The 57,119-nt window shown below is 64.5% G+C and carries 50 protein-coding genes and 2 pseudogenes (2 of these 52 cut by a window edge); 28 read left to right on the top strand and 24 right to left on the bottom strand.

Features of this window, described 5'->3' with window-relative positions:
* Window positions 1-711: the 3' portion of a LysR substrate-binding domain-containing protein gene (locus tag PSO31014_RS03690; RefSeq protein ID WP_150550330.1), read on the top strand. 207 nt of this gene lie to the left of the window's left edge; the window shows 711 of its 918 coding nt (coding positions 208-918); its start codon lies beyond the left edge, outside the window; the stop codon is at window positions 709-711.
* A 34-nt stretch (window positions 712-745) separates the two neighbouring features.
* Here the strand turns inward: PSO31014_RS03690 and PSO31014_RS03685 are convergent, their stop codons facing one another.
* On the bottom strand, window positions 746-1,159 hold the full coding sequence (locus tag PSO31014_RS03685) for a hypothetical protein (RefSeq protein WP_150550329.1): 414 nt from the start codon (window positions 1,157-1,159) through the stop codon (window positions 746-748).
* Between the two features lie 437 nt (window positions 1,160-1,596).
* Between PSO31014_RS03685 and PSO31014_RS03680 the strand changes: the two genes are divergently transcribed.
* The 3 genes from PSO31014_RS03680 to PSO31014_RS03670 all read left to right on the top strand — a co-directional run bounded on the left by PSO31014_RS03680 (window position 1,597) and on the right by PSO31014_RS03670 (window position 5,194).
* Entirely contained in the window at window positions 1,597-1,860 is a 264-nt protein-coding gene (locus tag PSO31014_RS03680; protein ID WP_150550328.1) for a hypothetical protein, read from the top strand.
* A 587-nt stretch (window positions 1,861-2,447) separates the two neighbouring features.
* Window positions 2,448-3,803, top strand: a complete 1,356-nt coding sequence (locus PSO31014_RS03675) for an MFS transporter (RefSeq protein ID WP_150550327.1) — start codon at window positions 2,448-2,450, stop codon at window positions 3,801-3,803.
* Between the two features lie 176 nt (window positions 3,804-3,979).
* Window positions 3,980-5,194: a multidrug effflux MFS transporter gene (locus PSO31014_RS03670; RefSeq protein WP_174976358.1), complete on the top strand. Its 1,215-nt coding sequence runs from the start codon at window positions 3,980-3,982 to the stop codon at window positions 5,192-5,194.
* 34 nt (window positions 5,195-5,228) lie between these two features.
* On the opposite strand, the gene PSO31014_RS03665 is transcribed toward PSO31014_RS03670, so the two are convergent.
* Window positions 5,229-7,583: a cytochrome P450/oxidoreductase gene (locus PSO31014_RS03665; protein ID WP_246176208.1), complete on the bottom strand. Its 2,355-nt coding sequence runs from the start codon at window positions 7,581-7,583 to the stop codon at window positions 5,229-5,231.
* 230 nt (window positions 7,584-7,813) lie between these two features.
* Between PSO31014_RS03665 and PSO31014_RS03660 the strand changes: the two genes are divergently transcribed.
* From PSO31014_RS03660 to PSO31014_RS22310, 6 genes are all read left to right on the top strand, one after another.
* Window positions 7,814-8,710 carry an IclR family transcriptional regulator gene (locus PSO31014_RS03660; protein WP_246176207.1) on the top strand — a complete coding sequence of 299 codons (897 nt, stop codon included), beginning with the start codon at window positions 7,814-7,816 and terminating at the stop codon, window positions 8,708-8,710.
* 150 nt (window positions 8,711-8,860) lie between these two features.
* Window positions 8,861-10,465, top strand: coding sequence for an ABC transporter substrate-binding protein (locus PSO31014_RS03655; RefSeq protein ID WP_150550438.1), 1,605 nt, complete (start codon window positions 8,861-8,863; stop codon window positions 10,463-10,465).
* 354 nt (window positions 10,466-10,819) lie between these two features.
* A complete protein-coding gene (locus PSO31014_RS22320) occupies window positions 10,820-10,978 on the top strand; it encodes a hypothetical protein (protein WP_174976357.1) in 159 nt (52 codons plus the stop codon).
* Between the two features lie 60 nt (window positions 10,979-11,038).
* Entirely contained in the window at window positions 11,039-11,527 is a 489-nt protein-coding gene (locus tag PSO31014_RS22315; protein ID WP_174976316.1) for a hypothetical protein, read from the top strand.
* A 380-nt stretch (window positions 11,528-11,907) separates the two neighbouring features.
* On the top strand, window positions 11,908-12,717 hold the full coding sequence (locus PSO31014_RS03645) for a MetQ/NlpA family ABC transporter substrate-binding protein (RefSeq protein WP_150550324.1): 810 nt from the start codon (window positions 11,908-11,910) through the stop codon (window positions 12,715-12,717).
* Window positions 12,718-12,884: 167 nt separating this feature from the next.
* Complete coding sequence (locus PSO31014_RS22310) at window positions 12,885-13,046, top strand: hypothetical protein (protein ID WP_165385323.1); 162 nt, start codon at window positions 12,885-12,887, stop codon at window positions 13,044-13,046.
* Between the two features lie 28 nt (window positions 13,047-13,074).
* Here the strand turns inward: PSO31014_RS22310 and prpR are convergent, their stop codons facing one another.
* Window positions 13,075-15,204 (bottom strand): propionate catabolism operon regulatory protein PrpR, encoded by a 2,130-nt coding sequence (gene prpR / locus PSO31014_RS03640; protein ID WP_246176206.1) that lies wholly within the window; start codon window positions 15,202-15,204, stop codon window positions 13,075-13,077.
* A gap of 353 nt (window positions 15,205-15,557) precedes the next feature.
* On the opposite strand from prpR, the gene prpB reads away from it, so the two are divergent.
* The 5 genes from prpB (at window position 15,558) to PSO31014_RS03615 (ending at window position 23,190) form a co-directional block, all read left to right on the top strand.
* Window positions 15,558-16,448 (top strand): methylisocitrate lyase, encoded by an 891-nt coding sequence (gene prpB / locus PSO31014_RS03635; RefSeq protein WP_017233380.1) that lies wholly within the window; start codon window positions 15,558-15,560, stop codon window positions 16,446-16,448.
* A 28-nt stretch (window positions 16,449-16,476) separates the two neighbouring features.
* Window positions 16,477-17,628 carry a bifunctional 2-methylcitrate synthase/citrate synthase gene (prpC, locus tag PSO31014_RS03630; RefSeq protein WP_017233381.1) on the top strand — a complete coding sequence of 384 codons (1,152 nt, stop codon included), beginning with the start codon at window positions 16,477-16,479 and terminating at the stop codon, window positions 17,626-17,628.
* Window positions 17,629-17,776: 148 nt separating this feature from the next.
* Window positions 17,777-20,374 carry a Fe/S-dependent 2-methylisocitrate dehydratase AcnD gene (gene acnD, locus PSO31014_RS03625; RefSeq protein WP_217424906.1) on the top strand — a complete coding sequence of 866 codons (2,598 nt, stop codon included), beginning with the start codon at window positions 17,777-17,779 and terminating at the stop codon, window positions 20,372-20,374.
* Window positions 20,375-20,394: 20 nt separating this feature from the next.
* Window positions 20,395-21,585 (top strand): 2-methylaconitate cis-trans isomerase PrpF, encoded by a 1,191-nt coding sequence (gene prpF, locus PSO31014_RS03620; protein ID WP_150550322.1) that lies wholly within the window; start codon window positions 20,395-20,397, stop codon window positions 21,583-21,585.
* Between the two features lie 156 nt (window positions 21,586-21,741).
* Window positions 21,742-23,190, top strand: a complete 1,449-nt coding sequence (locus PSO31014_RS03615; protein ID WP_150550321.1) for a bifunctional 2-methylcitrate dehydratase/aconitate hydratase — start codon at window positions 21,742-21,744, stop codon at window positions 23,188-23,190.
* Between the two features lie 124 nt (window positions 23,191-23,314).
* Here the strand turns inward: PSO31014_RS03615 and PSO31014_RS03610 are convergent, their stop codons facing one another.
* Window positions 23,315-24,466 (bottom strand): glycerate kinase, encoded by a 1,152-nt coding sequence (locus PSO31014_RS03610; protein ID WP_150550320.1) that lies wholly within the window; start codon window positions 24,464-24,466, stop codon window positions 23,315-23,317.
* A 384-nt stretch (window positions 24,467-24,850) separates the two neighbouring features.
* Here PSO31014_RS03610 and PSO31014_RS03605 point away from each other — a divergent pair, with 384 nt between their 5' ends.
* From PSO31014_RS03605 to glpK, 4 genes are all read left to right on the top strand, one after another.
* On the top strand, window positions 24,851-25,363 hold the full coding sequence (locus PSO31014_RS03605; protein WP_150550319.1) for a hypothetical protein: 513 nt from the start codon (window positions 24,851-24,853) through the stop codon (window positions 25,361-25,363).
* Window positions 25,364-25,493: 130 nt separating this feature from the next.
* Window positions 25,494-26,318, top strand: coding sequence for a DeoR/GlpR family DNA-binding transcription regulator (locus PSO31014_RS03600; protein ID WP_150550318.1), 825 nt, complete (start codon window positions 25,494-25,496; stop codon window positions 26,316-26,318).
* Between the two features lie 175 nt (window positions 26,319-26,493).
* A complete protein-coding gene (glpD, locus tag PSO31014_RS03595) occupies window positions 26,494-28,032 on the top strand; it encodes a glycerol-3-phosphate dehydrogenase (protein ID WP_150550317.1) in 1,539 nt (512 codons plus the stop codon).
* Window positions 28,033-28,062: 30 nt separating this feature from the next.
* Complete coding sequence (gene glpK / locus PSO31014_RS03590; RefSeq protein ID WP_150550316.1) at window positions 28,063-29,574, top strand: glycerol kinase GlpK; 1,512 nt, start codon at window positions 28,063-28,065, stop codon at window positions 29,572-29,574.
* 693 nt (window positions 29,575-30,267) lie between these two features.
* Here glpK and PSO31014_RS03585 read toward each other — a convergent pair.
* The gene (locus PSO31014_RS03585; RefSeq protein ID WP_150550315.1) at window positions 30,268-30,972 is read right to left on the bottom strand and encodes a fumarylacetoacetate hydrolase family protein; all 705 of its coding nucleotides are present in this window, start codon (window positions 30,970-30,972) and stop codon (window positions 30,268-30,270) included.
* 110 nt (window positions 30,973-31,082) lie between these two features.
* Window positions 31,083-31,538, bottom strand: a complete 456-nt coding sequence (locus tag PSO31014_RS03580; protein ID WP_425494836.1) for a VOC family protein — start codon at window positions 31,536-31,538, stop codon at window positions 31,083-31,085.
* 143 nt (window positions 31,539-31,681) lie between these two features.
* Between PSO31014_RS03580 and PSO31014_RS03575 the strand changes: the two genes are divergently transcribed.
* On the top strand, window positions 31,682-32,599 hold the full coding sequence (locus tag PSO31014_RS03575) for a LysR family transcriptional regulator (RefSeq protein WP_150550313.1): 918 nt from the start codon (window positions 31,682-31,684) through the stop codon (window positions 32,597-32,599).
* On the opposite strand, the gene PSO31014_RS03570 is transcribed toward PSO31014_RS03575, so the two are convergent.
* From PSO31014_RS03570 to PSO31014_RS03555, 4 genes are read right to left on the bottom strand one after another with little or no spacing between them, the layout of a single operon-like run.
* Window positions 32,596-34,107 (bottom strand): efflux transporter outer membrane subunit, encoded by a 1,512-nt coding sequence (locus PSO31014_RS03570; RefSeq protein WP_150550312.1) that lies wholly within the window; start codon window positions 34,105-34,107, stop codon window positions 32,596-32,598. The two genes, PSO31014_RS03575 and PSO31014_RS03570, sit on opposite strands and share 4 nt — an antisense overlap.
* 7 nt (window positions 34,108-34,114) lie before the next feature.
* Window positions 34,115-35,257 carry an ABC transporter permease gene (locus tag PSO31014_RS03565; RefSeq protein WP_150550311.1) on the bottom strand — a complete coding sequence of 381 codons (1,143 nt, stop codon included), beginning with the start codon at window positions 35,255-35,257 and terminating at the stop codon, window positions 34,115-34,117.
* Window positions 35,254-36,237 carry an ABC transporter ATP-binding protein gene (locus tag PSO31014_RS03560; RefSeq protein ID WP_246176205.1) on the bottom strand — a complete coding sequence of 328 codons (984 nt, stop codon included), beginning with the start codon at window positions 36,235-36,237 and terminating at the stop codon, window positions 35,254-35,256. Before PSO31014_RS03560 ends, PSO31014_RS03565 begins: the two co-directional genes overlap by 4 nt.
* The gene (locus PSO31014_RS03555) at window positions 36,234-37,199 is read right to left on the bottom strand and encodes an HlyD family secretion protein (protein ID WP_246176204.1); all 966 of its coding nucleotides are present in this window, start codon (window positions 37,197-37,199) and stop codon (window positions 36,234-36,236) included. Before PSO31014_RS03555 ends, PSO31014_RS03560 begins: the two co-directional genes overlap by 4 nt.
* Before the next feature lie 182 nt (window positions 37,200-37,381).
* On the opposite strand from PSO31014_RS03555, the gene folE reads away from it, so the two are divergent.
* A complete protein-coding gene (gene folE / locus PSO31014_RS03550; protein ID WP_130026399.1) occupies window positions 37,382-37,948 on the top strand; it encodes a GTP cyclohydrolase I FolE in 567 nt (188 codons plus the stop codon).
* Between the two features lie 75 nt (window positions 37,949-38,023).
* Here the strand turns inward: folE and PSO31014_RS03545 are convergent, their stop codons facing one another.
* From PSO31014_RS03545 to PSO31014_RS03520, 6 genes are all read right to left on the bottom strand, one after another.
* Window positions 38,024-38,602, bottom strand: coding sequence for a YbhB/YbcL family Raf kinase inhibitor-like protein (locus PSO31014_RS03545; protein WP_246176203.1), 579 nt, complete (start codon window positions 38,600-38,602; stop codon window positions 38,024-38,026).
* Between the two features lie 11 nt (window positions 38,603-38,613).
* Window positions 38,614-38,799, bottom strand: a complete 186-nt coding sequence (locus PSO31014_RS03540) for a hypothetical protein (protein ID WP_150550310.1) — start codon at window positions 38,797-38,799, stop codon at window positions 38,614-38,616.
* On the bottom strand, window positions 38,783-39,781 hold the full coding sequence (cydB, locus tag PSO31014_RS03535) for a cytochrome d ubiquinol oxidase subunit II (protein ID WP_150550309.1): 999 nt from the start codon (window positions 39,779-39,781) through the stop codon (window positions 38,783-38,785). Before cydB ends, PSO31014_RS03540 begins: the two co-directional genes overlap by 17 nt.
* A 40-nt stretch (window positions 39,782-39,821) precedes the next feature.
* On the bottom strand, window positions 39,822-41,267 hold the full coding sequence (locus PSO31014_RS03530; protein WP_017233400.1) for a cytochrome ubiquinol oxidase subunit I: 1,446 nt from the start codon (window positions 41,265-41,267) through the stop codon (window positions 39,822-39,824).
* 230 nt (window positions 41,268-41,497) lie between these two features.
* Window positions 41,498-42,169 carry a DUF1345 domain-containing protein gene (locus tag PSO31014_RS03525; protein ID WP_150550308.1) on the bottom strand — a complete coding sequence of 224 codons (672 nt, stop codon included), beginning with the start codon at window positions 42,167-42,169 and terminating at the stop codon, window positions 41,498-41,500.
* Window positions 42,170-42,204: 35 nt separating this feature from the next.
* Complete coding sequence (locus tag PSO31014_RS03520; protein ID WP_150550307.1) at window positions 42,205-42,642, bottom strand: hypothetical protein; 438 nt, start codon at window positions 42,640-42,642, stop codon at window positions 42,205-42,207.
* Here PSO31014_RS03520 and PSO31014_RS03515 point away from each other — a divergent pair.
* Complete coding sequence (locus tag PSO31014_RS03515; RefSeq protein ID WP_150550306.1) at window positions 42,641-44,029, top strand: MFS transporter; 1,389 nt, start codon at window positions 42,641-42,643, stop codon at window positions 44,027-44,029. The genes PSO31014_RS03520 and PSO31014_RS03515 overlap by 2 nt on opposite strands.
* A 166-nt stretch (window positions 44,030-44,195) precedes the next feature.
* Here PSO31014_RS03515 and PSO31014_RS03510 read toward each other — a convergent pair whose 3' ends face one another.
* Window positions 44,196-45,020: an isocitrate lyase/PEP mutase family protein gene (locus PSO31014_RS03510; RefSeq protein WP_150550305.1), complete on the bottom strand. Its 825-nt coding sequence runs from the start codon at window positions 45,018-45,020 to the stop codon at window positions 44,196-44,198.
* Between the two features lie 346 nt (window positions 45,021-45,366).
* On the opposite strand from PSO31014_RS03510, the gene PSO31014_RS03505 reads away from it, so the two are divergent.
* The 4 genes from PSO31014_RS03505 to mnmH are packed head-to-tail and all read left to right on the top strand — an operon-like array spanning window position 45,367 to window position 49,131.
* Window positions 45,367-45,909 (top strand): cytochrome b, encoded by a 543-nt coding sequence (locus PSO31014_RS03505; protein ID WP_246176222.1) that lies wholly within the window; start codon window positions 45,367-45,369, stop codon window positions 45,907-45,909.
* Complete coding sequence (locus PSO31014_RS03500) at window positions 45,906-47,411, top strand: glycosyltransferase family 2 protein (protein WP_174976356.1); 1,506 nt, start codon at window positions 45,906-45,908, stop codon at window positions 47,409-47,411. Before PSO31014_RS03505 ends, PSO31014_RS03500 begins: the two co-directional genes overlap by 4 nt.
* Before the next feature lie 23 nt (window positions 47,412-47,434).
* The gene (locus PSO31014_RS03495) at window positions 47,435-48,079 is read left to right on the top strand and encodes a tetratricopeptide repeat protein (RefSeq protein WP_150550304.1); all 645 of its coding nucleotides are present in this window, start codon (window positions 47,435-47,437) and stop codon (window positions 48,077-48,079) included.
* Window positions 48,076-49,131, top strand: coding sequence for a tRNA 2-selenouridine(34) synthase MnmH (gene mnmH, locus PSO31014_RS03490; RefSeq protein ID WP_150550303.1), 1,056 nt, complete (start codon window positions 48,076-48,078; stop codon window positions 49,129-49,131). Before PSO31014_RS03495 ends, mnmH begins: the two co-directional genes overlap by 4 nt.
* A gap of 30 nt (window positions 49,132-49,161) precedes the next feature.
* Here mnmH and PSO31014_RS22305 read toward each other — a convergent pair.
* The 7 genes and pseudogenes from PSO31014_RS22305 to PSO31014_RS03460 form a co-directional block, all read right to left on the bottom strand.
* Window positions 49,162-49,601 (bottom strand): annotated as a pseudogene (locus tag PSO31014_RS22305) (NAD(P)H-dependent oxidoreductase); the annotation flags it as partial.
* Window positions 49,593-49,961, bottom strand: a pseudogene (locus PSO31014_RS22300) (arsenic resistance protein); the annotation flags it as partial. The pseudogenes PSO31014_RS22300 and PSO31014_RS22305, both read right to left, overlap by 9 nt.
* Window positions 49,958-50,293 (bottom strand): ArsR/SmtB family transcription factor, encoded by a 336-nt coding sequence (locus PSO31014_RS03480; RefSeq protein WP_150550302.1) that lies wholly within the window; start codon window positions 50,291-50,293, stop codon window positions 49,958-49,960. The gene PSO31014_RS03480 and the pseudogene PSO31014_RS22300, both read right to left, overlap by 4 nt.
* A gap of 157 nt (window positions 50,294-50,450) precedes the next feature.
* On the bottom strand, window positions 50,451-51,284 hold the full coding sequence (locus PSO31014_RS03475) for a hypothetical protein (RefSeq protein WP_425494844.1): 834 nt from the start codon (window positions 51,282-51,284) through the stop codon (window positions 50,451-50,453).
* 43 nt (window positions 51,285-51,327) lie between these two features.
* Complete coding sequence (locus PSO31014_RS03470) at window positions 51,328-52,926, bottom strand: hypothetical protein (RefSeq protein ID WP_246176202.1); 1,599 nt, start codon at window positions 52,924-52,926, stop codon at window positions 51,328-51,330.
* Window positions 52,865-54,475, bottom strand: coding sequence for an OmpA family protein (locus PSO31014_RS03465; RefSeq protein WP_174976355.1), 1,611 nt, complete (start codon window positions 54,473-54,475; stop codon window positions 52,865-52,867). The genes PSO31014_RS03470 and PSO31014_RS03465 overlap by 62 nt, the downstream gene beginning before the upstream one ends.
* Before the next feature lie 318 nt (window positions 54,476-54,793).
* A complete protein-coding gene (locus PSO31014_RS03460; protein WP_150550299.1) occupies window positions 54,794-55,684 on the bottom strand; it encodes a LysR substrate-binding domain-containing protein in 891 nt (296 codons plus the stop codon).
* 174 nt (window positions 55,685-55,858) lie between these two features.
* On the opposite strand from PSO31014_RS03460, the gene PSO31014_RS03455 reads away from it, so the two are divergent.
* Both PSO31014_RS03455 and PSO31014_RS03450 read left to right on the top strand, forming a co-directional pair.
* Entirely contained in the window at window positions 55,859-56,926 is a 1,068-nt protein-coding gene (locus tag PSO31014_RS03455; protein WP_150550298.1) for an ABC transporter substrate-binding protein, read from the top strand.
* Window positions 56,927-56,949: 23 nt separating this feature from the next.
* On the top strand, window positions 56,950-57,119 hold the beginning of the coding sequence (locus PSO31014_RS03450) for an ABC transporter ATP-binding protein (protein WP_150550297.1). It continues 910 nt past the right edge of the window; the window shows 170 of its 1,080 coding nt (coding positions 1-170); its start codon is at window positions 56,950-56,952; its stop codon lies off the right edge, out of view.

Here is a 57,119-nt window from a genome sequence, read left to right as displayed (position 1 = left end):
CAGGTGCTGGAGCGAGTGGAGCGCGTCAAGCGCCGAATGCAGCAGATCTCGCGCGGCGAGGCGGGGCAGATCCGTATCGGGTTTGCGGGCGCGACGTACTTCGAGCCCCGCATTCCTGCGTGGATCCGTGACTTCCGCGCTCGCTATCCCGACGTGCAACTGCATCCGCAACAGAGCAACACCGCCAGCTTGTTGACGGCGCTGGTCGACGAAGCGGTCGACGTGGCATTTGTTCGCACGCCGTTCGAGCTGCCGCCGGGGATCGTCACGGTGCCGGTCGCCGACGAGCCGATGGTGTTGGTGTTGCCGCTGGGACACCCGATGTGCGCGCGGGAGCGCGTGCCGCTCGCCGCGCTCGCCCGGGACGAATTCATCTTGCTGCCGCGCGAGATCAGTCCAGCGTTGTACGACCGGACGATTGCGGCCTGCGAATCTGCCGGATTTCACCCGAAGCTCGGGCAGGAAGCGCCGCAGATCACGTCGATCGTGCCGATGGTGGCGGCGGGGTTCGGGGTGTCGCTCGTGCCCGCGTCGGTGAGTCAGATTCGTACACCCGGCATGGGATTCTGGCCCATCGAGGGCGACGTGCCGCTCGCGCCGATCAGCCTCGCTTATCGCGCCGAACACGCCTCGGCGGCGATCGATCGATTCATTGCGATGTCGCCGCAGGCCTCGCCTGACAGTGACGACAACGTAACGCCGCCCGTCTGATCGCCTCGGTGCCGTCCGGGCACGGCTTGTCGCGTTACGCCGACGACTCGCCATCGCTGGCGGCAGGGCGGGACGTCGCGGCGAGCGGGTGACCGGCATCAGCGCGCCGGAAGGCCGGCGCATCGCCGTACACGTCGTAGCCGCGCTGGCGAGGGCTGGGCACGGCATCGTCGCGCGTGGGCGGCCAGCCATTGGCGCGCAGCTTGCCGATGAGCAGCGGGTGAATCATCAGCGAGTAGAACAGGCAGGTGGCGGGCAGCGAAAACGCCAATGCCGATTCCTTCCAGATCAACGCGGGCCCGATGGCGAGGAGGGTCCAGGCGAGCGCATGCCACGTGAATCCGTAGGCCATGAGGTAAAGCGGACCGAGGAAGAAGGCCGCGACACACGACAGACGCGTGATCTCGACGACATCTCCGTTCGCCGGATTGCGAAATTTGAGCGTCATGGCGAGGTCGTGGGAAGGAGGGCGGGGAGCCAAACGTTACCGTAGCGCCGACCCCATTTCGTCCCCCCTGTTGTGCGGTCGCCGCTTGCCGGATTGCCGAGCATCGGCGGGCGAGGTTGGCCGATGAGTTTTCTTGCGAAGGCACGACGAGCGAGCGTGACAGTCTCGCTTCCGTAACGGCATGGGGGGGCGGCGTCAGACAAACCATTTACGCCGGATCAGGAAAATTACCGAGAATAGCGACAGTGATTCGGGGCTAGAGTGGAGTTGCCGTGGCTCAGATGTGCCCCCGACCTCCACGGACTATCCGGCTCGCCGATCAGGCGGGCCGCTTTTTTTTCGACCGTTTGTCGAGATTCCTTAACATGCTAGGATTTCCTGAAAAACAGCATCGGTCGGCAGCGTGATCGCTGCCGCTGGATTGAAGGGGACATGTGATGCAATCTTTTCGGTTTTCCTGGCACTACGTCAGCCACACGCCGCCGGGGCGCCCGTTCGACTTGGAGGGGGCGGTCACACCGCGTACCGACGAACGTTTCGATGGTGCCGTCGATGCCTATTGTGAGGGGCACTACATCGGACGTTGCGAATTTTCGAGCATCGATGCCCATGATGCGTCCGAGGCTGCGGCAATGGTCCGAAAACGGATCGAGCGCCGCATCGAAGATCGCGTCGCGAACGAGAGTCAGACATCCCACTGAATGCCCTGTAAGGGCAGGATCGGCGAGCAAAAAAAACGGCCAGCAAGTTGCTGGCCGTGAAATCCACCAGGAGGAGGTGGAGGAGACAGGTGTAACTATATCAGGGAAATCCCTAGACGGGTTAACCTTCGCAAGAAAATTTGTAGAAAAACGCCAACTGCGACAATTCGTCGCTTTTCATCGCATCCTTGGCCCAATTCCCCCGCCTGTATAGCCTGCTGGCATTTTGCCAGGGGGCTCCCATCGTTCAGATGGAGAAAAACCACAAAGCTGAGCGCCATGTCCGTGAGCCGAGGTTCCACCGATCTCGCTCGGATTCCTGCCCCCATCGCGTTTGCATGTCCTGAAAATCTCAGTGTTAACACTAGGCATTGATTTACGTTTGGCGATATAAACTTCCGCAAAGCGTAATTTCATGCGCGACGGAATTGGGTGGATTCGCCGTCCGATCCGGCGCATGACATGCCTTGTTTGCTGGATTCGGGCAACGAGGCGCCTGGGACGAGGCCGCGATGGGAATAGGCCGTCGCCAGCCCCTCGACCGGGAACGCAATGCCACGAAGTTGCGAAAAACGTTGGGAGACAAAATGAAAGCAGCAGAAGTGAATGTGGGCGCACTGATCGACGAGAGCCGTCTGGGCGCGTATCAGTGGTGGGTGATCGCATTGTGCGCGATGTGTCTGGTGGTAGATGGCTTCGATGTTCAGGCGATGGGGTATGTCGCGCCGGTGGTGATTCGGGAATGGGGCATTGCCAAGGAAACACTCGCGCCGGTATTCGGCGCGGGGCTGTTCGGCATGCTGGTCGGCTCGCTTACCTTTTCGGCACTGGCCGACAAGCTGGGCCGTCGCCCGGTGCTCATTGGCGCGACCTTGTGCTTTTCGGCGTGCATGATCGTCACCGGTTTCGCCAACACGATTACGGAACTGGTCGTCTGGCGCTTTGCGGCCGGGCTGGGCCTGGGGTGCATCATGCCGAACGCGATGGCGCTTGCCGGCGAGTACAGCCCGCGCCGCATCCGCGTGTCGCTCATGATGATTGTGTCGTGCGGTTTCACGCTGGGCGGTGTGCTCGGCGGCCTCATCACGGCGGCGATCATTCCGAGCCTGGGCTGGCGCGCGGTGTTCTACATCGGCGGCGCCATTCCGTTGGTGCTCGGTGTGCTGATGTGGATCTCGCTGCCCGAGTCGATCCAGTTCCTCATGTTCGGCAAACGCGACAACGCACACATTCGCAAGCAACTGCTACGCGTGGCACCCGGCGCCAACGTGCCGGTCGACGCCCGCTTCGTGCTCGATGAGCAAAAGGCGAAAGGCGTGCCGTTCGTCGAGCTGTTCAAGGACGGCCGCGCACGGGTGACGCTGCTGCTCTGGGTCGTGAACTTCGCAAACTTGCTCGACATGTACTTCCTGTCGAACTGGTTGCCGACGGTAATTCGCGATGCGGGCTATTCGACACAGGTCGCCGTGATGGCGGGCACCGCGCTGTGGGCGGGCGGTGTGATCGGCACGCTACTGCTCGGCCGCGTGATCGATCGCGTCGGCTTCACGAGCGTGCTGGCCGTGACGTTCCTCATCGCGATGGCGGCGACGGCGGCGATCGGCAATCCGATGGTCATGGTGTCGATGGTCGCGGTGTTCATCGCCATCTTCTTCGCGGGCTTCTCGATCATCGGCGGGCAACCGGCGCTCAACGCACTCGCCGCGACGTATTACCCCACCTCGTTGCGTTCCACCGGCATTGGCTGGAGCCTCGGTATCGGCCGCATCGGTTCGGTGCTCGGTCCGGTGCTGGGCGGCGCGCTGATGCATTTGCAATGGTCGTCGTCGTCGCTGTTCCTGGCGGCGGCGGTGCCTGCGTGCGTTTCGTTGATCGGCGTGCTGGCGATTGCCCGCACGCAGCGCAGCGACGGCGGCAACCTGCAGGCGGCAACGGCCGGATGAGATGGCGAGGTCGAAAGGTTCGGGACCTGAACGCTGCGCCATAAGCATCGGTTAGGGGTCCGATAACCATCGAGTATGAAAGTGCGACGCCCGCCAGCGTTATCATGGCGGGCGTCGTTTTTTTTGCGGCGCCTCCCGCAGCGCGACAGGCATTGCGCCGACCTCTCAGAACGATCATGACATCGACGTCCGAACTCTCTCCTGCGTTGCCTTCCGAGCGTGTGTTGCTGGGCATTCTCGGCCTGTTCATGATGATCGCGCCCGCCTCCACGGACATGTATTTGCCGGGACTCGTGACGTTGCGCCACGAACTGGGTGCGAGTGTCGCGACCACGCAGCTCACGCTCTCCTACTTCTTCCTGGGGTTCGCCTTCGGGCAGCTCCTGTGGGGTCCGCTCGCGGACCGCTTTGGGCGTCGTCGGCCGATGGCGGCGGGGATCGCACTGTACATCTTCGGCAGCATCGGCTGTGCGTTTGCCGACACCATCGATCACATGATGGTGTGGCGCTTCGTGCAGGCGCTCGGCGGATGCGCCATGCCCGTGATTGCACAAGCCATCGTGCGTGACGTCTACGGGCCGCGCCACAGTGCGCGCGCCTTTTCGATCATGCTGCTGGTGATGAGCGTTGCACCGATCGTGGCGCCGCTCGTTGGCGGACAGATGCTGCGCGTCACGACGTGGCGCGCGATCTTCGGCATTCTCGCGGTGTTCGGCGCGGTGGCGATGCTGGCCTTGTGGCGTTTGCCGGAGACCGGGGCGGTGCACGCGCGTCAGTCGGGTGGACCGCGTGCCGTCCTGATGTCCTATTGGCATCTGTTGCGCGACCCGCATTTCGTCGGCTACATGCTGGCGGGCGGCGCGGTCTTTGGCGCGTCGTTCACCTACATTACGGGCACGCCGCTGGTGTACATGGAGTACTTCCATGTGTCGCCGCAGTTTTTCGGGGTGCTCTTCGGCATCAATATCGTCGGCATGGCGGCGATGACCATGTTCAACTCGCGCCGTGTGGGGCAGTTGGGCGCAGATCGCCTGATGCGTGCCGGCATTGTGGGCTGTGCGATCGTCACGACCGTGTTGTGCGCGAGCGCGTGGCTGGGGGGCGCGCGGCTGCCGATGATGGTGGCGCTATTGTTTCTGTTCATGTCGCTGCGCGGCATCATCACGGCGAATTCGGTGGCGGGGGCGCTCGCCAATCACCCGACGCGCGCCGGCGCAGCGGCGGCGCTCGTGGGCAGTGTGCAGTATGGTTTCGGCTTCGCGGCGGGTGGGCTGCTCGGCGTGCTCAACGACGGCTCGCCGCGTCCGCTCGCAACGGTCATGTGCGGTTTTGCATGGCTCGCGCTCGTCGCGCTGCTGGCGATGCTGCGCAAGCCGCGGCACGCCCACTGAACCCACCGAGCGCGCCGGGCGCCGACGCGGCGACCTACAACGCCAGCACCAGCGATTTGCCGCAGGCGCGCGAGCAGCACGACATCATCTTCGTGTTCGCGTCGCGCTCGGCGCGCGTGAGCACCACGTCGCGGTGATCCACGTCGCCCTCCAGCACCTGCACCTCGCAGGAACCGCACAGCCCTTCCTCGCAGTCGCTCTGTACGTCGATGTTCGCCGCACGCAGCGCCGCGAGCAGCGTCTGATCGGCCGGCACCGTCACCGTAATGCCGGAATCCTTGAGCGTGACGTCGAATGCATGCTCCTTCGCGGGATCGAGCGTGCCCAGTTGCGACTGGAAGTGTTCGACGCGCAGCGTGTCGTCCGGCCAGGGCGCACAGCACTGTGCGAGGGCGTCGAGCATCCGTAGCGGGCCGCAGGCATACACTTGTGTGCCGTCTCGCGGCGTGGCGAGCAGGCGGGCGTAGTCGGCGCGCTGGCCCTCGTCTTTCACCCACAGATGCAAACGCTCGCCATGCAGCGCGAGCAGTTCGTCGATCAGCGCCATCGTGTGGCGGCTGCGGCCGCTGTAATGGATCTCGTAGTCGATACCCAAGGCCTTCGCGCGACGCGCCATGGCGGCAATCGGCGTCACGCCAATGCCGCCCGCAACGAAGATGGCACGACGCGTCGTTTCATCGAGCCGGAAGTGATTGCGCGGACCGCGAATGCGCAGGCGGTCGCCGGCTTTCACTTGCGTATGAACCCAGTGCGAACCGCCACGGCCTTGCGGTTCATGCAGGACGGCGATTTCCAGCGCGCCGGCGTCGGCCGGATCGCCGCACAGCGAATACTGACGCGACAGCCCCGTGTCGCCGCACTCGATGTCGATGTGCGAGCCCGGGGCCCAGCGCGGCATGGCGCGGCCGTCCGGGGCGACGAGGCGTAGCTTCACGATGCCGTCGGCCACCGGCACCACAGACTCGACCACGACCGGACGCGTCACGCTGTGTCCCGAGGGTTCGCCAATGCGCACGGGCGAGTGACGCGTCAGCACGGCGGGGTCGCGGCGCTCGGGGTTCTGCGCCGGATCCCACTCGACCCAGACATGCTCCGGGCCGCGGAACGAGGTGTTCGGCACATAAGTGAAGGTCTGCTCTGCCAGCGTCATGTGCGGCAGCCGGCGCGTGAATTCTTCGAGGAAGATCTGCATTTCCATGCGGGCGAGGTTCTTGCCCATGCATTGGTGCGAGCCGTAACCGAACGTCAACTGATCGCTCGCGTTTTCGCGGCGAATGTCGAACAGGTCGGCGTCGGCGAAGTGCGCTTCATCATGGTTGGCGGACGAGGTCACGATCAGCAGCTTCGCACCCGCGGCGATGTCGATGCCGCCAATGTTGACGTCCCGAGTGACCAGCCGGCGCCATGCGGCGACCGAGCCGTTATGACGCAGACACTCTTCGACGGCGTTCGGAATCAGCGATGGGTCGTCGCAGATCTCGCGCCAGACGTCCGGATGCTGGAGCAGCAGCTTCATGGCGTTCGCGGTGGCGTTGGCCGTCGTCTCGTGCGCGGCCACGATGCCCGCCATCATCATCGAATGCAGATACGAATCGGTGACGACGTCGGGATAATCCTTTTGCTTGCGAATGCCGTACTGCATCCAGCCCGACCCCTCGGGGTGCTGACGCATCTTGTCGAGAATCTTGCCCGCCAGTTGCCAGAAATTGCCTACGGCGTGGGCCACGGCCACCTGCTCTTCGGGCTTGGGGCGTCCCCACGTGTTGACCGTGTGCGCGATGGAATACTCGCGCAGCTTGTCCATGTCTTCCTCCGGCACGCCGAGGAAGTGCAGCGCCACCGTGAGCGGCACTTCCCACAGCATCTGGTCGACGAGATCGGCGCGGCCGTCGTTGATGAAGCGATCCACGTAGTCGCGTGCGAGTTGGCGCACCAGCGGCTCGTGATGCTTGAGATGCTCGGGCGTGAACGGCTCCATCAACACGCGACGACGCGGCATGTGGGCGGGTTCGTCTTCGTTCACCAGCGTGCGGTTGAGCGCGAAGCCGTAGGAGGCCAGCACGGCATTCGCTTCCGGTCCGGTCGGCGTGATCTTTTCAAGCGCAATCGACGGGCTGAACGTGAGGTTGTCGCGGAAGATCGCCTTGATGTCGTCGTAGCGCGTGACAACCCAGTAGCCGAGCTTCGGGCTGTAGAACACCGGCTCTTGCTCGCGCGCCCAGCGCACATACTCGGGCGGGTCTTGCTGGTAACCGTCTTCGAACGGGTTAAAGTCCGCGGCACGGGCGCTCACCGGGCAGCCGTTGGGGGCTGTGGCGGCAGGCGTCTGATGAAAAGGGCAGCCGCCGGCGGCGGCCGTGTCGGAGGTGGGGGCAATCGGTTGGCTCATCCGTTCACGCTCTCTGGGTACGGTGTGACGGGCGCCGCGTTGGGCTCGCGACGACACGCGCAATATAGAACAAGTGTAGAGGAGCGATCACGCGATCGGGCGGTGCGCCTCTCCTCCCTGGAATTTATTAAGCGTAAATATAATACGCATTGCGTAATTTGGTGGACTGGGGTTAACCTCTAGCCTCGCCGATGCCGGACAATATCGCTTTGCATCATAAAATCTCGGCGATGACGACAAGCAAACGACCCACCGCAGGCCTTCCGCGCAGCGCCGATACGCCTTCGCGCGTTGATGCCCCCCATGACGACGATGTCACCGACGCACCGCGCGAGCGCGGGCGCCGTCAACGCGTGCAATCGGCCGAGACCGGCATGGTCGTGCTCAAGGGGCTGGCCCGGCTGGGCGGTCGCGCGAGCCTGACCGCACTCGCCCAGCATGTGCAGCAAAGTCCGGCCAAAGTGCACCGGTATCTGATGAGTCTCGTGGAGGAGGGCCTCGTCGCGCAGGACACCGACTCACAGCACTATCATCTCGGACTCGAAGCGATGCTCATCGGCGTGGCCGCCATGCGGCAGGCCGACCCGGTGCGTGCGGCCGAACCGGCGCTCGTGCGCTTGCGCGAAGCCTTCGATGTCACCTGCTTCATCGCCGTCATGGGCAACAAGGGACCGACCATCGTGCGTTTCGAGGAGCCGGGCCTGCCCGTGACGATCAACGTGCGCATCGGGTCGGTAATGTCGATGCTCTGGTCGGCCGCCGGCCGTGTTTTTCTCGGATGCCTGGACGATCCGCAAGTGATGGCGATGGCCGAAGCCGAGTTGGCCCATGCCTCGCCGGAGCAACGCGCACAGCTCGATGCGTCCGATCCCATCGGCGCGCTGCGTGCCGAGGTGCGCGCCGCGCAGGGGGCAAGCGTTCGCGACACCAACCTGACGGGGATCAGCGCGCTGGCCGCGCCGGTCTTCAACTACGACGGCCGCTTGGTCGGTGTCGTCACGGCGCTGGGTGCCACGGGCGGGTTCGACGCGCGCATGGACGGCCCGATTGGTGAGGCGGTGCGCCGCGAAGCCTTGTCCGCAAGCCATGCGCTGGGCTATCGTCCGCCGCTGCCGGCCGGCGCCTGACAGAGCGGCGTTTCGCAGAACTGACTATCGGTTTCTGGATTCGGGACGGCGAGTGTCGATAAGGGCCCCAATGCAAAGGCGATTGGCGTGAATTTGCGCTATTCTGACCCGCTGTTTTTCACCGTCATCGACTTCCTGGAGGAGACGCCCATGCGTCGTCGCTCGCGCCGTATTTTCGCTGCCGTTCTGACGGCCCTGTCGCTGCCGATGTTGCCGCTCGCCGCACATGCCAAGGCGCTCACGGTGTGCACCGAAGCCAGCCCCGAAGGCTTCGACGTCGTGCGCTACAACTCGCTGACGACGACCAATGCGTCGGCCGACCCGGTGTTCAATCGCCTGGTCGAGTTCGATGCGTCGCAACGCAAGGTCGTGCCCAGCCTGGCGACCCAGTGGAGCGTCAGCCCCGACGGCCTGACCTACACGTTCACGCTGCGCCCGAACGTGAGCTTCCACAGCAACAGCCTGTTCAAGCCGACGCGCGCGTTCAATGCCAACGACGTCGTCTTCACGTTCGAGCGCATGCTCGACGACAAGGCGCCGTGGCACAAGCTCACGCCGTCGGGCTTCCCGCATGCGCAATCGCTTTCGCTGGGCAAGCTGATCAAATCGGTGCAGAAGGTCGACGACCACACCGTTCGCTTCACGCTGTCCGAGCCCGATGCCGTGTTCCTGTCGATGCTCTCGATGGGCTTCGCGTCGATCTATTCGGCCGAGTACGCCGACAAGCTCATCGCGATCAACAAGCCGGGCGAGATGAACGCGCGGCCCATCGGCACGGGCCCGTTTGTCTTCCGTAGCTATCAGAAGGACAGCGTCGTGCGGTACGACGCCAACAAATCGTACTTCGGCGGCGCGCCGGCCTCGGATCGTCTCATCTACACAATTGTGCCGGACGCAGCCGTGCGCGCGCAGAAGGTGAAGGTGGGCGAGTGCCAGATCGCGCTCTCGCCCAAACCGGTCAACGTGCAGGCGGCGCGCAGCGACAAGGCGCTCCGGGTGGTCGAGACACCGGCATTCATGACGGCGTTCGTCGCGATCAATACCCAGCACAAGCCGCTCGACGATAAGCGAGTCCGTCAGGCGCTGAACATGGCGTTCGACCGCGCGAACTACGTCAAGCAGGTGTTCGAAGGGGCTGCAACGCCAGCCACCAATGTGTATCCGCCCAACACGTGGAGCTTCGCGAGGAATGTGGCCGCGTATCCGCTGGACATCGCCAAAGCGAAGAAGCTGCTCGCCGATGCGGGCTTCCCGCAAGGGTTCGAGACGACGATCTGGACGCGCCCGACGGGCAGTCTGTTGAACCCGAACCCGCGTCTGAGCGCCGAGATGCTGCAAAGCGATCTCGCCAGGATTGGTGTTCGGGCGCGGATCAAGACCGTGGAGTGGGGCGAGCTGATTCGTCGCGGCAAGGCGGGAGAACATGATTTGCTCTTCATGGGCTGGTCGGGTGACAACGGCGACCCCGATAACTTTCTGACGCCGCAGTTCAGTTGCGCGGCCGTGCAATCAGGCACCAATTTCGCGCGCTTTTGCGACAAAGACCTTGACCAGTTGATCAGCGAAGGCAAACGCTCTCATGACCTCGCCGCGCGAACCGTGAAGTATCAGGTCGCGCAGCGCATGATCAAGGACGATGCGCTCTGGATTCCATTGGCGCACCCGATTGCAGCGGTCATCACGCGCGCGGACGTGACCGGATACGAAGTGAGTCCGTTCGGCCGTCAGGACTTCTCCACCGTGCAAGTCAAGTAAGCCCCGCGCCAACGGGTCGACCATGCCCGCCGGCGGGGCATGGTCGAGCGTCGGTCCTTAATGGCATTGTCGCGACATCCCCCCTCTGGCGAGCGCTCTGCTTCGCCAAACTGCACATCTGAAACCTTTCTGAATCCCGCCATGCAGCGTTGCGCGGCATCCGGGCGTTCGGCGACGCGAGCCGCTCATCATGCGCGCCTCTTGCACCGCTCAACCTTGCCTCATGAACCGATCGTCCGTGTGGTGGATTGCCGCAGTGGTGGGGCGTGTTGTAGGCGTTTCAGGAAAGATACGTTTTCAGCACACCCCTTCATGATGTCTCGTAAGTTGAGGTATTAGTTTGTTTTAAATCAAATGGTTACAGTGATTGGCACGGAAATCGCGTATGTAAATCGCGTATGGCGAAGCGCCAACCCGAACTTCCAGCAGGCCGTTGGCGAGGTACTCCTGTGCTTGCGTGCAGGGGACGGCCAGCTATTGCCCGCGATTTTCGCTGACGTGCTCACGCCGTAACGCAGCCTTTGTTGGCCGAGGGGGGCGTGTTTCGAAGTGAGTGTGCGCGGGGAGGGAACCATGAACGGGTTCAAGGCGACTTTGGTGACGGCAGCCGCAGCGGTTGTGCTGTGCGGCATTTCTATCAATGCATTACATGCGGCGGGAGGCGGTGGGCACGGTGGTGGCGGTGGCATGGGCTTTGGTGGCGGCAGTAGCGGCGGGCTGGGTGCCTTTGGTGGCCCCGGAGGATTTGGGAATGGCTTTGGCGCCGGTGCCGGCATAGGTGGCGCCGGCGGCTGCGGTTGCGGCGGTCACAGTGGCGGAGGCGGTGGGCCCGGCGGTGGCGGAGGCGGTGGACCCGGCGGTGGCGGCGGCGGCGGTAACGCCCCCGGCGGCAGCGCCGGCGCCAGCAGCGGCGGCGGCGTGGGGGCTTCCGGACCGGGCGGTCGTGGCATCGGTGGCGCGGCTGGCGGTAACGGACTTGCCGCATTCGGCGGCCCCAGCGGTTTCGGCGGTGGCGGTGGATGTTCGATGAACGGATTGAATGGTGAGGAGACGTGCCCCTGAGTCAGTCGGGCGCTTGCCTGCGGCATTCGCCCCTACCTGCCAACGCGACTTGCAGGTTAATCGTCGGTTCCTGATGCGACCGGCTGACGGTCTCGCCGTCAGCCGTGCCACCCCCCCGGCCCGTAATCAGGCAGTTCTCCCGGCGACACGCCCCTTTGGATGACCGAAGGGGCGTTTTTTCATGCGGCCGATGAATCGACACGCGCGGGGGATATCGAAATGCCGATTGTGTATTTCGCGTAAACCCGCATCTGTGGCAGCATCTTGGGTCCGGGCCGCGAAAGGGCATTGCCGTCCCCCGCGACCGTTGTGGACCCATCGAGTCCACCCCATCGAACAGCGCTCAACAGGCGCCCAATGAGCAATAGGAGAAATCGCACATGCTGTCCCGTCAACTGATTCACGCGTTCCTCGGCGCCACGTTTGCGCTGGCCTCTCTCGGCGCCACGGCCCAGACGGCCGCCAAGCCCCTGAAGGTCGGCACGATGGCCGGCTCGGATGCGCAGATCTTCGAAGTCGTGAAGAAGGTCGCCCATCAGCGCGGCCTCGACATCAAGATCATCGAGTTCAGTGACTACGCACAGCCGAACGCCGCGCTCGACGCGGGCGATCTGGACGCCAACGGCTTCCAGCACAAGCCCTTCCTCGACAGTCAGGTCAAGGATCGCGGCTACAAGATCGTGAGCGCCGGTCTCACGTACGTCTCGCCGCTGGGCTACTACTCGAAGAAGTACAAGTCGCTGAAGGATCTGCCGAATGGCGCCAAGGTCGGCATTCAGAACGACCCGTCCAACGGCAACCGCGCGTTGCTCCTGCTGCAGAAGGAAGGCCTGATCAAGCTGCGCGCCGGTGCCGGCGTCAACGGCAAGAACGCGACCCCGCTGGACATCGCCGAGAACCCGAAGAAGCTGAAGATCGTGGAACTGGAAGCGGCGCAATTGCCGCGCGCGCTGCCGGATCTGGACGCCGCCTCGATCAACACCAACTTTGCCGCGCAAGCCGGTCTCGTGCCGAAGCGCGACGCGATCGCCATCGAAGATCTGAAGGGGCCTTACGCCAACCTGATTGCCGTGCGCGCACAAGACCTGAACAAGCCGTGGGTCAAGCAACTGGTCGACGCTTACCACTCCGACGAAGTGAAGGCATTCATCGAGACGCAATTCAAGGGCGCGCTGATTCCGACGTGGTAATCGTCGGCGTTCCGTTCGATGCGCATCGAGCGCGTCGTTCGTCGCAGGCCATGAACCGGGGTTTCGACCCCGGTTTTTTTATGTCGTCACGACGGACATATGGCAACGCAGGCATGACATCGTTTGACTAGAATGGAAACTGAGATTCGGACCGACGGGAGGTCGCCATGTCCATGCTCAACCTTTCGATGATGCTTGTGGCGCTGCTTGTCGGCTTCGCCATCGGCATGTTCTTCGACCATTTCTGGGTAACGCATCACGACGAGCCGTCCCAGCACAGGCGCTTGGACTGGCATGAGATGTGGGACCGCATCCGTCACCAGCACTGACGGGCGGGCCATACCTGAAGCGCAAGCCTCAGCCGTCGGCGTTCTCGCGCAATTTGCGCCAGAGCGTGGAGCGGCTGATGCCCAGTGCCTCGCAAGTGGCGCCGCGGTCGCCACCGCACGCCGCCAACGTGGCGTGAATACGGGCAAGGTCTTCGGCTGCGCGACGGGCACGGCCTGTCAGCGGCGTTGAGGGTGATGTTTCGACGCCCACGCCGGGGATGCGGGCGCGATGGGTGTCGTGCGCGCCAAATTCGCGACCGTTGTTCGTGCTGATGACATCGGGCGGCATCGGCGAGCCCAGCCCATCGGTCATCGCCCCCAACTCCGGGGCAATCTCGACCAACCTTGCACGGCTGATCTCGTGCGCGTCGACGACATCCGCGCATACGACGGCAATGCGTTCCAGCAGGTTTTCCAGTTCGCGCACATTGCCTGGCCAGCGATAGGTCGCGAGCAGCGGCATGAGCGCCGCCTGCAACGCATCGACGCTCATGCGCGCCCCCGCGCGGGCGAGTGCGCGTTCGAGAAAGAGGGGGGTGAGGCGCGGCAAGTCCTCCATGCGTTCGCGCAGTGCCGGCAGCACCATGCGCAGGATGTTGAGCCGGTAGTACAAGTCTTCGCGGAATCCCCCGACGGCCACCCGCTGGCGAAGATCGCGGTGAGTGGCCGCGATCACGCGCACGTCGCAGGGCACGGGTTCGGTCGCGCCAAGTCGCAGCACCTCGCGCTCCTGCAGCACCCGCAACAGACGCGTTTGCAGCGGCATCGGCATTTCACCGATTTCATCGAGAAAAATGGTGCCGTTGTGCGCCGTCTCGAACAACCCCGCCTTGCCGCCGCGCCTCGCGCCCGAGAAGGCGCCGTCCTCATAGCCGAACAGTTCGCTCTCGAGCAGCGTTTCCGGAAACGCCGCGCAGTTGATGGCGACGAACGGATAATCGCGCCGTCGACTGGCATTGTGAATGCCTTGTGCAAGCAGCTCCTTGCCGGTGCCGCTCTCGCCGTGGACGAGTACGGTCGAGTCGGTCTGGGCGTAGCGGCGTGCCAACGCACGCACCTGCGACATCGCGTCGGAATCGCCGATCAGATCGTCGAGGCGATAGCGCGCCACGAGATGGCGTGGGCGATGGCGCGAGCGAAGCGAGCGATCGACGCGCGCAAACGACTGCGAGTCCTGGCACGTTAGCAGCGCGCCCGTGAGCGTGCCCTGGTCGAGCAAGGGAATGCGATTGATGACCCACGTCTTGCCGGCCATCGAGACAATGGCCTCGAGTTCGGCGCTCGCGCTCTCCAGCGTGCGCGCGATGTCGAGCGCCGGGGCGATGGCATCGAGCGGACGGCCGACCGCATCGGCAACGCTCACGCCGAGCATGCCCGCCATCGGGGCGTTGATCGCTTCGATGCGCCCGTTCAGATCGACGGCCGCGACCCCTTCGTGCAAGTGTCGCAGCACGGTATCGAGCCGCTCGCGGCGTTGCGCTTCGATGCGCCCGAAGCGCGCGACTTCGAGTGCCGTGTCGAACGCGGCGCGCACCGAATCCTGCGAATAGAGAAAGACGCCCGCGAGTCCGGCTCGCTCGGCCAGTTCAGTCACCAGCCCGGGGCCGACGATGACCTCGATGCCTTCGTCGCGCAGCCGGTGCACGAGGTCTTCCGCATCGTGGCGGTCGAAATAGGCGTGTTGCGAGATGTCGAGGTGGAACGCGCTTTTGAAGCGCTCAAATTCTGGCGCGGGGCGGGCATACGACACCAGCGCGATATTCGACGCGGGCGAGGGCGCTGGCCGCGCGCGGCGCGCCCGTGCCAGCGCATGCATCACGTCGAAGCCCGTCACCTTCACGAGCACCACGGGCAGGGCTAGGCGCTCGCGCAGGAAGGCGCCGTTCGAGCCAGCGGCGACAATGCCGTCGACGCTGCCGGCGGGCAGGCGCTCCAACGCTTCGATGACGGCTTCATAGCCTTTGTCGATGATCTGCACCTCGGCCTGCGCCGCGTAGTCCGGCACGATGTCGCGGTACAAATCGCCGAGCTTGCTGATGCCCACGGCCCAGATCACGGGTTTTCGAACGGCGGTGACCGGTTGTGCAAACCCGGCGCGCACGGCGCTCGGAGCCACCGTTGACAAGCGAGCGGGTAACGGGGGGGAGAGATTGGGCATGACCGGACTCGTCGTTAGGTGCGGGCGGGGGCGCAGCGCACGGACGCTCGCCACGGCAGGAGACTGACTCGAATCGTAGCATATTGCAATTAAATGTTTCATTTTGAGTTTCAATATGAAACATCGTGCGACGAATACCCACCGAAAAGCGACGCGTTCGACTTGACGCGCGCGTCACATCCGAGAAGAATTTCCGCTGCGAAATGAACGTCTTAGCGACGCGACGGCGCGGTTTGCGCGCGTCCGGATAGCGGGCTGGCACGGCCATTGCTAAGTACCTTGCCATCACTCAACCCATGTGCGATTTGGCAGCTTCCACCGCCGGCCGCACACGACACGATCGAGGCACTCACGTGACGCAAACCCATCGTTCGGCCGGCGCCGCTTTTCGCGAGGCCGTCAAGACCGAGCAACCTTTGCAGGTTGTCGGCGCCATTAACGCGAACCACGCCTTGCTGGCCAAGGCGGCTGGTTTCAAGGCGATTTATCTGTCTGGCGGCGGTGTCGCGGCGGGGTCGCTCGGCCTGCCCGATCTGGGCATCTCCACGCTCGACGACGTGCTCACCGACGTGCGCCGCATCACCGACGTATGCGATCTGCCGTTGCTCGTCGACGTCGATACCGGCTTCGGGCCGTCGGCGTTCAACATTGCGCGCACGGTGCAGTCGCTCATCAAGTTTGGCGCGGGCGCCATGCATATCGAGGATCAGGTCGGCGCGAAGCGTTGCGGCCATCGTCCGGGCAAGGCCATTGTGAGCCAGCAGGAGATGGTCGATCGCATCAAGGCGGCGGTCGACGCCCGCACCGACGAGAACTTCGTCATCATGGCGCGCACCGATGCGCTGGCCGTGGAGGGGCTGCAGGGCGCTATCGACCGGGCTTGCGCCTGCGTCGAAGCCGGTGCCGACATGATTTTCCCGGAGGCGATGACCGAGTTGCCAATGTACCGCCAGTTCGCCGATGCCGTGAAAGTGCCGGTGCTCGCGAACATCACGGAGTTCGGCGCGACGCCGCTGTTCACCGTGGAAGAACTCAAGAGTGCGCAGGTCGGTCTCGTGCTGTACCCGCTCTCGGCCTTCCGCGCCATGAACAAGGCGGCGCAGAACGTCTATCAGACGATTCGCCGCGACGGCACGCAAAAGGCTGTGCTCGACACGATGCAAACCCGCGCCGAACTCTATGAGAGCATCGGCTACCACGCTTACGAACAGAAGCTCGACGCGCTGTTCGCCCAACAGAAATAACTGAATCCCTGATCCTGGAGGAATGAGCATGAGCGAGACGACTGCCACCGGCTTCAAGCCAAAGAAATCCGTCGCCCTGTCGGGGGTGACTGCGGGCAACACCGCGCTGTGTACGGTGGGCCGTTCGGGCAACGATCTGCATTACCGCGGCTACGATATTCTGGATCTGGCCCAGACCTCGGAGTTCGAGGAAATCGCGTACCTGCTCGTCTACGGCAAGCTGCCGAGCGTGGCGGAGCTGCGCGGTTACAAGGCCAAGCTCAAAGCGCTGCGCGGCCTGCCGGCCGCCGTCAAGGACGCGCTCGAGACCGTGCCGGCCGCCGCGCATCCGATGGACGTGATGCGCACAGGCGTCTCGGTGCTGGGCACCGTGTTGCCGGAGAAGGACGACCACAACGTGCCGGGCGCGCGCGATATCGCCGACCGTCTGATGGCCAGCTTCGGCTCGATGCTGCTGTACTGGTACCACTTCAGCCACAACGGCGTGCGCATCGATGTGGAGACCGACGACGACAGCATCGGCGGCCACTTCCTGCACCTGCTGCACGGCGAAAAGCCGTCGGACCTGTGGGTGCGCGCCATGCACACGTCGCTGATCCTGTACGCGGAGCATGAATTCAACGCGTCCACGTTCACCGCGCGCGTGATCGCGGGCACGGGCTCGGACATGCACTCCGCCATCACCGGCGCCATTGGAGCCCTGCGCGGCCCGAAGCACGGCGGCGCGAACGAAGTGGCGTTCGAGATTCAGAAGCGCTATGACTCGCCCGACGACGCCGAGGCCGATATCCGTCGCCGCGTCGAGAACAAGGAAGTGATCATCGGCTTCGGTCACCCGGTCTACACCGTGAGCGATCCGCGCAACAAGGTGATCAAGGAAGTCGCGCACGAATTGTCGAAGGATCAGCAGAATACGAAGATGTACGACATTGCCGAGCGTCTGGAATCGGTGATGTGGGACGTCAAGAAGATGTTCCCGAACCTGGACTGGTTCAGCGCCGTGAGCTACCACATGATGGGCGTGCCGACCGCGATGTTCACGCCGCTGTTCGTGATTGCGCGCACGTCGGGCTGGAGCGCCCACGTCATCGAACAGCGCATCGACAACAAGATCATTCGTCCGAGCGCCAATTACACCGGTCCGGAAGACCAGCAATTCGTGCCGATCGACAAGCGCTGAGTTTGCCTGCGTCGGGCCTTCCTTGCCCGGAAGGCCCGGGGCGGCGGCGGTCGCTTCGCCCCTGTCCCGCGCAGGCATCCGGCACGCAGGCGCATCGTCTGCCTACGGGTCACGCTGCCATCCACCGGGCCGATACTTTCCTCACATGATGAATTCCGAATACCGTAAATCCCTGCCCGGGACGTCGCTCGATTACTTCGACGCCCGCGCCGCTGTCGAGGCCATTGCGCCGGGCGCCTACGACACGCTGCCCTACACGTCGCGCGTGCTGGCCGAGAACCTCGTGCGCCGCTGCGATCCGGCGGCACTGACCGACGCCCTCAAGCAACTGATCGAGCGACGCCGCGATCTCGATTTCCCCTGGTTTCCTGCTCGCGTGGTGTGTCACGACATTCTCGGCCAGACCGCGCTGGTCGATCTCGCCGGGCTGCGCGACGCCATCGCGGCGCAAGGCGGCGACCCCGCGCTCGTCAATCCGGTCGTGCCGACGCAACTCGTCGTCGATCACTCGCTCGCCGTCGAGTGCGGCGGCTTCGATCCCGATGCGTTCGCCAAGAACCGCGCCATCGAAGATCGTCGCAATGAAGATCGTTTCGACTTCATCAACTGGACGAAGCATGCGTTTCGCAACGTCGACGTGATTCCGCCGGGCAATGGCATCCTGCACCAGATCAATCTTGAGCGCATGAGCCCGGTGATCCAGGTCTCGGACGGCGTGGCTTATCCGGACACGCTGGTGGGCACCGACTCGCATACGCCGATGGTCGATGCGCTGGGCGTGATCGCCGTCGGTGTGGGCGGTCTGGAAGCCGAGAGCGTGATGCTCGGGCGCGCGTCGTGGATGCGCCTGCCGGATATCGTCGGCGTGGCACTGACGGGCAAGCCGCAGCCGGGGATCACGGCGACCGATATCGTGCTGGCGCTCACCGAATTCCTGCGCAAGGAAAAGGTCGTGTCCGCCTACCTCGAGTTCTATGGCGACGGGGCCGCGAACCTCACGCTGGGCGACCGTGCCACGATCTCGAACATGGCCCCCGAATTCGGCGCCACGGCGGCGATGTTCTACATCGACGCGCAAACGATCAAATATCTGAAACTTACCGGTCGCGAGGATGCGCAGGTCGCGCTGGTCGAGACCTATGCGAAGCAGACCGGCCTCTGGGCCGACACGCTGACGCACGCGCAGTATGAGCGCGTGCTTGCGTTCGATCTGTCGAGCGTGGTGCGCAACATCGCCGGCCCATCGAATCCGCACAAGCGTGTGCCGACGAGTGAGTTGGCCGCGCGCGGCATCAGCGGCAAGGTCGAAAACGAACCGGGCCGGATGCCCGACGGCGCGGTCATCATCGCGGCGATCACGAGTTGCACGAATACCAACAACCCGCGCAACATGATTGCGGCGGGATTGTTCGCGCGCAACGCCAATCGTGCGGGCCTCACGCGCAAGCCGTGGGTGAAGAGTTCGCTCGCCCCGGGGTCGAAGGCCGTCACGCTGTATCTGGAGGCCGCCGGGTTGCTGCCGGAACTGGAGGCCCTCGGCTTCGGCGTGGTGGCGTATGCGTGTACGTCGTGCAACGGCATGTCGGGCGCGCTCGACCCGGTCATCCAGCAGGAGATCATCGAGCGCGACCTCTATGCCACGGCCGTGCTCTCGGGCAACCGTAACTTCGACGGTCGCATTCATCCGTACGCGAAGCAGGCGTTTCTAGCGTCGCCGCCGCTGGTGGTGGCCTATGCCATCGCCGGGACGATCCGTTTCGACATCGAGAAGGATGTGCTGGGGGTCGATGCCAACGGCAAGCCGGTGCGCTTGGCCGACCTTTGGCCGAGCGACGAAGAGATCGACGCGATCATCGAGCGCAGCGTCAAGCCGGAGCAATTCCGTCGCGTCTACGAGCCGATGTTTGCCGCGTCGGTTCAGACGGGCGAGACGGCCGATCCGCTGTACGACTGGCGCGAGATGAGCACCTATATCCGTCGTCCGCCGTATTGGGAAGGGGCGCTCGCGGGTGAGCGTACGTTGCTCGGCATGCGCGCGCTGGCGGTGCTGGGCGACAACATCACGACCGACCACCTCTCGCCGTCGAACGCGATCATGGCCGACAGCGCGGCCGGCGAATACCTCGCGAAGATGGGCCTGCCGGAAGAGGACTTCAATTCGTACGCCACGCACCGCGGCGACCACCTGACAGCGCAGCGCGCCACGTTTGCCAACCCGACGCTCAAGAACGAGATGGTCGTGGTCGACGGGCAGGTCAAGGCGGGGTCGCTCGCGCGTATCGAGCCGGAAGGCAAGATCACCCGCATGTGGGAAGCGATCGAGACGTACATGGCGCGCAAGCAGCCGCTCATCGTCATTGCCGGGGCCGATTACGGCCAGGGTTCGTCGCGCGACTGGGCGGCCAAGGGCGTACGACTGGCGGGCACTGAAGCCATCGTCGCCGAAGGTTTCGAGCGCATTCACCGCACCAATCTGGTCGGCATGGGCGTCTTGCCGCTCGAATTCAAGGCGGGCACGAACCGCAAGACGCTCGGCATCGACGGCAGCGAAACCTTCGACGTGACCGGTGAGCGCACGCCGCGCGCCGATCTCACGCTGGTCATCCATCGTCGCAATGGCGAGCGCGTGGAAGTGCCGGTGACCTGCCGTCTCGATACGGCCGAGGAAGTCTCGATTTACGAGGCGGGCGGGGTGCTGCAGCGCTTCGCACAGGACTTTCTGGAATCGTCACAGGCGGCTGCCTGACCTGCCTGAGGAGAGACGTGATGGCGTATCAGCCACAAATTCGAATTCCCGCCACCTACATGCGTGGCGGCACCAGCAAGGGCGTGTTCTTTCGCCTGCAAGACCTGCCCATCGCCGCACAGGTGCCGGGCGCAGCGCGCGATGCGCTGCTCATGCGCGTGATCGGCAGCCCGGACCCCTACGGCAAGCAGATCGACGGCATGGGCGGGGCGACGTCGAGCACGAGCAAGACGGTCATCATCGCGAAGAGCGAGCGGCCGGAGCACGATGTGGACTATCTGTTCGGGCAGGTGTCGATCGATCAGAAGTTCGTCGACTGGAGCGGCAACTGCGGCAATCTGTCGGCGGCCGTCGGCCCATTCGCGATCAGCGGCGGGCTGGTGGATCCGGCGCGGGTGCCGCGCGATGGCGTCGCCGTCGTGCGTATCTGGCAGGCCAACATCGGCAAGACGATCATCGCGCACGTACCGATGACGGACGGTGTGGTGCAGGAGACGGGGGATTTCGAACTCGACGGCGTGACGTTTCCGGCCGCCGAAGTCCAGCTCGAGTTCCTCGACCCGGCCGCCGAGGACGACGGTGACGGGGGGGCCATGTTCCCGACCGGCAACCTCGTCGACGACCTTGAAGTCCCCGGTGTGGGCACATTCAAGGCGACGATGATCAACGCCGGCATTCCCACTATCTTCCTCAATGCCGAGGACATCGGCTACCGGGGCACGGAGTTGCAGGACGCCATCAACGGCGATCCGAAGGCGCTGGCGATGTTCGAGACGATCCGCGCGCACGGTGCGATCCGCATGGGGCTGATCAAGGACGTCTCGGAAGCCGCGACGCGTCAGCACACGCCGAAGGTCGCGTTCGTGGCGAAGCCGGCGGGTTACACGGCCTCGAGCGGCAAGCAGGTGAACGCGGCCGATGTCGATCTGCTGGTGCGCGCGCTGTCGATGGGCAAGCTGCATCACGCGATGATGGGCACGGCAGCCGTTTGCATTGGTGCGGCAGCGGCGATACCGGGCACGCTCGTCAATCTCGCGGCCGGCGGCGGTGTGCGTGACGCCGTGCGCTTCGGGCATCCGTCGGGCACGTTGCGCGTGGGCGCGCAAGCGACGCAGGAAGGCGGCGAGTGGACGGTCACCAAGGCCCTCATGAGCCGCAGCGCCCGGGTATTGATGGAAGGATGGGTGCGCATTCCTGGCGACGCGTTCTGAGGGCGTGACCTTCGCACCACGATGACGGTGGGGCGGTGAGGCGATTCCGGCGGCCGGCGAGCATTGCGCTCTCCGGCCGCTTATCATGGGAGGTCTCGGCAAGCCGCTTCGTCTTGGCAGGATGGCGGCTTTCGTCCACGTCACAGGAGGCCGCCCATGTCCGCAGGCATCTCGAATGTGCGTCCCGCGCCCGACAAGGTGCTGACCGATATTGTCGACTACGTTCTCACCTATGAGATCCGCAGCGACCTCGCCTTCGAAACCGCTCGCCACTGTCTGATCGACACCCTCGGGTGCGGTTTCGAGGCGCTGTCCTATCCCGCGTGTACCAAGCTGCTCGGCCCCATTGTGCCGGGTACGGTCGTGCCGAACGGGGCAAAGGTTCCCGGCACGCCGTATCAGCTCGACCCGGTGCAGGCGGCGTTCAGCCTGGGCGCGATGATTCGCTGGCTCGACTTCAACGACACGTGGCTGGCGGCCGAATGGGGGCATCCGTCCGACAATCTCGGCGGCATTCTCATGACGGCCGACTGGCTCTCGCGTACGGCGGTGGCGCAGGGGCAGCCGCCGCTGACGATGCGCCATGTGCTCGCCGCAATGATCAAGGCGCATGAAATTCAGGGCTGCCTGGCGCTGGAGAACTCGTTCAATCAGGTCGGACTCGATCACGTGGTGCTGGTGAAAGTCGCGTCGACGGCGGTCGTGGGGGAAATGCTCGGGCTCTCGCGTGATGAGCTGATCAACGCGCTCTCGCTCGCGTTCGTCGACGGGCAGAGCCTGCGCACCTATCGTCACGCGCCGAACACGGGCAGCCGCAAGTCATGGGCGGCGGGCGACGCCACCAGCCGCGCGGTGCGACTGGCCCTCATGGCACGCTCGGGTGAGATGGGCTACCCATCGGTGCTGACCGCCAAGACGTGGGGCTTCTACGACGTTTTGTTCAAAGGCAAGCCGTTCGCGTTCCAGCGGCCGTATAGCGAGTACGTGATGGAGAACGTGCTGTTCAAGATTTCATTCCCGGCGGAGTTCCATGCGCAAACGGCGGCAGAGGCGGCGATGACGCTGCACGCTCAGTTGCAGGCGATGGGACGCGGTGCGCAGGACATCGGGTCGGTGAAGATTCGCACGCATGCGGCGGCGATTCGCATCATCGACAAGCAGGGGCCGCTTGCCAATCCGGCGGACCGCGATCACTGCATCCAGTACATGGTGGCGGTGCCGTTGCTCTTCGGCCGACTGACCGCGGGCGACTATGAGGACGTTGTCGCCGCCGATCCTCGCATCGATGCGCTGCGTGCGAAGATCGTCTGCGAGGAAGACCCGCAATTCACCCGGGATTATCACGATCCCGACAAGCGATCGATTGCCAATGGGCTGACCGTCACCCTGAGCGACGGGACGACGCTCGACGAAGTGCTGGTCGAATATCCCATCGGCCACAAGCGACGCCGTGACGAGGGCATTCCCCTGCTCGTCGAGAAATTCAAGACGAATCTGGCGCGGCGCTTCGCGGCGCGCGCGCAGGCCCGCATTCTCGACGTCGCGCTCGATCAGCAACGACTCGAGGCGATACCGGTGCATCAATTCGTGGATCTGATGGTGTGAGGGCCGGGAGGCGTGCGTCGTACGCGCTGTGTCGTGCTGCGGCGGCGCTTGGGGTGGCCGATGTTTGATTGACGAGCGCGCGCGAGCGGCCCGATGACTGTCGGGCCGTCGCGGCGAGTCGGATTCAGCTCTTGTGGGTGTAACGCAGCCGCGCCATCTGTTCCGCGCTGTCGGCCAGCAGGCCGGCCGCATCGGCAATGGCCTTCTCCAGCGTGGTCGGGCCGAACGTCAGCGAGAAGCATCCCGAGAAAACGCGCGACAGGCTGTCGAGCGCGCTGCGGTCGATGGCGCCCGAGAGCAAAGAGGCCGTTGCCCCGGCCTTGATTGCCACCTGCGCGGCAATCATCGGGGTCTTGCCGGAGAGCGTTTGTCCGTCGCTGCGACCTTCGCCGGTGATGAGCCAGTCGGCGCCTTCCACCGCCTGCGGCAGACCGACACGCTCAGCCACCACTTCTGCGCCGGAACGGAACTTCGCGCCCAGCAGGTGCAGCGCAAAGCCAAGACCGCCCGCCGCGCCCGCGCCTGCGCGGCTGGCCGCTTCGTTGGCGTTGAATGCGCGATGCGCATGGCCGGCGAAATGCGCGATGGCACGGTCGAGCGGCTCGACCTGCGCGTCGCTCACGCCCTTCTGCGGCCCGAAAATCGCCGTGGCGCCTTGCGGGCCGTTGAGCGGATTGTTCACGTCGGACATGGCGATCAGTTCGCAGTCCTTCAGGCGGGCGTCGAGCCCGTTCAGATCGATCGACGCCACGCGATGCAGCGCGGCGGGCACCGGCGGCACCGCTTCGCCCGACGCGTCGAGCAAGCGCGCGCCGAGACCGACGAGCAGGCCGGCCCCCCCATCGTTGGTGCTGCTGCCGCCCAGGCCGATGAGCACACGGCGTGCGCCGGTATCGAGCAGTGCGCGCAGCAGTTCACCCAGGCCGAGCGTCGAGCGCTCGGCCACCGGCGTCTGCATTCCGACCGGGTCGGTAATGCTCACCACGTTGGCGCTTTCCAGCACACCCGTGCCGTCGGGCATGAGGCCATACTCGGCCATGACCGAAGCCTGACCGGCGCCCCGCACGGAGAGCGGCACACGACGTCCACCGGCGGAGAGCAGGGCGTCGAGCGTGCCTTCGCCGCCATCAGCCATCGGACGCAACCGCAGGTCGGCCTGCGGCAGTACCCGCGCAATGCCGGATGCGATGGCGCGCGCCACTTCCGGGGCACTCAGCGAACCTTTGAACGAATCGGGGGCGATGACGATGATTGGGGCTTGCGCATTGCTGGACATGGAAATCGGGACAGTCGCAAAAAGGTATACGGGTTGGCAGGATTCACGTGCGCGTCATGCCTGCGAGTTGTTATCGCTTATGACTTACCGGCCGGACGGTTGATCCTGGGCCCGGTAGACGGGATGGCACGTCGGCTCGCAGCAGGGTGGGGCGCGAGACGATGCGACGCAGTGTGACAGAAACCAGCAATATACGCGATTCGGGCCAGCGCGCATTGCGCGAATTGCCATGCTATGAATAACGCGGGTAAGATGAGCGCCAACTGACCGTGCATCGCCCGAAAGGCCGCGCGGCCCGTGCAAGCCGGCGCCGATGCCTGGCTTGTTGCGGCAGAAGAACGACAATGCGTGTGCGACAGCCATTTGCGAGCGTGGAGCGGGGGCATGAACCGGGGCAAAGACAGGAATTCGGGCACGTCGCGCGTGTCGCGGCGCAGGGCGGCGCGCACGGTGGCCGCATCGGTCGCTGCGAGTATCGGGCTCGTCGTGTTGCTGGCCGGATGTGCACAGACGATGCCGGTCGTCGCGCATGACGATCCGCCGGTAGGCAGTGTGGCCGACGTTGCATCGGAAAATGTAAAAGTCGAGACGTTCCCCGCCTATCGCGACACGGTCGCGGATGCCCGTGGTAATGGCGTCGTCTGGCAAGGATCGTCGAAGAAGACCACTGCCCGCGTGAGTACCTGCACGGTGCATCTGTGGAAGCGGCAACTGCCGCATGCACGCGTCCAACGCTCGAAGGCGGGCGCGGGCCAGACCCTTGAACTCTCCTCCAGCGACGACGGCGTGCTCGCCGTGCTTGATTTGGCGCCGCACAAGCCAGGCAGCGAAGGCACGCTGTATCTCGGTTCGACGGCCTCCCAATCGCTTGCCGACGCCGTGCGCCGATGCCTCTGATGGCGTCGCGCCCCGCGTGAAGGCGGGCGCGCATGCGGCGGTCACGATAACGTCATGCCCCGTCGGGGTATCATGACGGCGAACGCGTGGCCGGCCGGGCCGTGCGAAGGCTTTTACTGCGTGCGTGCCGATGTCTCATACTGAATCCATCGACGTCTCCGAGGGGCAAACGACTGTCGGCGATGCCGGGCAGGCCTCGCTTAATCCGCGCCAACAGGCGCTTTTCGACGCCGTTCGTCGCGATGGCTTTCTCACGGTCGATGAACTCGCCGCACGCTTCGAGGTGACGCCGCAGACGATCCGGCGCGACATCAACTTCCTGGCCGAACGCAAGTGGGTGCGTCGCTACCACGGCGGCGTCGGGTTGCCGGGCGGGGCCGAGAACGACGCCTACGATGCCCGTCAGACCCAGTTGGCCGACGAGAAGCGCCGCATCGCCATACGTCTTGCCGAACAAATTCCCGATCACGCTTCGCTCTTCATCAATCTGGGTACCACGACGGAAGCCGTGGCCCGGGCGCTGTCGCGTCATCGTGGATTGCGCGTCATTACCAACAATCTGCACGTCGCTGCGATGATGAGCGGCTATGCCGACGCCGAAGTCATTATCGCCGGCGGCGTAGTGCGCGCACGCGACCAGGGCGTGACGGGCGAAGCGACGCTCGATTTCATCCGCCAGTTCAAGGTCGATTTCGGCGTCGTCGGTATCTCCGCCATTGACGCCGACGGCACGTTGCGCGATTTCGATTACCGCGAAGTGCGCGTGGCCGAGGCGATCATCGCGCACTCCCGTACCGTCTTTCTGGCCGCCGATCACAGCAAGTTCGGGCGCCCGGCGCTCGTTCGCCTGGGGCACCTCTCACAGGTCGATGCCCTGTTTACCGATCGCCCGGTGCCCGCCGGCATGGCCGACGTGATCGCAGAGGCCGGTACGCTGGTACACGTCGCGGACTGACGAGGGGCCTCAACCCCATCAGACGCGTATTCGCGCATCGGGACCGCAGAATGCGCGAATTCGAAGCTCCAGTACGCCAATCTGTTAGAATTCGAACGCTGATGTTCGTAAACGAATATAAAGCGAACATTTTCGAACTTTTCCTGATTTGACGCTCAATCCCCGGAGTGACGACGTGCAGACACCCGCTCAATCGCCATCGGACAACACACTGCCGCCCTACGACCTGCTGGTCGTGGGCGGTGGGATCAACGGAACGGGGATTGCGCGCGACGCGGCCGGTCGCGGCCTGCGCGTGTTGCTCGTCGAGCAGGACGATCTGGCATCCCACACGTCATCCGCGAGTACCAAGCTGATTCACGGGGGACTGCGCTATCTCGAGTATTACGAGTTCGGTCTGGTGCGCAAGGCGTTGCAGGAGCGCGAGGTGCTGTTGCGTGCCGCACCGCACATCATGTGGCCGCTGCGTTTCGTGATGCCGCACATGCCAAACCTGCGACCGGCGTGGATGATTCGCGCGGGGTTGTTTCTCTACGATCACCTCGCGCGACGTGAGATCCTGCCAGGCTCGCGTGGTATCGATTTGCGCCAGCATCCGGCGGGCGCGCCGCTGCGTCGCGATTTGACGCGCGGCTTCGTCTACTCGGACGGCTGGGTGCAGGATGCGCGCCTGGTCGTGCTCAACGCGCAGGACGCGGCCGAGCGCGGCGCGACGATTCTCACGCGCACGCGGCTCACGGGCGCCGAGCGCGGCGAGCACCTGTGGACGGCCCAACTCGAGACGTCCGAAGGTGCGCACCAGACCGTGCGTGCGCGCGCCATCGTCAACGCGGCCGGGCCGTGGGTCGGTCATTTGCTTGGCGACGTGTTGCACCAGCAGGCCACGCATCGCGTGCGCATGGTCAAGGGCAGCCACATCGTGACGCGCAAGCTGTTCGATCACGATCACGCCTACATCTTCCAAAATCCCGACAAGCGCATCATCTTCGCGATTCCCTACGAGCGCGACTTCACCCTGATCGGCACGACCGACATCGAGTATCACGGCGACCCGGCGAAGGTCGCGATCAACGACGATGAGATCGCCTATCTCTGCCAATCCGCCAGCGAATATTTCACCCGGCAGATCGTGCCCGCGGATGTCGTCTGGACTTACGCGGGCGTGCGTCCGCTGATGGAGGAGGAAGTCTCCAACCCGTCGGCGGTCACGCGCGATTACAAGCTGGAACTGGACGCGCCCGGCACGCGCGCCCCGCTGTTGTCGGTGTTCGGCGGCAAGATCACGACATTTCGTCGTCTCGCGGAAGAGGCAATGTTGCATTTGCGCGGCCCGCTGGGCTTCACGCACGGCGATTGGACGGCGGGCGCGCCGCTGCCGGGCGGCGACATGGCCGAGCCGGATGCCGGTGCGTTCGAGACATCGCTGCGTGCGCAGGCGCCGTGGCTGCCGCCGGCGCTGGCGTATCGGTATGCACGCACCTACGGCACGCGCACGCATGTGCTGCTTGGCGATGCGAATTCGCTCGACGGACTGGGGCGACGCATCTGTGGCAATCTTTACGAGGCCGAGCTGCGCTATCTTGCGCAATACGAATGGGCGCGCACGGCGCAAGACGTGTTGTGGCGCCGGACCAAACTCGGTCTGCATCTCGGGAAGGAGGGCGAAGCCAGCGTGCAACAGTGGTTCGCCCAGCAGGCGGAAATGGCGACCTGAGTTCCGCTGAAATAACAGGAGACAACGGCAATGGCAGGAGGCGCGTACATCCTCGCGTTCGATCAGGGCACGACCAGTTCGCGAGCGTTGCTGTTCCATCGCGATGGCCATGTCGTGGCGACCGCGCAGAAGGAGTTCCGTCAGATCTATCCGCATCCGGGCTGGGTCGAGCACGACCCGCGCGACATCTGGGCGACGCAGGCCGGGGTCGCGGCGGAGGCGCTGACACACGCCGGTGTCGGGGGCCGCGACATCGCGGCCATCGGCATTACTAACCAGCGTGAGACGACGCTCGTATGGGATCGTCGTACGGGCGAGCCGGTGTACAACGCCATCGTCTGGCAGGACCGCCGCACGGCGGATTTCTGCGATGCGCTGCGTGTGCAAGGGCACGACGATCTCGTCGCAAGCCGCACCGGCCTTCGGCTCGACGCCTATTTCTCGGGTAGCAAGATCCGCTGGATTCTCGACAACGTGGCCGGTGCGCGCGACGCGGCCAACGCCGGGCATCTGGCCTTTGGCACGGTCGATAGCTGGCTCGTGTGGCATCTGACCGGCGGCAAGTTGCATGTGACCGACGTGTCGAACGCGTCGCGCACGATGTTGTTCAACATCCACACGCTCGACTGGGACGACGAACTGCTCGCGCTGCTCGACGTGCCGCGCAGCCTGCTGCCGGAGGTTCGTTCATCGAGTGAGGTGTACGGACACACGGCCACGTCGCTGTTCTCCGTGCCGGTGCCGATTGCAGGCATCGCGGGCGATCAGCAGGCGGCGCTCTTCGGGCAGATGTGCCTCTCTCCCGGCATGGTGAAGAACACGTACGGCACGGGGTGCTTCATGGTGATGAACACCGGCGACAAGCCGCACGCGTCGCGCCATAACCTGCTCACGACGGTGGCCTGGAAGATCGGCGAGCGCGTCGACTATGCACTCGAGGGCAGCATCTTCATCGGTGGCGCGGTCGTGCAGTGGTTGCGCGACGGGCTGGGCATCATTCGCCATTCGCGCGATGTCGAGGCGCTCGCGACCAGCGTGCCCGACGCCGATGGCGTCGTGCTGGTGCCCGCGTTCGCCGGACTGGGTGCTCCCCACTGGCAACCGCGCGCGCGCGGCACGCTGTTCGGCGCAACGCGTGGCACGACGGCGGCCCATGTGGCCCGCGCCGCGCTCGACAGCATCGGATTCCAGACGCTCGATGTGCTGCGCGCCATGGAAGCCGACGCGGGGCTGCATGTGTCGGAGCTGCGTGTCGACGGCGGCGCCGCGGCCAACGATCTGCTGATGCAATGGCAAGCGGATTTGTTGGGCGCGGACGTGGTGCGCCCCAAGGTCATCGAGACGACGGCGGCCGGCGCCGCCTATCTGGCTGGACTGGCCGTTGGCTTTTGGCCGGACATCGACACGTTGGCGCACCAATGGGAATTGCAGCAACGCTTTTCCCGCAAGCTGTCCGAGCAAGACGTCAGTCGTGCCGTCAGCGGATGGCAACGCGCGGTGCGCGCGGCGAAGTTGTGGGCGGAAGACGGCGAAGCTCCCTGACGAGGGTGAGCCTCAGCGCAATGCCCGCCCGGGCGCAACGTGGCGGCGATCGCCGGCGGCGTCATGTCGCCGATGCCGCCAGCTTGCGCACCGCTCGCGCGGATGACGGCGGGCCGACTTGGCCGGACTCGCGGGCGCGAGCGATCTGACGCAGGGACTTAGGGCGCAAGGCCCTGTGCGGCGCATTTGCATGATCCCCTCCCTGACTATTTCCCATCGTCTGAACCGAATCGATCATCGGTGCAATCCGTCCGCGCTCGGGGCGCTCCCGGCGAGGGATAGGCATCGGGCGTGCCGGGGCCATGTGGCGTGCATGGCGTGATTCCCGAGGCAATTGGCCCTGGCGATGAGGCTTCCCCGAGGGCGGACGGCTTGCCTCGTTCATGATGCGAGAAGCGTGCCAGTGATAACAAAGCCTTGAATCAAAAGGGAAGTCGATCGGCCGACGCGAGCCGCATCGCGTTGGCCGATGAAAAACGTTTCAGGAATGAACGGCGGGGCGGGGAGGGCATGCTGAATGTGTCGCGGGTGACGGCAAATTAGGCAATGGACTTGACACCTAACGCCGGCGGGCATTTGCGCCGTCGGCGGGACACTTATGCATAGGGTTATCAACAGTTGCTGTGGATATCCCGGTCGAGGTGTCCCGGCCGACGCACCGGTGCCGCGTTCGAAGCGATCGAACGACGCGCGTCAGGCGGCAGGCTTCCGGCCGATGGCGAAGGCGATCTCACCCACACCGGCCACACCGGCGCTGACCTTGTCGCCGGGTTCGAGCGGCCCGACGCCGGCGGGGGTGCCGGTAAAGATCAGGTCGCCCGCGGCGAGCTTCACGCTGCGCGAGATCTCGGCGATCAGATCGGGGACCGACCAGATCAGTTCGTTGAGATCACCGGTCTGGCGGTTCTCGCCGTTCACGTCGAGCCACACGCGGCCTTCCTTTGGATGGCCGACATCGGCCACGGCGTGAAGCGGGCCGCATGGCGCCGACGCATCGAATGCCTTGCCCCAGTCCCACGGACGGCGCGTGTCCTTGGCTTGCTGTTGCAGGTCGCGACGGGTCAGATCGACGCCGACGCCATACCCCCACACCAGCGCGAGCGCTTGATCCGCATCGACGTTCTCGCCGTCGGCGCCGATGGCGACCACCAGTTCAATCTCGTGGTGCAGTTCGCTCGTGAGCGGCGGGTAGGGCAGCGTGCCGTTGGCGGCCACGACGGCGTCGGCGGGCTTCATGAAGAAGAACGGCGGCTCGCGATCCGGATTGCTGCCCATCTCGCGCGCGTGCGCGGCATAGTTGCGGCCGACGCAGAACACGCGACGCACGGGGAAACGGGCATCGCTGCCCGCCACGGCGACCGACGCCTGGGGCGGCGCCGAAATAACGAATTGGCTCATGAGAAGACTCTCGGCTGATACGAAACAATGACGGAAAAACACAGGCGCCGACACGAGGCGGCGCCTTGCATGCCGTCGCGCCTGACTGCGCGAACGACGGCGCAACAGTATTACTTGGCAAAGACCTGCGACATATCCGCGAACGCCTTGAACTCCAGCGCGTTGCCGGCCGGGTCGTAGAAGAAGAGCGTCGCTTGCTCGCCCACCTGCCCGGCGAAGCGAATATGCGGTTCGATCACGAAGCGGGTGCCCGCGGCACGCAGGCGATCGGCCAGCGCGTGCCATGCCGGCATGTCAAGGATAACGCCGAAATGCGGGACGGGAACCTCATCGCCGTCGACCGGGTTCGTGATGCGCCGGCCGGCGTCTTCCGGCGCGAGATGGGCCACCAGTTGATGACCGAAGAAGTCGAAGTCGATCCAGTGATCCGAGCTGCGGCCTTCGGCGCAGCCCATCACGTCGCCGTAGAAGCGGCGGGCCGCATCGAGATTGTCGACAGGGAATGCGAGATGAAAGAGCGGTGTTGCCATATCAAACTCCAATGCCATGCGGGGAAAAGCGAGCACCGAATCCGGCGAGCGCTATCGGAAATGCTGTCCTGGGTCATCGGTGGCGTGAACGGCGTCACCGATTTGCGGTAAATTCTATCCATCGATAAAAACAATCGAAAACGAATAATTCGAACGCTCAGACGGAAAATTTTCGATCCATGATCCGCTATCTGAAAACCTTCGTCACGGCAGCCGAAACCGCTTCGTTCTCGGCGGCGGGGGCGCGACTCGGATTGACTCAGTCGGCCGTGAGTGCGCAGATTCAGCGACTTGAAGACGATCTCGGTGTGCGACTCTTCGAGCGCACCGCCCGCGCCGTGACCTTGTCCGACGACGGCCGTCGTTTGCTCGCGCAGGCGCAGGGAGTGATTGCCGGCTATCAGGCGATGCGCGGCGAGGCGGGCGCATACGGCGGGCAGGCGGCGCTCGCGCCCATCCACGTCGGCGCGATCCTCACGGTGCAACTGGGTCTTCTGCCCGGCGCGATGGCGCGTTGGACGGCACTCGGCGCGATGCCGCATCTGAACATCGTGCCGGGCATGTCGGTGCAACTGCTCGCGCAACTCGATGCCAAGGAACTCGATCTGGCGGTGATGATCCGCCCGCGCATCGGCGTGCCCGCCGATATGAAATGGCTCACCCTCATGCACGAGCCGTACGTGGCGATCGCGCCCAAAGGCACTGGCGGAACGGTGGCCGACTGGGCGCAAGCCCTGCCGTTCGTGCGTTACAACCGGCGCTCGTATGGTGGCGACCTCGTCGAGCGTTACCTTCGACGTCACCGGCTCTGGGTGCGCGAGGGCGTGGAGCTTGACGAGCCCGAAGTCATTTTGCGCATGGTGCGGGCGCGGCTGGGATGGTCGATCGTGCCTGCGACGCTCATCGGTTTGCCGGTTGGCGGCAACGCGGGGGCGAAGCTTGCCAAGGGCGGCGCAACGGGCGTTCAGGTCCTCGCACTCAGCGGCGCGCCGCTCACGCGCGAGTTGGGGGTGTTGGTGCGTCAGCCAGCGCTTGGCCGCCCACCGGTCGCCATGCTGATGAAGTGTCTTGCGGACGAGGCGCAGTCGCGCGGCTAGGGCGTCGCCTGAACACGGGATGGCTCGACCATCGCCCCGCCCAACGCTTGCCACAATGCGGCCGTGTCCGTCAGGCGAGCCCCTTGCGCGTCGAGTCGCGCGCGTGTGGCGTCGAGCGCCTGACGCTGCACGTCGAGCCAAGCGAGATGACTGATACCGCCGACTCGATAGCGCTCGCTTGCGATCCGGAGGGCGGTTTCCGCTCGCCGGGCCGCGTCGGCACGTGCGGCCAGGGTGTCGGCATCTGAGGCCAGCGCGCGCAAGGCATCGGCGACTTGGGCGAGGCCGAGCAGCACGGTGTCCTGATACGACGCCAGCGCGGCATCGTACGCCGCGATGGCCGAGCGCCGTTGTGCCTGCAACGCGCCGCCACGAAAGAGCGGTTGCAGCAGGTTCATCCCGAGGTTCCAGATATTGATGCCATCGCCAAGATCGGCCAGTCGCATGCGCTGCGTGCCGAAGCTGCCGGAAAGTGTGAACTGGGGGTAGAGGTTCGCGGTGGCGACGCCGACATCGGCACTCGCCTTGTGCAACAGCGCTTCGGCGGCACGGATATCCGGTCGGCGCCGGGCCAGTGTCGACGGTAGCGAGACGGGAACCGTCTGCGGTAAATGCAGGGTGTCGAGATCGATGACGGGCGACGTGAACGCGCCCGGCGGCTGACCGGTCAAGCGAGCCAACTGGTGATCGTATTGCGCAATTTGCGTGCGCAACGCGGGCAACTGGGCTTCGGTTTGGGCGACGAGTGCCGCCTGGTTCTCGACGTCGAGCGTGGCCACGCCCCCCACGCGTTCACGCGAGCGAGTGATATCGAGCTGTGCCCGCTGCGCCGCCACGGTGCCTTCGAGCGCCGCGAGCTGTGCCCGGGCACTGGCCTGGCGCAGGGCCGCCGTCACCACGTTGCCCGCGAGCGAGAGCCTGGCGGCGTCCAGCGTGAAGCGCTGGTAGTCGATTTGGGCGGCGAGCGCTTCCAGCGCGCGGCGATTGGCGCCGAACACGTCGAGCGTGTAGGACACGTCGACGCTGGCGTTATACAAGGTGAACGGCCCGGGACTCGGCAAGCTGGTTATGCCGAACGACGCCGGATCGACCCGTTCGCGCGTACCGGAGAGCTTCAGATTCGCCGAGGGTAGGGAGCGCGCGCCGTCTTGAGCACGAAAGTCCTCTTGCGCCTGACGCAGCTTCGCCTCGGCCTGACGTAGCGTTGGACTGTCGGTCAGCGCCTGGGCGACGAGCGCGTCCAGCGCGGGCGAGCCGAAGCGGGTCCACCAGGCGGACGGCACGTCCTCGCCGGCGACGAACGTCTGCGCGGCGCCCTGAGCGCCGGCTGTCCCGGTAGTCGTCGGCGGTTGTGTGTCCGTGGTGTATTGCGCGACATGCGTAGCGTCGGGCGTGCGCCAGTCCGGACCGAGCGCGCAGGCGGCAAGCATCGCGCTCAGCCCGAGCGCCAGCCACCGCGATCCGTAGCCGGGGCGGCGGTGATGATGTGCACGTTGAGCCAGTCGCATGAGGGCCTCAGTCGAGGGTGCGTTTGTAGAAATTCACGGCGACCATCATGAGGATGGCGGAGAAGGCCAGCAGCGGCCACAGATCGTGCCACGCATCGGCCCAGCCGTTGCCCTTGAGCAGAATGCCGCGAATGAGCCGGTTGAAATACGTCAGCGGCAGCAGGTTGCCGATGGCCTGCGCCCACGCGGGCATGCCGCCAAACGGGAACATGAAGCCCGAGAGCAGCATGCTCGGCAGAAAGTAGAACACGGTGAGCTGCATGGCCTGCAACTGGTTCTGTGCAAACGACGATAACGCGATCCCGACGATCAGGTTGGCCGCGATGAACACCAGCGCGGCAAGATAGATCGCGACGACACTGCCTTCAAACGGCACATGAAAGGCGAAGCGCGCGGCGATCAGGATGATGGTCGCCTGAAGCAACCCGATGGCGACGTACGGCACGATCTTGCCGGTCATGACTTCGATGGGCAATACCGGCGTGGCGAGCAGGTTCTCCATCGTGCCGCGCTCGCGCTCGCGCACGATGGCAATGCCGGTCATCATCGCAAGCGTCATCGTCAGAATCACCCCCATCAGGCCGGGAATGATGTTGTATTGTGTGATGCCCTCGGCGTTATAGAGACGATGCACCTGCACGTCGAACGCCGCCTGCGAGCCGGCCAGATTCGCAAGCGGCCCCGTCAGGTCCTTTTGCGCGACGGACTGGGCGATGGCTGGCAAGGCACCGAGCGCCGAGGCCATTGCCATCGGATCGGTCGCATCGGCCTCGATGAGCACGGCGGGCCGTTCGCCGCGCAACAGCCGGCGAGTGAAATCGGCGGGAATGTTCAGCACGAACTGCGCGCGTCCCTGCGCGAGGGCGGCGCGCCCGGCGTCTTCGCTGGTCAACGTCTCGGTAAAGCGAAAGTATCCCGAATGCTCCATCGCGGCCATGAAGCTGCGCGTGAACTCGCTGTCGTCGGCCACGAGCGTCGCGGTCGGCATGTGCTTGGGATCGGAGTTGATGGCGAAGCCGAAGAGCGCCAGTTGCACAAGCGGCACGCCTACGATCATCGCAAACGTCACGCGGTCGCGGCGCAGTTGCAGGAACTCCTTGCACACAATGCTCCACCACCGGGCGATCGAGAACCCGAGCGGCGCGCTCATGCCTTGTCTCCGAAGTTGTCTTTCGCGTGGCTCATCAGGTAAATGAACACGTCTTCCAGGCTCGTGTCGATGGGCGCGACCCGCAGCCCTCGCTCGCCGGCCAGGTCGTGCAGCAACTTGTCCAGGGCGGTGGCATCCCGCCCGCTCACATGCAGCGTATCGCCAAAGGCGACCGTCTGTGCCACGACGGGTTGCGCGCGCAGTTCGCGCGCCAGATCGATGAGGTTCTCGCCGTGCACTCGCCACGTCGACAGATGCTGGCGAGCGGTGACCTCGGCGGCCGTGCCTTGCGCGAGCAGTTCGCCATACGAGATGTAGGCGAGCTTGTGACAGCGCTCGGCCTCGTCCATGTAATGCGTGCTCACGAGAACCGAGATGCCGCGCGAGGCCAGTTCGTGCAATTCCTCCCAGAAATCGCGCCGGGCGGTCGGGTCGACGCCGGCGGTCGGCTCGTCGAGCAGCAGCACCTGCGGCTCGTGCAACATGCACGCCGCGAGCGCCAGGCGCTGCTTCCAGCCGCCGGAGAGCGACCCGGTCAGTTGCTTTGCACGGCCCGTCAGGCCGAGCCGCTCGATGGCCCGCTCGACGGCGTCTCGCCGGTTCGGCATGCCATACACGCGCGCCACGAAGTCGAGGTTCTCGCGAATGGTCAGGTCTTCCCAGTACGAGAAGCGTTGCGTCATGTAGCCCACGTGACGCTTGATCTGCGCGCTCTCACGCACGATATCGAAACCGAGGCACGTGCCGCTGCCCGAGTCGGGGGTGAGCAAGCCGCACATCATGCGGATGCAGGTTGTCTTGCCGCTGCCGTTCGGCCCGAGAAAGCCGAAGATTTCGCCGCGCTGCACTTGCAGCGACACGTCCTTGACGACGTGCTTGTCGCCGAAGCGTTTGTTCAGACCCTTCACATCGATCGCAAGACGGCCCTCGTCGGCCGACGGGGCGACGATCTCACGTGGGCGCGCATCGCGGCCGTTCATGGGCGCGTCACCTGCACCGGCTGCCCGGGATTGAGTTTGACGGCGTCTGCCGCGGCGGGATGCGCTTCGATCATGTAGACGAGCTTGTCGCGCGTGTCGTTGCTGTAGATGACGGGCGGCGTGTACTCGGCCTGATGGGCGACGTACGTGATGCGGGCGGGTACGCCTGCGCCGCATCCGTCGCAGGCGATGTGCACGGTCTGCCCCGCGCTCAGATTGCCCAAGGCGGTCTCCGGCACGAAGAAGCGCACCTTGATGTTGCCCGGCGGCAGCAGTCGCACGACGGGGCTGCCCGCCGCGACCCATTCGCCGACGCGGTACATCGTGTCGTACACGCGCCCGGCGGCGCTCGCGACGGGATGCTTCTGAGCGAGTTGCCAGTCGGCCTGGGCAAGCGCCGCGCGTGCCACATCGACCTGAGCGGCCTGCGCCTGGCGCTGCGCGTCGCGGCCCGGCAGTCGCGCGACCGCCAGACTGCTCTGCAACTCCTGCACGCGGGCGCTGCTGCTGCGGGCGTCGGCGCGGCTGGCGTCGAGTTGTTCGCGGGCAATTCCGCCGGCGGCGTATTGCGCCTGATCTCGGTCGAATTGCGCAAGCGACTTGTCGCGCACGGCGATGGCTTGCTTGAGTTGGGCGGCAGCGACGGCGATCTCGTCGGGGCGCTTGCCGGTTTCGAGATCGCGCAACTGGGCCTCGGCGCTGGCGAGCGTCTCGCGCGCGTGGGCCTGTGCGGCCAGTTCGTAAGTGGAGTCGAGATCGAAGAGGGCATCTCCCGACTTGACCTCCTGGCCGCGGGTCACCGACAGCGTAGTCAGGGTTCCGGCCTGCGACGAGGCGACATAGACGAATTCGCCCTCCACATAGCCTTGCCACGGCCGGGGGGAGTGGTCGCCGCAGCCAGCCAGCGCGGCCAGGGCGGCAAGGGTGATCGCGTTAGTGCACATGCGGGGGCTTGCCGGCATGACGCGCCTCGTGCGTTGCGGTTGTTCGCTGTCACCTTAGCGCAAAAGCGGGGCAACGGGCAATCCGTCGGCATGCGCAGGCAGGGACTCTCTGCTATTGTGCGCACATGTCCGGCGGCGCACGGGGCGCGCGAACGTTAACAGCGCAGCGCACCGGACCTCATGCAAGGAGCTTGATTGATATGTCTCACGACACGTTCGACGAAAACGACTGGAAGCGATTCCTGGAACACATCGGCGAAGACCCGAATCGCCCCGGTCTGCACGAAACGCCGTCGCGCGTTCAAAAGGCCTGGCGTCAATGGACGTCCGGTTACGGCCAGGATCCGGCCGAAGTGCTCAAGGTCTTTGAAGACGGCGCCGAGCAATACAACGAACTGATCGTCGTACGAGGGATTCCCGTCTACAGCCATTGCGAGCACCACCTTGCCCCGTTCTTCGGCAAGGCGACCATCGGCTACCTGCCCAACGGCAAGATCGTCGGATTGTCGAAGCTCACGCGCCTGGTCGACTGTTTCGCGCGCCGGCTGCAAGTGCAGGAGCGCCTGACCACGCAGATCGCCGAAGCGCTGATGACACATCTGCAACCGAAGGCAGTCGGGGTGGTGGTGTCGTGCCGCCACATGTGCATGGAAAGCCGTGGTATTCGCACGGCCGGGGAAGAGACGGTCACGTCGGCGATGCTCGGTGAGTTGCAGCCGAACCTGGCACTGCGCACGGAGTTTCTCGCCCTCGCTCGCGACAAATAGTCGCAGGACGACGGACAAACGAAAAGCGCTGGCGGGGACGTCCCGCCAGCGCTTTTTTTGCTGCACGACGCGCGCTTATCGGCCGTATCGCGCCACGAGGGTCGAGCCGTTCAGCGTGTGGCCGGCCAGCGCGGTCGTCAGACCGTTGGCGTCGAGCCCCGGCGGCAGACGCCCCGGTTCCAGATCGGTGGCCGTCACCGTAATGATGTAGTGGTGCGGCGAATCGCCGACCGGCGGACACGCGCCGCGATAGGCCATTGCACCGCTGACGTTCTTGCCCAGCGTGACGTGCTCGTTCGTTTCATTGCCCGCCCCGGCCGCGAGCGACGAGACGGTCGCCGGAATGTTGTAGGCGAGCCAATGCACCACGCCGCCGCCTTTCGCGCCGTCCGGGTCCTTCATCGTGATGACCACGCTGCGGGTGGCTTGCGGCAGATGCTGCCACGCGAGCGGCGGGCTTACATTCTTGCCGCCGCACTCGCCCAGCCCGGCGTGGATCGCTGGCAGCATGCCGCCGTCGGCGAACGCGCTCGACGACACGCTCATGCCTTCGGCACAGGCCACCCCGGCGCCGGTGGCGAGCATCACGGCCACGGCTGCCGCGCCGGCGATTCGCAACGATGGCTTTCCCGCAGCGGATGAAAGTCGATTCATAAGCACGCCTCCTATTTGGCAGATGCAATGATGAGCTTGAATGGTAGTGCAAGCAGGGCGGTGCCGGCCACACCGGCGCACCAGAGCGCGACAAACCATCCCCAGCCAATCAACCGCGCCCGCCAGGCGGGGTGGGCGACGGCTCGCTCGCGCCGCTGGCGCACGGCGGGCCGCACGAGGTCAGTGATAGTGCGCATCGTGAGCCACCTTGCCGCGAAATACCCAGTAGGCCAGCATCGTATAGCCGAGGATCACCGGAATAATGAAGGCCGCGCCCCATAGCGTGAACGACAGACTCGACCGCGGGGCGGCGGCGTCCCACAGCGTGATGCCTGGGAGAATCGCGTACGGATATGCGCTGATCAGCAGCCCGCTGTACCCCAGGAACACGAGTCCGATGGCGAGCCAGAAGGGCGTGGCATCGTGCGAGCGGCGCAGCACGCGGCGCATGACGAGCGTGGCGCCCGCCACGAGGAACGGCACTGGCAGGCAGCGCCAGAACCACTGGTCGGCGAACCAGCGATCGGCCACGAGCGGCACGCGCAGCGGCGTCCAAAGCGACACGACGGCCATCGTGGCCACGAGTGCCAGCGTCAGCGGCCAGGCGAGCACACGCAAGCGGCGCTGCAGATCGCCCTCGGTCTTGCCGATCAGCCAGCATGCGCCGAGCAGCGCGTACGTCACGACCAGGCCCAGCCCGGTGAACAGGTTGAAGGCGGTGACCCAGGCGAAGGCGTCGCCCGCGAACTGGCCGTTCTCCACCGGGATGCCCGACAGATACGCGCCGAGCGAGACGCCCTGAAAGAACGTTGCGCCGGCCGAACCACCGATGAACGCGAGATCCCACCACGGCCGGGTGCGATGCGACTTGCCGCGAATCTCGAACGCCACGCCTCGGAAGATCAGGCACACGAGCATGAGCACGAGCGGAAGATACAGCGCCGAGAGGAGTACCGAATACACCATTGGGAACGCGGCGAGCAATCCGGCGCCGCCGAGCACGAGCCATGTTTCGTTGCCGTCCCAGACGGGGGCGACGGAGTGCATCATCGTGTCGCGTTCACGCGCGTCGGGGAAGAACGGGAAAAGAATGCCGATGCCGAGGTCGAAGCCGTCGAGCACCACGTAGAGAAACAGGCCGAGCGCGATGATGGCGGCCCACGCCAAAGTCAGATCCATGAGAAGTCTCGGTAACGTCGAAGTCGTGATAGGGCGCCGATCAGGTCGCGTGTGCGCCGTCGGTGTCCATTCGTCCGGATAGCCCGGACAGGGCGGGGGCGGTTTGCGCCGCGAGGTGGCCGCGTGGCGACGTGTGATCGCTGCCGGACGCCGCCGACGGCTCGCCGGGCAACACCGGACCGACGCGCAGCCACTTGAGCAGGTAATAGATGCCCGTGCCGAACACGAGGCAGTAGGTCAGCACGAGCACCAGCAGCGAGACCTGCACCTGTTGGGCGCTCACCGGCGACACGGCGTGCGCGGTGCGCATCACCCCGTAGACAACCCACGGCTGGCGTCCGGCTTCGGTGGTAACCCAACCCGCCAGCAACGCAACGAAGCCGGTCGGCGATAGGACGAGCATGGCGCGGGCGAAGCGGCGCGACGTGAAGAGCGTGCCGCGACGGCGCAGCCACACGGCGGCTAGCGCAGCGGCGATCATGGCGAGGCCGAGACCGACCATGATGCGAAAACTCCAGAACACCAGCGGCACGTTGGGGCGTTCGTCCTTCGGGAATTCCTTCAGACCACGAATCTCGCCGTCCCAGCGATGCGTGAGGATGAGGCTGCCCAGATGCGGCACTTCGAGCGCATAACGTGTGGTCTCGGCGGCCATGTCGGGCCAGCCGAACAGGTTGAGCGGCGTGCCGCCGGTCTTCGTCTCCCAAAGCCCTTCGATGGCGGCGAGCTTGGCCGGTTGGTATTCACGCGTGTTCAGGCCATGAAGATCGCCGACGACGGCCTGCAGCGGGGCGAAGATGAGCAGCAGCCACATGGCCATGGAAAACATGGTCTTGACGGCCGGGTCGCGGCGCCCGCGCAGCAGGTGCCATGCGCCGGTGCCCGCCACGACGAGCGCGGCCACGACGAACGCCGCGATGCTCATATGCGCCAACCGATACGGGAAGGACGGGTTGAAGATGACGTCCCACCACGACAGCACGACCACGCGGCCGTCGACGATCTCGACACCCTGCGGCGTTTGCATCCAGCTATTCGACGCGAGAATCCAGAACGTCGAAATCAACGTGCCGACGGCCACGCACAAGGTCGCGGCGAAGTGCGCACGCTCGCTTACACGGTTCCAGCCGAACAGCATGATGCCGAGGAAGCCCGCTTCGAGGAAGAACGCGGTCATCACCTCGTAAGTGAGCAGCGGGCCGGTGACCGCGCCGGCGAAACTCGAAAAGCCCGACCAGTTGGTGCCGAACTGATAGGCCATCACCACGCCGGAGACGACGCCCATGCCGAAGCACACCGCGAAGGCCTTCGACCAGAAGCGACACAGATCGAGATAGTGCGGCTGACGTGTTTTGAGCCAGAGACCTTCCAGCACGGCGATGAAGCTCGCCAGACCAATGGAGACGGCGGGAAATACGATGTGAAACGAGACCGTGAACGCGAATTGCAGGCGCGCGAGGTCGACAGCTTCTGGAGCGGCAGTCATGTCGTGATCAATGTAGGCAAACCAACCCTGTCTATAGGGCGACCCTCACTGCCGACCGCCCCTTGTTTGCCTGCATGGTAGGACGTGCTGCACCGCAGCACGCGTGACAAGACGTCACATGCGGCGCATTGACGCGGCATCAATTGCCACGTCGATTTGCGCTAGTGGCCTGTTTTTGTGGGGATTCGCGTCCTCGCCGGGTGCGACCTCATGTCACACGCAGGCGGGCGCTACGCGAGCAATCCGGCGCCGATATTGATCGACAGGCCGAGCACGGCGAGATTGAAGAAGAACGAGAGGACGGCCTGCGCGAGCGCGGTGCGACGCATGCGGCGCGATGTCAGCGCGATGTCTGCGGTTTGCGAGGCGACGGCGATGGTGAACGAGAAATACAGGAAATCCCAGTAGTCCGGATCGCAGTCGCGGTCAGGCCAGGCCAGCGCGAAGGGCGATTCCGTATCCGTGAAGTACAGCCGCGCGTAATGCAGCGTGTAGATCGTCGGCACGAGGAACCATCCGGCGATGAGCGTGGCGGCCGCGAACAGCACATGCTCGGAGGCCTGATGCGGGGCGCCGGTCTTGGCGCTCGCCAGCACGTGGATGATGGCGGCCACACTGGCGATGGCCGACAGGCTGACCACGGTAAGCACGATGGCCGCGCTCTGGTCTTCCTGCTCGGCAAATCGTTCGATGCTGCGCTTGGGGGCGGTGACCATCATGAGCCAGATCATCGCGAGATAGGACCAGGCGCCTGTGTTCCAGCCGATCAATATGCGCGTTACCGTGCTGAACTCCCCGCCCACGAAGACCTGGACGAAGAGTCCGGCAAGCGCGCCGAGAACGATGGCGATGAGCAGTCGCGGATGGAAGCGAAGCAGATGCGGGAAAAGCTTGGCGTTCATGAGCAATGTCTGGACGGTGGCGATAGGCGGTTCGATTATCCACCAACGCGGTCATTCACCGGTCGTGGGCGGAAATGCGGCCGTCTCGGCAGGCCGGCGGCACAGTTGTGGTGCGCCGCCGCATCGCGATGCGGCATCGTGCCCGTTGCGGTGTCGCCGGCGGCGTCGCGCGCACAACGCCGCGCGGCCGATTGCGCGATTTTCCTGATGACCTCGACATCCAGCCTCGCCTTGTCCTGCGGGGCTCTGCCCGGTCCCGAGCCTATTCTTGCCAGCACATGGCACGCCACTTGCTTAGCAGTAGGCAAGGCCAACGACGGCCGAGCGAAGACAAGCGAATTTTCTGCACCGCACGCATGACTTCCGCGCGAGCGCGGACTTCGGGGCAACGGCGTCCCGAAGCCATAGGCCTGTTCACAGGCATACGGCTTCGGGGCGCTTTTTTTTTGGCATACGAACACGAGGGTATCCATGAGCACGCTCACGCAATCGTTGAAAAGTGGCAACTGGCGCGCGCTGGTTGCGTGTTTTCTTTACTTCGACACGGGTTTCACTGTCTGGGTGATGCTTGGCCCGCTGGCGCCGTTCATCAGCAAGGACATTGCGATGACGCCCGCACAAACGGGCTTTCTCGTGGCGGTGCCGGTGCTGGGCGCGGCGATTCTGCGCGTCACGCTGGGCAACCTGTACCAGGCTTACGACGGTCGCAAGATCGCGTTGATGGGCATCACCTTGTCGGCGATTCCGTCGGTCGTGCTGCTGCTGATGCCGGGCGCGCCGTCGTACACGCTGCTGCTCGTACTCGGTGTGCTCCTCGGCATCGGCGGCGCGAGCTTCGCCGTGGCGTTGCCGATGGCAGGCAGCAACTATCCGCCGAAGGTACAGGGACTGGTGCTGGGTCTCGCCGCAGCCGGCAACATTGGCGCGGTGCTCGATGGCTTCATGTTCCCGGGACTGGCCGAGCACTACGGCTGGGCACGTGCGGCCGGTGCCGCCCTGCCGCTGCTCGCGCTTGCCGCGCTGGCGCTGGTGTTCTGGGCAAAGGACCAGGGTGTGAAGTCGGGCAGCGCGCCGCGCGCGTTCACGAGCTTCTTCATTACCGTGTTCGGTCTTATCGCGCTCGTGTTGTGCGTGCATGCCGGGGCATTCGGCGAAGGCAAGGCCGGTGTGTTGCTGCTGCCGGTGCTGGGCGCGTTGCTGGCGATTGCGGTGTTGCCGCGTCACTATCGCGGCGTGCTCGGCGAACGGGACACGTGGGTCATCATGCTGGTCTACAGCATCACGTTCGGTGGTTTTGTCGGCATGTCGTCGTATGTGACCACGCTGCTCATCTCGCTGTACAGCATGCCGCGCATCGAGGCGGGGCTGTTCATGTCGCTGCTCGCGTTTCTCGGTGCGCTGGTGCGTCCCATCGGCGGAATGGTGGCCGACCGGATCTCTGGCGTGCGCGCGCTGGTGCTGCTGCTCGCGGCGATTTCGGTCATCGATTTTGTCTTTGCCGCGTGGATGCCCCCGCAAGGTGCCGGTATCGCTCTGCTGGTGCTGATCTACCTATGCTTCGGTCTCGGTAACGGCGCCACGTTCCAGCTCGTGCCGCAACGCTGGCAAGGCAAGACGGGGCTGATGTCGGGCATCATCGGCGCGGCCGGTGGCATTGGCGGCTTCTACCTGCCGGTCATCATGGGCATGGCCAAGGAATCGACGGGCAGTTACCAGATGGGCTTCGCCACGTTCGGCGCACTGGCGGCACTGGCGTTCTTGCTGGTCGTCGTCCTGCGCACGCGCTGGATGTCGTGGGCACTGCCCGCGGAGATGGTCGGTGGCGCGGTGCTCGCAGGCGGCGTGGCGCACGTCGAGTAAGCGAAGCGCATTCCCGCACTCGCGGCCCGTCGATGCTTCGGCACGACGGGCCGTTTGATTTTCTGGCGCAGCGTCGCGCTCGCTGTCTCAATCCAGACCGGCCGATGCGTTTCCCCGTCCATCGGCCCGTGTAGCCCAATAGCACCACGGCTGTGCGCCAGAAGCATCACACGCCCTGCCGGAACAGCCCATTGAGCGTGGCGCCGCTGGCGGCGCCGTCGAACCCGTCGAAGCGCCCTTGGGCGAGCGCCTGCGCGGCGTGCATGAAGCCTCCCCATGCCGCGCGAGCCAGTGCACCGCCCACGCTCACGCGCCGCACGCCAAGTTCGGCAAGCGCCTGCAATGTCATCGGCGACGTCGCGCCAATCAGCACGTTCACCGGTTTGGGCGCCACGGCCGTGACGACGGCGCGGATTTGCTCGACCGATTGAATGCCCGGTGCGTAGAGGCAGTCGGCACCGGCCTCTGCATAGGCTTGGAGGCGCGCAATGGTGTCGTCGAGATCGGGCACGCCCGCGAAGAAATTCTCCGCACGGCCAATGAGGAAGGTGTCGCCGCCGGTCTCGTCGATCGCTTGGCGAGCGGCTTTCATGCGGGCGACGGCTTCGTCGAGCGGGAAGAGCGGCGCGTTGACGTCGCCCGTCGAGTCTTCGATGGACAAGCCGGCCACGCCGGTTGCCACGGCCATCTTGACGCTGTGTGCGACTTCTTCGGGCGTGCTGCCGAAGCCGCTTTCGAAGTCGGCATTGACGGGCAGATCGGTGGCGTCGACGAGTGTGCGCAAATGCGCGAGTACGGTGTCGCGTGTCACGCCATTGTCGGGTTGCCCGGTTGACCAGGCGAAGCCCGAGCTGGTCGAGGCAATCGCCTTGAAGCCCGCGTGCTCGAGATATCTCGCGCTGCCTGCGTCCCAGGGATTCGGGATGACAAAGCAACCGGCGCGGTGGAGTTCGCGAAAGGCGACGCGTTTTTCGACGGTGCTACGTGGCATGGTGTGTCTCCTAGGGGGGGCGCAGCTCCGCTCAGGCTGCGCACGGAAGCCCGATCATCGCGGTTTTGCGCCGGCCTCGCAAGGCAGCCCCGAGGCGATCCAAGGCGTAATATCGACCGTCGGATGTTTTTTATTTCATGCACCCGCGTGCGGCGTGTAATCCCGTGTAACACGTTTTTCGGGGGAACTTCAGGAATAAGCGCGATTCCATTGGCGTTATGTAATCATCCTCTTCTGTATTTTCAGGATCACCGACGTGAATTCTCAGCCTCCCTCCGCGGCGTCCGCTTCTGCCCCCCCGCGCGGCGTGGCCTTGCACGACGACGCCAAGTACACCCGTGTGGCGATGGTGTTGCACTGGGCGGTCGCCTTGCTGATGCTCGGCAACATCGCGATCGGCCAGACGATTGCCTTGCTGTCCGACGCCACGCTCGAAAAAATCGACGTTCGCTTCTGGATCGATCTGCACAAGTCCATCGGCATCACCGTGCTGGGGCTCGCGATTCTGCGCGTGCTGTGGCGCGCGACACATCGTCCGCCCGCGCTCTCGCAAGTGTTTGCATCATGGGAGCGCACGGCGGCGCATCTCGCGCATTGGCTGCTTTATGTCCTGATCGTTGTACTGCCACTCACGGGCTGGGCGCACGATTCGGCGTGGGTCGCCGCCTCGACCCATCCGCTGGTGCTGTTCGGCATCGTGCCGTTCCCGCGCATGGGTTTTCTGATGGCGATGAGCGATGCGAGCAAGGACTACTGGCACACCTTGCTGGGTAACGTCCATACCTACTGTGCTTATGTCTTGTACGTGCTGCTGGCATTGCACATTGGCGGGGCGCTCAAACACCAGTGGATCGACCGCCACCCGGTGCTTGGCCGGATGCTGCCGTGAGCGCGGAAACAACGGGGAAGGCGTCGCGGCTCGAAGTGGCCCGGGAGCTTCATTCACCGCGCTTCACGCGACCGCCGACGCCGTTGGCCAGTTGGTTGGTGCATACGGGCGTGGCGGCGCTGTGGTGTCTTTTGTTCGCGCAGGCATTCTTTCTCAAGGGCGTGTTCGCGTGGGGCACCGGCGTCGCCTACGTGGCGTACGACACGGTATTGCTCGCATTCGTATTCTGGCAAGCGTGGCGTCTGATGCGCCCAGACCCCGACGAGACGTCCCCTGAGGCAGGTCATGATGCAGCCGCCGTTCGATTGACGCTCGGCGTGGTGGTCGCGGCGCACAACGAGGCGGCGGCCTTGCCGGTCACGTTGCGCGCGCTGATGGCGGGGCGACGGGTGCCGGACGCCATTGTCATCGCCGACGACGGCTCGCGCGATGGCACGTTCGCTTTGCTCACGGGCGAGTATGGGCTCACCGACCCCGGCGAAGGCGGGCTGAGCGCACCGAGTGCGTGCTATCCGAATCTGCAATGGCTGCGCGTGCCGCACGGAGGCAAGGCGCGCGCGCTCAATGCGGCGCTCGTGGATATCGATACGGATATCGTGATGACGGTCGACGCCGACACGTTGCTCGATGCCGAGGCGTGCGCCGCGATGCACGCCGCGTTCGCACGTCGACCCAGGCTCGTGGCCGCGACTGGCGTGCTCTCGCCGGTGTGCGGCCGGACGGCGAGCGCGCGCGTGTTGCAGCTTTTCCAGACGTACGAGTACATCCGAAACTTCATCTCGCGGTTTGCCTGGATGCACGCCGACGGCCTGCTGCTGATTTCGGGCGCGTTCGCGTGTTTCCGGCGCGAGGCGGTACTGGCCGTTGGCGGATTCGATCCGGCTTGTCTTGTCGAGGACTACGAACTGATCCATCGCCTGCGTCGCTATTCGGTCACGCATGGGCTTGCATGGGAGGTGCGCGTGGTGGGCGGTGCGCAAGCGATCACCGATGCGCCGAGCACGCTCACGAGCTTCCTGCGTCAGCGTCGCCGCTGGTTTGCGGGGTTTCTCCAGACGCAATACTGGTATCGCGATATGGTCGGCAACGGCCGCTATGGCAATCTCGGACGCTGGATGCTGCCGGTAAAGGCATTCGATACGCTCCAGCCGATCTACGGGCTTACCGCGTTCGCGCTGCTCGTCTCGTTCGCCTTCGACGGTCATGTCGGCGTGCTGCTGCCGGTCTCGGGCATCATCCTCGGCAAGATCGGCATCGATCTCGGCTTTCATCTCTGGTCGGTGCATGCGTACCGGCGCTGGACCGGACACAACACCGGTACAAGCTTCGGATGGGCGCTTGTCGCGGCAGTCCTGGAGCCGTTTTCGTTCCAACTGATGCGGCACACGGGGGCTGCGCTGGGCTGGGGGCATTTCCTGACCGGGCGCCAGCGTTGGGGCGTTCAGGTGCGACGCGGTATCCTGTCGGGCGAGCGCGGGACGGGGGTGTCCCGCGACGAATGATTTTCCGGCAGTGTTTTCTTCAAATGATTCGATTTTCAACGTGGTGGGTGATGGGATGCGCGCTCAGCGGCCTGTTAAGCGTGGCCGGGTGTAGTGTCCCCGAGCGCAAGCCGTCCGGTCCTGACTACGCCGCGCTGGGGGGCGCGGCCGAGGTGCGCGGCGACTGGGACGATGCGCGCCGGGCCTTCGGGCAGGCGGTGCTCGTGGCGGACCAGTCGGGCTGGCCGGCGTCGCATCGCGCGGCCATGCACTTCGACTATGGGCGAGCGCTGGGGGTGACCTGCTACTACCCCGAAGCCGAACGCGAGCTTAGCCTTGCGTACGATCTCGACATCCTCACCGGGCACTATCGGTATCCGGCGTTGATCGAGTTGGCGAGACTATCGCTGGTTCAGCGGCAGTACGCGGCGTCGGTGAAGTATTTCGGCCGGGCGCTGGGGGCGCTCGATCGCATGGAGGCGGCTCGCAAGGTGCCGTTCGCCTATGCCGAGGTGCTCGATGACTACGCGCTGGCCCTGGGGGGCGCGGGCGACGCCGACGCCGCCACACACATCATCGATCTCGCTGCGAAGGTGCGCGCCGGCCTGGACGATGCCGTGCGTGCGCAGGCGACATCGCGCACCCCGTACGGGAAGCACTGCGGGCAACTGGCGGCGGGGGCACGATGAACCCGATGCGCGTTTCCCTGGAAAGCGCGGGCGACTTCGACGACATCATCGACGTTCGCACGCCGCTCGAATTTGCCGACGACCACATTCCCGGGGCGATCAACGCGCCGGTGCTCAGCAATGAAGAGCGCGTCATCGTCGGTACGATGTACAAGCAGGTATCGCCATTCGACGCCTCGCGCGTGGGGGCCGCCATGGTCGCGCGCAACATCGCCGCCCATCTCGATACGACGTTCGCCGACCGGCCGCGCAATTGGCGGCCGCTCATCTATTGTTGGCGGGGCGGCAAGCGATCCGAGTCGATGACCCTCATCATGAACATGATCGGCTGGCGTGCGCGCCAGCTCGACGGCGGGTACAAGGCGTACCGGCGCGACGTTGTGGCGTCGCTCGGCACGCTGCCTTCGACGCTCGAATACATCGTGCTGGCCGGACACACGGGCAGCGGCAAGACCCGTCTGCTGCACGCACTGGCCGGCGCGGGTGCCCAAACGCTCGATCTCGAAGCGCTGGCGAAGCATCGCGGGTCGCTGCTTGGGGCAATGCCGGGCGTCACGCAGCCGTCGCAGAAATCGTTCGATACCTCGTTGATCGGTGCGTTGCGCGGGCTCGATCCGACGCGGCCCGTGTTCGTCGAAGCGGAGAGCCGCCGGATCGGACTGATCACGCTGCCCGAGTCGTTGATGTCGTCGCTGCGCGGGGCCACGATGTGTGTCGAGGTTCGCGTGGCGCTCGAAGCGCGGGTCGACCTGTTGATGCAGGAGTACGGTCATTTGCTGGCGCGGCCGGAAGATTTTCGCACGCAGCTTCTCCGGCTGGTGCCGCTGCATGGACGGGCGGTCATCGACCAATGGCTGACGTTGCTCGACGAGGGGCGGCAACGCGAACTCTCGGAGGTGCTCATTACCCGGCACTACGATCCGGCGTATTCGCGAAGCTCGCGCAAGATGTTGCAGGGGGTGCGCAACGCCATCCCGTTTCCGTTTCATCCGACGGCGCAAGATCTGGGCGCACAGGCGCGGGCATTGCTTACGCAGTGCGGAATGGCTTGACCCCATCGTGGGTGGCTGGCTTGACGTCGCCTATTCGACTTCCCCGCTGTCGGTGTCGCTGATCTGCGCGTCTCGCTCGTGAGACATGGCGGCTGCGGCGAGTGCCGTCGCGGTGGCTGGGGCCGCGTCCTTGCGCTCGCTATACCGGTCCGTGAGGTATTCGGTGCGATCCCTGACCAGAAGGGTGAACTTGTACAGTTCTTCCATCACGTCGACGACCCGATCATAGTAGGACGACGGCTTCATGCGGCCCGTCGTATCGAATTCCTGATAAGCCTTGGCAACCGAGGACTGGTTAGGGATCGTCACCATGCGCATCCACCGGCCGAGTATGCGCAGCGCGTTGACCGCGTTGAAGGATTGCGAGCCGCCGCAGACCTGCATCACGGCGAGCGTGCGCCCTGTGTTGGCCGAAGGCTCCCGATCTCCAGCGGTAGCCAGTCGATCTGATTCTTGAAGACGGCGCTCAGCCACGCGGCAAACACATGCCGCACGAAGATCCACCCCAGCAGCGACATCGAGAATGGCTTGACGAGCCAGTTCACGAACAGCGTGACGCCGATGCCTCGCCAATGGCCGGCGACCTGACCCATCGCGCTGAAGTCGATCTTGATCAGCATCGGGATGATCATCACCCAGATGAGCAGCCCCACGGGCAGGTTGACCTGCGCGACCTCCATGCCACCGATGGTGCGGAAAAGGCCGGGTAGCCATTGACCGAGCAAGATGCCCGCGATGATGCATAGCGCGACCCAGGCGGTCAGATACCGCTCGAAGAAGCTGATACTCGGGGTTTGCAGCGCGGGCGCGGCTTTGGGTGAGGCACTCATTGGTTGGACTCCGCAACGACGTTGCAGGACGAGACGGGCGTGCAGGGGACACCGCCACAGCAGTTCTGCGTGAGGTAGCCGAGCAGCGCGTTCATGGTTTCAAAGTGCGCCATGTAGATGATCGAGCGACCTTCCTGGCGGCTGGCGAGTAGCTTGGCGCGATGCAGTTCCTTGAGGTGGAACGACAGCGACGAGGCGGGCATGTCCAAGAGTTCCGCGATGCGCCCGGCCGGCAGGCCCTCGGGTCCGGCCTGCATCAGAAGGCGGAACACCGCCAGACGAACGGCATGGGCGAGCGCGGCAAGCGCTTCGAGCGCGGTATTGGTTTCCATATTTCGAATTAAATGGAAATATGGAATTAATGCAAATCCTTTTAGCTGTCCGGTCGCGTGCAACATCTTCGTCCACGGTCGAATAGACTCGGGAGACATCGGTGGCGCAAACGGCTGCCGAATGTGGCAGCCGTCGCACACGAACGGGCGTCCGCGATTACTTGATCTGCGTCAGCAGTGCGGGCATGCCGAATGCCACCAGCCTCGCATGGCTTCGATCGAAGAAACCTTCCCAGAAGGTGTGAAGGGCCTCGAGCGCCTGCGGCGTCCGGTAGTTGAGCGTCCCTTTGCCGCCGCGGGGCAACTCGGGGACGATGCCTGCGCCCATCACATAGACGTCGGCACCGGCAAAGTCTGCCTGCACATTTGCCTTTTCGACCTTGCGAGCCTCCTCAACGGGGTTAATCTGGCGCATCCGATCCTTGGCATAGAAGCTGGTGATCGAGGAGTTCTCCAGCATGTCGGACACGACCAGCACGGTTTTTCTCGCCCCGGTCGCCTCATCGCGAATCGCGTTTGATACGGCGGCCAGACTGCTGAGCACATCGGATTTGGCCAGGGTGTCGGTGCTACCCGCGAGCGCTTCACCAACCGCCTTTGCGGCGAGCTTGGTGCCATAAGCCCACTGTGACTTCAAACAAGCGTCGAGTGCCTTGAGTTTGCCCACGGCCGTGGCGTTGCGCACCGATGCGTCCACCAGCGGCGGTTCGAGGGTACCGCCGCCCAGCGGCTGAAGATATCTCCCCTGCGAAAACGCAGAGAAACTGAAGATCCGAAAGCGCGTGCCGGGAACGACGAGTGGTTGCAACTGCCGACCCAACGACTGGGTGAGCGCTGCATCGAGCACGGTCGTCTGGTCGATCACGACGAACAGCTCGCGCTTGACCGAATGCGCCGGCAGCGGGAGTTGGTTGGCCGAGTAGCAACTGGGAATCTCGCCAGACTGCGCGTGCGCTTGGCTCATCAGGGCGAGCAGACTCAAGCTCGCCACGCATCCGATTAGACGCAAAGCAGAAGTTAGCATGCCGGCGTCCTCAAAGCAGGTTGTCGAGTTCGGCACGTTCGGCGGCGGCCTTCTCGCTAGCCTTGGCTTCGCGTTCGGCGCGCTCAGCCGCTTCCTTGGCGGCTTTTCGCTCACCCAATCGAAGCGTCAGCTCGGCGCGCACGTCGTCCGGCTGACGCTGGATCAACGCAATCGCTTCGTCGCGACGCGATGCGGCCGCTAACTGGTCGATCTGCAATAGCAGGTCGTCTATCGACGCTTGCGGGGTGATGACGATGCTGTCTACGACGCCTGCGACGTCTTGCTTGGGCGCATTGCCGCGGCGGCCTTTCTGTTCGAAGGCCACCAGATAGTCGTCAAATGTATGGCGAAGTTTCAGGCCTTCGTTGGCGCTGCGTTCGCTCATCTTCTGCTGGAGTGCTTGGAGCTTCGACTGCGCGACCTGAATCATCGGCGTGAAGAATGCCTGATAGTCGTCGTAGGTCGAGAAGCCGCGCGTGCCCTTGAATGCCGCCTTGCTCTCCCGGCCAGCGAAACCCCAGCGATAGCCCGCAGTGATGCCCACGAGTTGGGTCACCGCGAAGATGAAGGCGAGCATCAGGAACGCCGCCATGCCTTCGTCTTTGTACGCAGCATGCCCGTCGGCGGCGGCTTTGGCGTCGGCCTTGGCCTGGCCTTCCACGATCTCGGCGGGCAGGCTTCGCCCCAACTTTTCAAACGGATTGCTGCCCGCGCTCTCGGTCGCCGGCTCCATCAAGGCCGTTTGTGCAGTGCGTTCGGCATCGAGATGTTTGACGCGCATGTAGGTCGAAATAAAGGAGACCACCACGATGATGACGACGGCGGCAGCGACCAGCACATAGCTGCTCTTGGGGCCGACCCGATTCACGCATTGGGTGTATTCCGGTTCGTCGTCATCAATGTGCTGCAGATCGTTCAGCTTGATGGACTTGCTGACGAACTTGCCTTCCTGTCCTGTGGCGCGCCAGTCGTTGTTGGCGCTGCGAACCAGATTGCTCTTGTAGAGCTGATGTCCGGCGCTGTGCATGACGAAAACGAAAATCACGCACAAGACGAAGACGATGGCCCACATGAGCATCTGCCGGGCATTCTCGCTGCCACCCTCGCCAGCCATCCAAGTGCCGAGCATGTAAGAGAAGCCGAGGCCTTCCGCAAGCACCAGGATGAAAAGCAATCCCATCATCCACGCCGGAGTCGGCGTGCGGCCGAGGTCGTGTGCTTTGGACAGATAGGTCAGTCGCTTCTCGAATTCCGCCTCGGGCGTGTAGTGGATGAATTGTTTGTAGGCGTCGCACAGCGTGCGCTCAGACAAGGTCCACGTTTGATCCTTGCTATATCGCGTGGAGTCCTTGGACAGCCGGGCGATCTTGCCGACAACGGGCAAGCCGTACCAGAAGTTCATCAGCATGAAGTCGATCTGGAACTTCCGGCTGAGATAAAGCGCCAGCACGATGACCAGTGAGATGGCGCTGTAGATTGTCGCCAGATTGTTGTTAGCCCATTGAAGCATGTTTTCCCCAGGAGTTGATGTTTGGTCGACTTTCTTCTTATTTGGTGCGAACCATCGTCGGATTGAATGCCGCCGAATAGCCGACACCATCGCGGTCATATCGCAGCCAGGAGCCGGTGGCGCGATCAGGCGTGCGATTGGCGATGACGATGTCGAGACACTGCACGTCTTCCGTGTTGACAAAGACGCGATACAGAATTGCCTTGTCGCCTCGGTACGTGTTGACGTCGGACACTACGCGCAAGTCGGGCTTTGCGTGACTCGCGCCTGCGGCGTTGCGATAGACGAAGACGGTGGGCTTGCGCGCGGGGGCGCCGCCGTCCCGCAAGACCGCGACACCCGTCAACGCAACGAGGTTGCCGTTGACGGTGTCCGTCCAGCTCGTGTTGTACAGGCCGGGCATGTACTCTGCCGTATCGATGGGCCGGTCGTTGCGCAGCGACTTGACGGCGTTCGACGCACGTGGGCGGTCGCGATCACAGCGGGCAATAGGAGCTGCAGCCATCGCCGGCTTGATGAACGAGAAACCCGACGGCGCGTCGAGCTTGCCCAGTTCGAAACCAGCATGCGTGTCGCTCGTTGGGTTTCCACCGAAATTCCAGTGAGCGCGAGACACTTTCGCAAGCTGTCCCGCACTGACTGAGGCAACTGCGGCGGTGTTGCTGGCCGAGGTTGTCGTCGCCGATGCCGGTGCGGTCGGTGCGACCTTCGCTGTGCTTGCTGCGTCGGCGCGATGGGCGAAGGGCTGCGCTGCTTCCGAGGCCATTTTGGCCCCTGCTTTCGCCCTAGGGGCGTGTGCGCTGTGCGGTGAGGGCGACGGCGAGCCGGTGCCAGAGCGCGCAGTTGCGGGACTCGTAGACGTCTGCTTTTCTCGGTAGAAGGCAATATTTGGCTGCCGTGCCGCGAGGTAACGTTCGAAAGTCGCCTGGTCGATCAGATCGACAATCTCCACGCGGCGGTTGCGAGCGCGGCCGGCTTCGTCGTGATTGTCGGCGATCGGGAGCGTTTCGCCTGCCCCTTGGTAAAACAGTTGCGAATCCGGAATGCCGGCAGCCTTGAATACGTCGGCAACCGCTCGGGCGCGCTTCTCCGAGAGATCGGCGTTGACCGCCGAGCTGCCGGTGTCGTCGGTGTGCCCGATGAGCAGGATGCGTTTGGTCTTGAGCGCTTCGACTGCCGCGCGATCTTCCGCTGAGCTTTTGGCCGTCAGGGTGGCCGCCTGCGCGGCGTAGGCATATTGGCTTGCGATCTCGGCGAAGTAGGCGCGCGCTTCGGGCTGCAACGTGCTGGATCCGCTGGCGAACTGACCGCGCCCCTGGGTTTCCTGATCGACGAGCGAGACCGACAGTCCTGCGTCCTTGCCACCTGTCGCGCTGGCTTGCGCCGAGTTGTCGTGCAATGTGACGACGGTCATCTCGAGATTGTGCGCTTTGGCAACTTTTGCCAATTCGCAGCGTCGACGGTCGATGTCGGCGCCGATCAGGGCGCCCACGCCAGCCCCAAGCCCTGCACCGATTAGGGTGCCGACAGTGCGGCTCTTCGGCGCAACCACGTTGCCGAGAATGGCACCCGCGATGGTGCCAACCGCCACGCCGATGTTGCGGGCATTGTTCGCACACGGATCGTCACTGGCAAATGTCTCTTTCAAGTACCCGCCCGGGGTGCCGGGCGTAGTAGCGCAGCCGGTGACAAAAACGGTGGAGGCAAGCGCCAGAGCGGTAAGGTGATTATGAGAGGGTATTCTGCAATGCGAAGTAACTGCAACGTCTCGGGTCGTGGTCATTGTCTGATCTGTCAATATCGCGCCACTGAATTCGACGGCACCCCTCGGATATTGGGGATGTTTGCGTATTCAGGCCCAACCGTGGTTTACGGCTGAGAAACGCAATTCTTAACAGATAAACGCATCGGCCTACTGAATTCGAGAGGGTATGTCGACCGACAAACCGCACATGCCTGTCACCCCTCAATCGCCGAACGCTTCGATCATGCGCTGTTTCGTGAACTCGACGAAGGCCTTCGCGAGTTGCGAGGGCGGGTGCTGGTTCGACGTGACCAGCGAGAAGCCCGACACGACCGATGGCTCGAACGGTTTGACGATGACGCGTCCCGCCGCGTAACGGGCCGTCACCTGGTCGATGATCGACACGCCCGCGCCGTGCTGCACAAGCACGCAAATCGCCGCGGACAGTTGCGACTCCGCGCTCATCACCCGATCGATCCGTCGCTCGGCAAAGATCTGGTCGATATACATCCGCCCATCGAACTCCTTCGGGTACGACACGAACGATTCGCCGCGCAAATCCTCAGGATGGATCACGTCGCGATCCGCGAGTCGATGTCCGTGCGGCAGGATGCAACGCATGGGGGCGCGGTGCAGCGTTTCAATGTTCACGCCGGCATGCGTGATCGGGTGCGCGATGAACCCGACATCGCAACGCCGCCCGACCACCATATCGATAACGATGCTCGACGCGTGAATCAGCAACGTCGTGCTGATGCCCGGATGCTCGCGCATGAACCCCGTCATCGTGGTGGGCAGGAACTCCAGCGCGAGCGCGGGAGCGCCGGCGACATGCAGCGATCCGCGCCGCAACGACTTGATCTGCTCGGCCGTCTGCGCAATACGATCGATGCCCGCAAACGAGCGCTCAACCTCCTCGAACAGCACCATCGCTTCGGGCGTCGGGTTCAGTCGGCCGTTGCTCCGGTCGAATAAGGAAAACCCTATGTCCGCTTCGAGATCGTTGATCAGACGTGTGACCGCCGGTTGCGAAACGTGAAGCATGTCCGCCGCCCGAGTGACCGTCTGGCGCAGGATCAGCGCGCGAAATGCCTCCAACTGCCGGATCTTCATGGGAACCTCATCCCCCTCACGCCATAACATTTATGTATGGGCGGGCGAAAAAATGTGATTTGACGGTGCTTGCGTCGAAAATGAACCTACGCAAACCACGCAGCAGGTTGTGGGTTTTTTGAAATTGCCGGGCCATAACATCACATAACCCTACTTCACGCAAGGAGCTTATCGATGAAGACTGTCGTTCCCCAAACGCTTCGCAAGCTTGCCCGCGCCGCGGCCATTTCGGTCGGCGTCGCCGGAACGGTTTTCGGCGCCAGCGCTGCCCACGCCGACACCACGTTGTACGTCGGCGCTTACGGTGGCTCGTTTGAACAGATGCTGAAAAAGGACGTCATTCCCGGTTTCGAGCAGGCGAACCCCGGCACGAAGGTGGTGATCGTGCCCGGCGATTCGACGACCAACCTCGCGAAGTTGCAGGCGCAGAAAGGCAAGGCCGGCATGGATGTCGTCTTCCTCGATGACGGCCCCATGTACCAGGCCCTCCAGATGGGCTTTTGCGGCAAGCTCGCCGACGCGCCCGTCTATCACGATCTGTACGACATCGCGAAGTTCAAGGGCGGCAACGCCGTGGCGGCCGGCCTGATCGCCACAGGCATCGCCTACAACACGCGAGTGTTCCAGGCGAAGGGCTGGCCCGCGCCGACGTCGTGGCAGGACCTGTCGGATCCCAAGTACAAGGGCAGGCTCGTGATGCCGAGCATCAAGAACACGTATGGCCTGCACGGGCTGCTGGTCGAATCGAAGATCAACGGCGGCAGCGACAGCAACATCGAACCGGGCTTCCGCGCGATGGAGAAGATCGCACCGAACGTGCTGTCGTTCGATCCGTCTCCGGGCAAGATCGCCGAGCTGTTCCAATCGGATGAGGTCGCCATTGCCGTGTGGGGCAACGGTCGCGTTCAGGCGTTGCGCCAACAGGGCATTCCGGCCGAGTTCGTGTATCCGAAGGAAGGGGCGGTGGCGCTTGCCATGGGCATGTGCGTGGTGGACAAATCCGCCAACGAAGCGCTGGCGCAGAAGTTCGTCCAAATGATTCTCTCGCCGGAAGCCCAGGCCATTCTTGCCGAAAGCGCGGGTGTTGCACCGTCGAACAAGAAGACGCAACTCTCGATGGCGGTGGCTGCACGTGTGCCGTCGCCCGCACAGATCGACAAGCTCATTCGTGTTGACTGGGATGTCGTCAATGCGAAGCGTGCCGAGTGGACGCAGCGCTGGAACCGTCAGATCGAGCGTTAAGTCGCACGGAGAGCCTAAGCGTTATGAGCACCCCATATTTGCGTCTCGAGCAACTCGGCAAGCGCTTCGGTGAGACCGTTGCGGTCGAGGGCGTCGATCTTTCGATTGAACAGGGCGAATTCATCTCCCTGTTGGGCCCGTCCGGCTGCGGCAAGACCACCACGTTGCAGATGATCGCCGGATTCGTCGCCCC

The sequence above is a fragment of the Pandoraea soli genome (genome assembly GCF_902459595.1).
Classification (GTDB): Bacteria; Pseudomonadota; Gammaproteobacteria; order Burkholderiales; family Burkholderiaceae; genus Pandoraea; species Pandoraea cepalis.
Note: the sequence above shows the minus strand (reverse complement) of the source record. Positions and strands in the feature narration are given on the sequence as shown.

Bases quoted from the DNA above. Each gene is read 5' to 3' on its own strand.
- prpC (WP_017233381.1), top strand. From the start codon at position 16,477: ATGAGCGAGACGACTGCCACCGGCTTCAAGCCAAAGAAATCCGTCGCC.
- PSO31014_RS03610 (WP_150550320.1), bottom strand. From the start codon at position 24,466: ATGTCCAGCAATGCGCAAGCCCCAATCATCGTCATCGCCCCCGATTCG.
- PSO31014_RS03555 (WP_246176204.1), bottom strand. From the start codon at position 37,199: ATGCCGGCAAGCCCCCGCATGTGCACTAACGCGATCACCCTTGCCGCC.
- mnmH (WP_150550303.1), top strand. From the start codon at position 48,076: ATGAACCCGATGCGCGTTTCCCTGGAAAGCGCGGGCGACTTCGACGAC.
- prpF (WP_150550322.1), top strand. From the start codon at position 20,395: ATGGCGTATCAGCCACAAATTCGAATTCCCGCCACCTACATGCGTGGC.
- prpR (WP_246176206.1), bottom strand. From the start codon at position 15,204: ATGCCCAATCTCTCCCCCCCGTTACCCGCTCGCTTGTCAACGGTGGCT.
- PSO31014_RS22320 (WP_174976357.1), top strand. From the start codon at position 10,820: ATGGTTACAGTGATTGGCACGGAAATCGCGTATGTAAATCGCGTATGG.
- PSO31014_RS03685 (WP_150550329.1), bottom strand. From the start codon at position 1,159: ATGACGCTCAAATTTCGCAATCCGGCGAACGGAGATGTCGTCGAGATC.
- PSO31014_RS03605 (WP_150550319.1), top strand. From the start codon at position 24,851: ATGAACCGGGGCAAAGACAGGAATTCGGGCACGTCGCGCGTGTCGCGG.
- cydB (WP_150550309.1), bottom strand. From the start codon at position 39,781: ATGGATCTGACTTTGGCGTGGGCCGCCATCATCGCGCTCGGCCTGTTT.
- PSO31014_RS03530 (WP_017233400.1), bottom strand. From the start codon at position 41,267: ATGACTGCCGCTCCAGAAGCTGTCGACCTCGCGCGCCTGCAATTCGCG.
- PSO31014_RS03680 (WP_150550328.1), top strand. From the start codon at position 1,597: ATGCAATCTTTTCGGTTTTCCTGGCACTACGTCAGCCACACGCCGCCG.
- PSO31014_RS03455 (WP_150550298.1), top strand. From the start codon at position 55,859: ATGAAGACTGTCGTTCCCCAAACGCTTCGCAAGCTTGCCCGCGCCGCG.
- PSO31014_RS22315 (WP_174976316.1), top strand. From the start codon at position 11,039: ATGAACGGGTTCAAGGCGACTTTGGTGACGGCAGCCGCAGCGGTTGTG.
- PSO31014_RS03510 (WP_150550305.1), bottom strand. From the start codon at position 45,020: ATGCCACGTAGCACCGTCGAAAAACGCGTCGCCTTTCGCGAACTCCAC.
- PSO31014_RS03665 (WP_246176208.1), bottom strand. From the start codon at position 7,583: ATGAGCCAACCGATTGCCCCCACCTCCGACACGGCCGCCGCCGGCGGC.
- PSO31014_RS03565 (WP_150550311.1), bottom strand. From the start codon at position 35,257: ATGAGCGCGCCGCTCGGGTTCTCGATCGCCCGGTGGTGGAGCATTGTG.
- PSO31014_RS03560 (WP_246176205.1), bottom strand. From the start codon at position 36,237: ATGAACGGCCGCGATGCGCGCCCACGTGAGATCGTCGCCCCGTCGGCC.
- PSO31014_RS03480 (WP_150550302.1), bottom strand. From the start codon at position 50,293: ATGGAAACCAATACCGCGCTCGAAGCGCTTGCCGCGCTCGCCCATGCC.
- folE (WP_130026399.1), top strand. From the start codon at position 37,382: ATGTCTCACGACACGTTCGACGAAAACGACTGGAAGCGATTCCTGGAA.
- PSO31014_RS03660 (WP_246176207.1), top strand. From the start codon at position 7,814: ATGACGACAAGCAAACGACCCACCGCAGGCCTTCCGCGCAGCGCCGAT.
- PSO31014_RS03575 (WP_150550313.1), top strand. From the start codon at position 31,682: ATGATCCGCTATCTGAAAACCTTCGTCACGGCAGCCGAAACCGCTTCG.
- glpK (WP_150550316.1), top strand. From the start codon at position 28,063: ATGGCAGGAGGCGCGTACATCCTCGCGTTCGATCAGGGCACGACCAGT.
- PSO31014_RS03655 (WP_150550438.1), top strand. From the start codon at position 8,861: ATGCGTCGTCGCTCGCGCCGTATTTTCGCTGCCGTTCTGACGGCCCTG.
- PSO31014_RS03470 (WP_246176202.1), bottom strand. From the start codon at position 52,926: ATGACCGCGATGGTGTCGGCTATTCGGCGGCATTCAATCCGACGATGG.
- PSO31014_RS03570 (WP_150550312.1), bottom strand. From the start codon at position 34,107: ATGCGACTGGCTCAACGTGCACATCATCACCGCCGCCCCGGCTACGGA.
- PSO31014_RS03615 (WP_150550321.1), top strand. From the start codon at position 21,742: ATGTCCGCAGGCATCTCGAATGTGCGTCCCGCGCCCGACAAGGTGCTG.
- PSO31014_RS03520 (WP_150550307.1), bottom strand. From the start codon at position 42,642: ATGGATACCCTCGTGTTCGTATGCCAAAAAAAAAGCGCCCCGAAGCCG.
- PSO31014_RS03675 (WP_150550327.1), top strand. From the start codon at position 2,448: ATGAAAGCAGCAGAAGTGAATGTGGGCGCACTGATCGACGAGAGCCGT.
- PSO31014_RS03515 (WP_150550306.1), top strand. From the start codon at position 42,641: ATGAGCACGCTCACGCAATCGTTGAAAAGTGGCAACTGGCGCGCGCTG.
- PSO31014_RS03525 (WP_150550308.1), bottom strand. From the start codon at position 42,169: ATGAACGCCAAGCTTTTCCCGCATCTGCTTCGCTTCCATCCGCGACTG.
- PSO31014_RS03505 (WP_246176222.1), top strand. From the start codon at position 45,367: ATGGTGTTGCACTGGGCGGTCGCCTTGCTGATGCTCGGCAACATCGCG.
- acnD (WP_217424906.1), top strand. From the start codon at position 17,777: ATGAATTCCGAATACCGTAAATCCCTGCCCGGGACGTCGCTCGATTAC.
- PSO31014_RS03540 (WP_150550310.1), bottom strand. From the start codon at position 38,799: ATGCGCACTATCACTGACCTCGTGCGGCCCGCCGTGCGCCAGCGGCGC.
- PSO31014_RS03545 (WP_246176203.1), bottom strand. From the start codon at position 38,602: ATGAATCGACTTTCATCCGCTGCGGGAAAGCCATCGTTGCGAATCGCC.
- PSO31014_RS03600 (WP_150550318.1), top strand. From the start codon at position 25,494: ATGTCTCATACTGAATCCATCGACGTCTCCGAGGGGCAAACGACTGTC.
- PSO31014_RS03670 (WP_174976358.1), top strand. From the start codon at position 3,980: ATGACATCGACGTCCGAACTCTCTCCTGCGTTGCCTTCCGAGCGTGTG.
- PSO31014_RS03495 (WP_150550304.1), top strand. From the start codon at position 47,435: ATGATTCGATTTTCAACGTGGTGGGTGATGGGATGCGCGCTCAGCGGC.
- PSO31014_RS03460 (WP_150550299.1), bottom strand. From the start codon at position 55,684: ATGAAGATCCGGCAGTTGGAGGCATTTCGCGCGCTGATCCTGCGCCAG.
- PSO31014_RS22310 (WP_165385323.1), top strand. From the start codon at position 12,885: ATGTCCATGCTCAACCTTTCGATGATGCTTGTGGCGCTGCTTGTCGGC.
- PSO31014_RS03645 (WP_150550324.1), top strand. From the start codon at position 11,908: ATGCTGTCCCGTCAACTGATTCACGCGTTCCTCGGCGCCACGTTTGCG.
- PSO31014_RS03585 (WP_150550315.1), bottom strand. From the start codon at position 30,972: ATGAGCCAATTCGTTATTTCGGCGCCGCCCCAGGCGTCGGTCGCCGTG.